At 61.0% G+C, this 57,671-nt stretch carries 50 protein-coding genes and 2 pseudogenes (2 of these 52 only partly in view); 31 read left to right on the top strand and 21 right to left on the bottom strand.

The features are described from left to right. The 7 genes in view from HX790_RS14785 to HX790_RS14755 are tightly spaced (at most 26 nt apart) and all read left to right on the top strand, a layout consistent with a single transcriptional unit that may run on beyond the window. On the top strand, positions 1-602 hold the 3' portion of the coding sequence (locus HX790_RS14785; protein ID WP_138452431.1) for a class I SAM-dependent methyltransferase. Its footprint begins 133 nt before the window's first position; only the last 602 of its 735 coding nucleotides appear in the window; the start codon falls outside the window, past its left edge; it ends in the stop codon at positions 600-602. After that, on the top strand, positions 599-1,081 hold the full coding sequence (locus HX790_RS14780) for a hypothetical protein (protein ID WP_138452433.1): 483 nt from the start codon (positions 599-601) through the stop codon (positions 1,079-1,081). Before HX790_RS14785 ends, HX790_RS14780 begins: the two co-directional genes overlap by 4 nt. Further along, positions 1,078-2,244 (top strand): beta-ketoacyl-[acyl-carrier-protein] synthase family protein, encoded by a 1,167-nt coding sequence (locus HX790_RS14775; RefSeq protein ID WP_176991731.1) that lies wholly within the window; start codon positions 1,078-1,080, stop codon positions 2,242-2,244. The genes HX790_RS14780 and HX790_RS14775 overlap by 4 nt, the downstream gene beginning before the upstream one ends. Further along, positions 2,241-2,702 (top strand): hotdog family protein, encoded by a 462-nt coding sequence (locus HX790_RS14770; protein WP_138452436.1) that lies wholly within the window; start codon positions 2,241-2,243, stop codon positions 2,700-2,702. Before HX790_RS14775 ends, HX790_RS14770 begins: the two co-directional genes overlap by 4 nt. Beyond that, the gene (gene fabG, locus HX790_RS14765) at positions 2,699-3,427 is read left to right on the top strand and encodes a 3-oxoacyl-ACP reductase FabG (protein ID WP_099548055.1); all 729 of its coding nucleotides are present in this window, start codon (positions 2,699-2,701) and stop codon (positions 3,425-3,427) included. The genes HX790_RS14770 and fabG overlap by 4 nt, the downstream gene beginning before the upstream one ends. Further along, positions 3,427-4,653 (top strand): beta-ketoacyl-ACP synthase, encoded by a 1,227-nt coding sequence (locus HX790_RS14760; RefSeq protein ID WP_176991730.1) that lies wholly within the window; start codon positions 3,427-3,429, stop codon positions 4,651-4,653. Before fabG ends, HX790_RS14760 begins: the two co-directional genes overlap by 1 nt. 26 nt (positions 4,654-4,679) lie before the next feature. Beyond that, a complete protein-coding gene (locus HX790_RS14755; RefSeq protein WP_017138558.1) occupies positions 4,680-5,099 on the top strand; it encodes a hypothetical protein in 420 nt (139 codons plus the stop codon). 118 nt (positions 5,100-5,217) lie between these two features. On the opposite strand, the gene HX790_RS14750 is transcribed toward HX790_RS14755, so the two are convergent. Further along, positions 5,218-6,111 (bottom strand): LysR family transcriptional regulator, encoded by an 894-nt coding sequence (locus HX790_RS14750; protein WP_017138561.1) that lies wholly within the window; start codon positions 6,109-6,111, stop codon positions 5,218-5,220. Between the two features lie 172 nt (positions 6,112-6,283). On the opposite strand from HX790_RS14750, the gene HX790_RS14745 reads away from it, so the two are divergent. Next, on the top strand, positions 6,284-7,510 hold the full coding sequence (locus HX790_RS14745; RefSeq protein ID WP_186354733.1) for an MFS transporter: 1,227 nt from the start codon (positions 6,284-6,286) through the stop codon (positions 7,508-7,510). Between the two features lie 117 nt (positions 7,511-7,627). Here the strand turns inward: HX790_RS14745 and hemE are convergent, their stop codons facing one another. From hemE to pilM, 10 genes are all read right to left on the bottom strand, one after another. After that, positions 7,628-8,695, bottom strand: coding sequence for a uroporphyrinogen decarboxylase (hemE, locus tag HX790_RS14740; protein ID WP_099548052.1), 1,068 nt, complete (start codon positions 8,693-8,695; stop codon positions 7,628-7,630). A 238-nt stretch (positions 8,696-8,933) separates the two neighbouring features. Then, a complete protein-coding gene (locus tag HX790_RS14735; RefSeq protein WP_003187920.1) occupies positions 8,934-10,352 on the bottom strand; it encodes an FAD-dependent oxidoreductase in 1,419 nt (472 codons plus the stop codon). A gap of 32 nt (positions 10,353-10,384) precedes the next feature. Continuing rightward, on the bottom strand, positions 10,385-14,830 hold the full coding sequence (gene gltB / locus HX790_RS14730; protein ID WP_169986593.1) for a glutamate synthase large subunit: 4,446 nt from the start codon (positions 14,828-14,830) through the stop codon (positions 10,385-10,387). A gap of 354 nt (positions 14,831-15,184) precedes the next feature. Beyond that, entirely contained in the window at positions 15,185-16,753 is a 1,569-nt protein-coding gene (locus HX790_RS14725; protein WP_017138565.1) for an AAA family ATPase, read from the bottom strand. Between the two features lie 10 nt (positions 16,754-16,763). Then, the gene (gene aroB, locus HX790_RS14720) at positions 16,764-17,864 is read right to left on the bottom strand and encodes a 3-dehydroquinate synthase (protein ID WP_017138566.1); all 1,101 of its coding nucleotides are present in this window, start codon (positions 17,862-17,864) and stop codon (positions 16,764-16,766) included. A 123-nt stretch (positions 17,865-17,987) separates the two neighbouring features. Beyond that, positions 17,988-18,506: a shikimate kinase AroK gene (aroK, locus tag HX790_RS14715; protein WP_017138567.1), complete on the bottom strand. Its 519-nt coding sequence runs from the start codon at positions 18,504-18,506 to the stop codon at positions 17,988-17,990. Between the two features lie 4 nt (positions 18,507-18,510). Next, on the bottom strand, positions 18,511-19,839 hold the full coding sequence (locus tag HX790_RS14710; RefSeq protein ID WP_176991784.1) for a type IV pilus secretin PilQ: 1,329 nt from the start codon (positions 19,837-19,839) through the stop codon (positions 18,511-18,513). A gap of 69 nt (positions 19,840-19,908) precedes the next feature. Continuing rightward, positions 19,909-20,910 carry a pilus assembly protein PilP gene (locus tag HX790_RS14705; RefSeq protein ID WP_176991729.1) on the bottom strand — a complete coding sequence of 334 codons (1,002 nt, stop codon included), beginning with the start codon at positions 20,908-20,910 and terminating at the stop codon, positions 19,909-19,911. After that, a complete protein-coding gene (locus HX790_RS14700; RefSeq protein ID WP_017138570.1) occupies positions 20,907-21,458 on the bottom strand; it encodes a PilN domain-containing protein in 552 nt (183 codons plus the stop codon). Before HX790_RS14700 ends, HX790_RS14705 begins: the two co-directional genes overlap by 4 nt. Then, entirely contained in the window at positions 21,455-22,111 is a 657-nt protein-coding gene (gene pilM / locus HX790_RS14695; RefSeq protein ID WP_099548046.1) for a type IV pilus biogenesis protein PilM, read from the bottom strand. The genes HX790_RS14700 and pilM overlap by 4 nt, the downstream gene beginning before the upstream one ends. A 219-nt stretch (positions 22,112-22,330) precedes the next feature. On the opposite strand from pilM, the gene HX790_RS14690 reads away from it, so the two are divergent. Continuing rightward, entirely contained in the window at positions 22,331-24,793 is a 2,463-nt protein-coding gene (locus HX790_RS14690; RefSeq protein WP_370589436.1) for a penicillin-binding protein 1A, read from the top strand. 742 nt (positions 24,794-25,535) lie between these two features. Here HX790_RS14690 and HX790_RS14685 read toward each other — a convergent pair. Continuing rightward, positions 25,536-26,804: a malic enzyme-like NAD(P)-binding protein gene (locus HX790_RS14685; protein WP_099548044.1), complete on the bottom strand. Its 1,269-nt coding sequence runs from the start codon at positions 26,802-26,804 to the stop codon at positions 25,536-25,538. A 288-nt stretch (positions 26,805-27,092) separates the two neighbouring features. Further along, positions 27,093-27,320, bottom strand: coding sequence for a 50S ribosomal protein L31 (rpmE, locus tag HX790_RS14680; protein WP_017138574.1), 228 nt, complete (start codon positions 27,318-27,320; stop codon positions 27,093-27,095). Positions 27,321-27,662: 342 nt separating this feature from the next. Here rpmE and HX790_RS14675 point away from each other — a divergent pair, with 342 nt between their 5' ends. The 10 genes from HX790_RS14675 (at position 27,663) to HX790_RS14630 (ending at position 40,610) form a co-directional block, all read left to right on the top strand. Next, entirely contained in the window at positions 27,663-29,882 is a 2,220-nt protein-coding gene (locus HX790_RS14675; RefSeq protein ID WP_017138575.1) for a primosomal protein N', read from the top strand. Positions 29,883-30,086: 204 nt separating this feature from the next. Then, a complete protein-coding gene (gene argS, locus HX790_RS14670) occupies positions 30,087-31,823 on the top strand; it encodes an arginine--tRNA ligase (RefSeq protein ID WP_099549476.1) in 1,737 nt (578 codons plus the stop codon). A 1-nt stretch (position 31,824) separates the two neighbouring features. Continuing rightward, positions 31,825-32,526, top strand: a complete 702-nt coding sequence (locus tag HX790_RS14665; RefSeq protein ID WP_017138577.1) for an SPOR domain-containing protein — start codon at positions 31,825-31,827, stop codon at positions 32,524-32,526. 258 nt (positions 32,527-32,784) lie between these two features. After that, positions 32,785-33,315, top strand: coding sequence for an ATP-dependent protease subunit HslV (hslV, locus tag HX790_RS14660; RefSeq protein WP_010563201.1), 531 nt, complete (start codon positions 32,785-32,787; stop codon positions 33,313-33,315). A 36-nt stretch (positions 33,316-33,351) separates the two neighbouring features. Further along, a complete protein-coding gene (hslU, locus tag HX790_RS14655) occupies positions 33,352-34,689 on the top strand; it encodes an ATP-dependent protease ATPase subunit HslU (protein WP_176991727.1) in 1,338 nt (445 codons plus the stop codon). Between the two features lie 183 nt (positions 34,690-34,872). Beyond that, on the top strand, positions 34,873-35,250 hold the full coding sequence (locus tag HX790_RS14650; protein ID WP_017138579.1) for a gamma-butyrobetaine hydroxylase-like domain-containing protein: 378 nt from the start codon (positions 34,873-34,875) through the stop codon (positions 35,248-35,250). A 249-nt stretch (positions 35,251-35,499) separates the two neighbouring features. Next, positions 35,500-37,179, top strand: a complete 1,680-nt coding sequence (phaC, locus tag HX790_RS14645; protein WP_099549478.1) for a class II poly(R)-hydroxyalkanoic acid synthase — start codon at positions 35,500-35,502, stop codon at positions 37,177-37,179. Between the two features lie 166 nt (positions 37,180-37,345). Next, positions 37,346-38,191, top strand: a complete 846-nt coding sequence (gene phaZ, locus HX790_RS14640; protein WP_017138580.1) for a poly(3-hydroxyalkanoate) depolymerase — start codon at positions 37,346-37,348, stop codon at positions 38,189-38,191. Positions 38,192-38,279: 88 nt separating this feature from the next. Then, positions 38,280-39,962, top strand: coding sequence for a class II poly(R)-hydroxyalkanoic acid synthase (gene phaC, locus HX790_RS14635; protein WP_017138581.1), 1,683 nt, complete (start codon positions 38,280-38,282; stop codon positions 39,960-39,962). A 27-nt stretch (positions 39,963-39,989) separates the two neighbouring features. Further along, positions 39,990-40,610 (top strand): TetR/AcrR family transcriptional regulator, encoded by a 621-nt coding sequence (locus tag HX790_RS14630; protein WP_017138582.1) that lies wholly within the window; start codon positions 39,990-39,992, stop codon positions 40,608-40,610. Positions 40,611-40,783: 173 nt separating this feature from the next. On the opposite strand, the gene HX790_RS14625 is transcribed toward HX790_RS14630, so the two are convergent. The 3 genes from HX790_RS14625 to HX790_RS14615 form a co-directional block, all read right to left on the bottom strand. Further along, the gene (locus tag HX790_RS14625) at positions 40,784-41,773 is read right to left on the bottom strand and encodes a phasin family protein (RefSeq protein WP_017138583.1); all 990 of its coding nucleotides are present in this window, start codon (positions 41,771-41,773) and stop codon (positions 40,784-40,786) included. Between the two features lie 12 nt (positions 41,774-41,785). Further along, entirely contained in the window at positions 41,786-42,208 is a 423-nt protein-coding gene (locus HX790_RS14620) for a phasin family protein (RefSeq protein ID WP_017138584.1), read from the bottom strand. Between the two features lie 105 nt (positions 42,209-42,313). Beyond that, positions 42,314-42,589 carry a polyhydroxyalkanoic acid system family protein gene (locus tag HX790_RS14615; RefSeq protein WP_017138585.1) on the bottom strand — a complete coding sequence of 92 codons (276 nt, stop codon included), beginning with the start codon at positions 42,587-42,589 and terminating at the stop codon, positions 42,314-42,316. 145 nt (positions 42,590-42,734) lie between these two features. On the opposite strand from HX790_RS14615, the gene ubiE reads away from it, so the two are divergent. The 12 genes and pseudogenes from ubiE to HX790_RS14560 all read left to right on the top strand — a co-directional run bounded on the left by ubiE (position 42,735) and on the right by HX790_RS14560 (position 52,860). Further along, entirely contained in the window at positions 42,735-43,505 is a 771-nt protein-coding gene (gene ubiE, locus HX790_RS14610; protein WP_003171186.1) for a bifunctional demethylmenaquinone methyltransferase/2-methoxy-6-polyprenyl-1,4-benzoquinol methylase UbiE, read from the top strand. Beyond that, a complete protein-coding gene (locus HX790_RS14605; protein ID WP_017138587.1) occupies positions 43,505-44,128 on the top strand; it encodes an SCP2 domain-containing protein in 624 nt (207 codons plus the stop codon). Before ubiE ends, HX790_RS14605 begins: the two co-directional genes overlap by 1 nt. Then, positions 44,125-45,729, top strand: coding sequence for a ubiquinone biosynthesis regulatory protein kinase UbiB (gene ubiB, locus HX790_RS14600; protein ID WP_017138588.1), 1,605 nt, complete (start codon positions 44,125-44,127; stop codon positions 45,727-45,729). The genes HX790_RS14605 and ubiB overlap by 4 nt, the downstream gene beginning before the upstream one ends. Before the next feature lie 41 nt (positions 45,730-45,770). Further along, positions 45,771-46,163, top strand: coding sequence for a phosphoribosyl-AMP cyclohydrolase (hisI, locus tag HX790_RS14595; RefSeq protein ID WP_012721796.1), 393 nt, complete (start codon positions 45,771-45,773; stop codon positions 46,161-46,163). Between the two features lie 2 nt (positions 46,164-46,165). Continuing rightward, positions 46,166-46,498: a phosphoribosyl-ATP diphosphatase gene (locus tag HX790_RS14590; RefSeq protein ID WP_017138590.1), complete on the top strand. Its 333-nt coding sequence runs from the start codon at positions 46,166-46,168 to the stop codon at positions 46,496-46,498. A 25-nt stretch (positions 46,499-46,523) separates the two neighbouring features. Further along, positions 46,524-46,802, top strand: coding sequence for a twin-arginine translocase TatA/TatE family subunit (locus HX790_RS14585; RefSeq protein WP_056860633.1), 279 nt, complete (start codon positions 46,524-46,526; stop codon positions 46,800-46,802). Positions 46,803-46,812: 10 nt separating this feature from the next. Beyond that, entirely contained in the window at positions 46,813-47,214 is a 402-nt protein-coding gene (gene tatB, locus HX790_RS14580; protein WP_017138592.1) for a Sec-independent protein translocase protein TatB, read from the top strand. Further along, positions 47,211-48,002: a twin-arginine translocase subunit TatC gene (gene tatC / locus HX790_RS14575; protein ID WP_176991726.1), complete on the top strand. Its 792-nt coding sequence runs from the start codon at positions 47,211-47,213 to the stop codon at positions 48,000-48,002. Before tatB ends, tatC begins: the two co-directional genes overlap by 4 nt. Next, positions 47,999-48,706, top strand: coding sequence for a 16S rRNA (uracil(1498)-N(3))-methyltransferase (locus HX790_RS14570; RefSeq protein WP_017138594.1), 708 nt, complete (start codon positions 47,999-48,001; stop codon positions 48,704-48,706). Before tatC ends, HX790_RS14570 begins: the two co-directional genes overlap by 4 nt. Positions 48,707-48,898: 192 nt before the next feature. Then, a pseudogene (locus HX790_RS29865) lies at positions 48,899-49,957 on the top strand (methyl-accepting chemotaxis protein); the annotation flags it as partial. Further along, on the top strand, positions 49,943-50,815 hold the full coding sequence (locus HX790_RS29860; protein ID WP_370589464.1) for a methyl-accepting chemotaxis protein: 873 nt from the start codon (positions 49,943-49,945) through the stop codon (positions 50,813-50,815). The pseudogene HX790_RS29865 and the gene HX790_RS29860, both read left to right, overlap by 15 nt. 137 nt (positions 50,816-50,952) lie before the next feature. Beyond that, on the top strand, positions 50,953-52,860 hold the full coding sequence (locus HX790_RS14560) for a methyl-accepting chemotaxis protein (RefSeq protein WP_017138596.1): 1,908 nt from the start codon (positions 50,953-50,955) through the stop codon (positions 52,858-52,860). 56 nt (positions 52,861-52,916) lie between these two features. Here the strand turns inward: HX790_RS14560 and HX790_RS14555 are convergent, their stop codons facing one another. The 5 genes and pseudogenes from HX790_RS14555 to mdoH all read right to left on the bottom strand — a co-directional run. Next, entirely contained in the window at positions 52,917-53,651 is a 735-nt protein-coding gene (locus HX790_RS14555; RefSeq protein WP_176991724.1) for an amino acid ABC transporter ATP-binding protein, read from the bottom strand. Beyond that, on the bottom strand, positions 53,644-54,603 hold the full coding sequence (locus tag HX790_RS14550; RefSeq protein WP_017138598.1) for an amino acid ABC transporter permease: 960 nt from the start codon (positions 54,601-54,603) through the stop codon (positions 53,644-53,646). The genes HX790_RS14555 and HX790_RS14550 overlap by 8 nt, the downstream gene beginning before the upstream one ends. A gap of 123 nt (positions 54,604-54,726) precedes the next feature. Then, entirely contained in the window at positions 54,727-55,524 is a 798-nt protein-coding gene (locus tag HX790_RS14545; RefSeq protein ID WP_099549483.1) for a transporter substrate-binding domain-containing protein, read from the bottom strand. Positions 55,525-55,744: 220 nt separating this feature from the next. Beyond that, positions 55,745-56,545 (bottom strand): transporter substrate-binding domain-containing protein, encoded by an 801-nt coding sequence (locus HX790_RS14540; RefSeq protein WP_138452866.1) that lies wholly within the window; start codon positions 56,543-56,545, stop codon positions 55,745-55,747. 111 nt (positions 56,546-56,656) lie between these two features. Next, positions 56,657-57,671, bottom strand: a pseudogene (gene mdoH, locus HX790_RS14535) (glucans biosynthesis glucosyltransferase MdoH) (it continues 1,630 nt past the right edge of the window).

Below are 57,671 nucleotides of genomic sequence, written 5' to 3'. Positions count from 1 at the left end.
CGCTGCCGGTGGCGCCGGTGCTGCTGGACGCCGGTTGCGGCCAGGGCAAGTCGTTCCAGTATTTGCAGCAGGTGTTCGCGCCACAGCGCCTGATCGGCCTGGATGCCGACCCGCACAGCCTGGAGCTGAGCCAGGCAGAAGCCAAGCGCCAAGGCTTGGCCATCGAGCTGATCGGCAGCGACTGCGCCACACTGCAGGTGCCGGACGCAAGCGTGGATATCCTGTTCTGCCACCAGACCTTTCACCATCTGGTGGAACAGCATCGCGCCTTGAAAGAGTTCTATCGCGTACTCAAGCCGGGCGGCTATCTGCTGTTTGCCGAATCCACCGAAGCCTATATCGACACTTGGGTGATTCGCTGGCTGTTCCGCCACCCGATGCATGTGCAGAAAAGCGCTGAAGAATACCTGGAGATGCTGCGCGAGCAGGGTTTTGAGTTCGGCCCACAGAACGTTTCGTACCCGTATTTGTGGTGGAGCCGCTCCAGCGATTTCGGCCTGCTGGAACGCTGGGGCCTGCGCAGCCCACCACCGGTTGGCCAGCGCGAAGAAACGCTGGTCAACTGCGTGGCGCGTAAACCTGTAGCGAGCGCCGAAACATGATTCGTATGCTGTTGATGGGTTGCCTGTTGCTGCTGAGCGCCTGCGTCAGCCAGCCGCCGCTGCCCGAAAAAACCCCGGCCCTGGCCTTGCCCATGCAACTGCACGTGCAGCGCCGCGCCGACGGCCAAACCCAGGATTGGCTGCTGGTGATCCAGCGCGAAGGCACAGCCATTCGCTGGTCGATGATGGACCCGCTGGGCATTCCCCAGGCCCGGCAAAAGCTGATCAATGGCCAGTGGCAGGCCGACGGCTTGCTGCCGCCCAATCCGCAGGCGCGTGAGTTGTTTGCGGCGCTGTTGTTTGCGCTGACCTCGGCCGATGACATACCCACGCTGTACCCGCGTGCCCAGGCGATGGACCTGACGCGCACGCTGCCGGGGCATTGGCAGATCGTCTATCAGTCCTCCGAGGTGTTCAGCGTGAACATGGCGGGCCAGCCGTTGAGCTACCGCATCACCCCACTGGGGGCGGCGCGATGACGGCTTACCTGAATGCCCTGGGCGTGATCTGCGCCCTGGGCCGCGGCCAGGCTGAAGTCAGCCGCAGCCTGTTTGCCGGCGATTGTTCCGGCATGCGCGCCGAAAGCGGTTGGGTGCCAGAGCGCGTGCTGCCGGTGGGCGGCGTGCGCAGCGAGCTGGTGGCAATCCCGGCTGACCTACGCCCGCAGAGCAGCCGCAATAACCAGTTGCTGCTGGAAGCGGCCTTGCAGATTGAAACCGAGCTGCGCCAGGCAATCCACACCTACGGCGCCTCGCGGGTTGGCATTGTGCTGGGCACCAGCACCTCGGGCATCGATGAAGCCAGTCGCGGCATCGCGCATTACCTGCGTGGGCAGCAGTTCCCGGGCGACTATGACTACCAGCAACAGGAACTCAGCGCACCGGCGAATTTTCTCGCTGACTGGCTACAGGTAAGCGGCCCGGCCTATGTGATTTCTACTGCCTGCACTTCCAGCGCCCGTGCGCTGATGAGTGCCCAGCGCCTGCTCGACCTGGGTGTGTGTGATGCGGTGATCTGCGGCGGTGTCGACAGCCTGTGCAAGCTGACGCTGAACGGCTTTACCGCGCTGGAAGCGGTCGCCAGCGAACGCTGCAATCCGTTTTCGGTGAACCGCAACGGCATCAATATCGGCGAAGCGGCAGTGCTGTTTCTGATGACCAAAACACCTGCGCCGATTGCCTTGCTCGGCAGCGGCGCCAGTTGCGATGCGCACCATATCTCCGCGCCAGAGCCCAGCGGCAAAGGTGCGTTGCAGTCGATGCGCAAGGCCTTGGCCAGCGCCAAACTTGAACCGGAACACATCGGTTACCTGAACCTGCATGGCACTGCCACCCAACACAACGACGCCATGGAAAGCCTGGCCGTCGCCAGCCTGTTTCCTCAAGGCGTAGCGTGTTCGTCGACCAAGCCCATGAGCGGCCACACCCTCGGTGCCGCAGGCGCGCTGGAAGCGGCGTTCTGCTGGTTGAGCCTGATGCATGACCGTGTGCCGCCGCATGTGTGGGACGGTCAAGCCGATCCGACGCTGCCCGCGCTGCAGTGGGCACAGACCGGCGACACCTTGAAAAAACGCTGCCTGATGAGCAACTCGTTTGCCTTCGGCGGCAATAACGTCAGCCTGATAATCGCGGAGGCCCCATGATCGATTGGCCACTCGCCGAACTGCTGCCCCACGCGGGCGACATGATCCTGATCGACCAGGTGCTGTCGTTCGATGAAGAGCAGGTTCACACCCGCGCCACCGTCAAGCCCGGCGGCCTGTTCAACCGGCCGGACGGCGGCCTGCCAGCCTGGGTCGGCATCGAGCTGATGGCGCAAAGCGTCGCCGCCTATGCCGGCTGCCACGCGCGTCAGAACGGCGAGGCAGTGGAACTGGGTTTCCTGCTCGGCACGCGCAAATTCGAATGCAACGTGGAACACTTCCCGGCCGGCGCCGAGCTGCGCATCCACGGCCTGCGCTCGCTGGAAGACGACAACGGCATGGGTGTGTTCGAATGCCACCTGACCGGTGACGGTATCCAGGCCAGCGCACGTTTGAACGTATTTCGACCGCCCCAGGCGGCCAATTATTTAGATGAATCGAAGGACTCAACGCCATGACTGAATCCGTACTGGTCACCGGCTCCAGCCGTGGCATCGGCCGCGCCATTGCCCTGCGCCTGGCCCAGGCCGGGCATGACATCGTGCTGCATTGCCGCAGTGGCCGCGCTGAAGCGGACGCGGTAAAGCTCGAGATCGAGGCGCTGGGCCGCAAGGCGCGGGTGCTGCAATTTGATGTGGCGGATCGTTTCAGCTGCAAGGAAATCCTTGAGGCCGACGTGGAGCAATATGGCGCCTATTACGGCGTGGTGCTCAACGCCGGCCTGACACGCGACGGTGCGTTCCCGGCCCTCTCCGAAGACGATTGGGATGTGGTGATGCGCACCAACCTGGATGGTTTCTACAACGTGCTGCACCCGGTGATGATGCCGATGATTCGTCGTCGCGCCGCTGGCCGTATCGTTTGTATCACGTCGGTTTCCGGTTTGATCGGCAACCGTGGCCAGGTCAACTACAGCGCCTCCAAAGCCGGTTTGATCGGCGCGGCCAAGGCGCTGGCTATTGAACTGGGCAAGCGCAAGATCACCGTCAATTGCGTCGCCCCAGGCTTGATCGACACGGCGATGCTGGATGAAAACGTGCCGGTCGAAGAACTGATGAAGATGATCCCGGCGCAACGCATGGGCACCCCGGAAGAAGTCGCCGGGGCAGTGAATTTCTTGATGTCGGCCGAGGCCGGCTATATCACGCGCCAAGTGCTGGCCGTGAATGGAGGCCTGTGCTGATGAAGCGCGTCGTCGTCACCGGCATGGCCGGCATGACCTCCCTGGGCAGCGATTGGGACACCATCGCCGCCAACTTTCGCGCCAACCGCAGCGGCATCCGGCGCATGGATGAGTGGGACCGTTTTACCGAATTGAACACGCGTCTGGCCGGGCCGATCGACGACTTTGTCGTGCCCTCGCACTGGACGCGCAAGCAACTGCGCAGCATGGGCCGCGTGTCGCGCCTGGCGGTGTGGGCGGCGGAACAGGCGTTGCGGGATGCCGGGTTGCTCGGCGACGAATCGATCAAGGACGGGCGCATGGGCGTGGCCTGTGGCTCATCCACCGGCAGCACCGATGAGATCAAGGCGTTCGGCAATATGCTGCTGAACTCGGTGGCCGAGGGGCTGAATGCCAACTCCTATGTGCGCATGATGCCGCACACCACGGCGGCGAATATCAGCATCTTCTTTGGCCTCACCGGGCGGCTGATCCCGACCTCCAGCGCCTGCACCAGCGGCAGCCAGGGCATTGGTTACGCCTACGAGGCGATCAAGTTCGGCCGCTTGCCGTTGATGCTTGCCGGCGGCGCCGAGGAATTGTGCCCCACCGAAGCCATGGTGTTCGACGCGCTCTACGCCACCAGCCTGAAAAACGATGCGCCACAGACCAGCCCACGCCCTTACGACAGCGGCCGCGACGGCCTGGTGATCGGCGAAGGCGGCGGCATGCTGGTGCTCGAAGAACTGGAGCACGCCTTGGCACGCGGCGCGCACATCCACGCCGAACTGGTCGGCTTCGGCAGCAACGCCGACGGCCAGCACACCACACGCCCAGAGCAGAAAACCATGCGCCGCGCCATGGAGCTGGCCCTGGAAGATGCCGGGCTTGAGCCATCCGCCATCGGCTACGTCAATGGCCACGGCACCGCCACCGACCAGGGCGACATCGCCGAGACGCTGGCCACCAGCAGCCTGTTCGGCAGCCGCATGCCGATCAGTTCGCAGAAGAGCTTTCTGGGCCACTCCTTGGGCGCGTGCGGCGCACTGGAATCGTGGTTCAGCATCGAAATGATGAACCGCGACCAGTATGTGCACACCTTCAACCTGGATGCCGTCGACCCGCAATGCGGCGAGCTGGATTACCTGCAAGGTGGGTTTCGCGAGATGCACAACGACTACGTGATGAACAACAACTTTGCCTTTGGCGGCGTCAACACTTCGCTGATCTTTCGCCGCTGGTCCTGATTTTTTAATTGACTGGAGAAAACGGAATGTCTTCCTTGCTACGCGCCACCCTGATCACTCTGGCTTTGCTGACCACCGCCGGTTGCACCAACAAACCCGTGCTAAACACCCAGCACGATTTGCCGGTCACGGCCCAGCTCAGCGAAGAAAAAATCAAACAGGTGATCGTCGCGGCCCTGCAAAAACGCGAATGGACCGTGCAACGCCTGAGCCCGCAACTGGTGCAGGCCGAAATCACTGTGCGCAACCAATTCCACGCCGAAATCGATATCCGCTACACCCGCACCAGCTACGCCATCACCTACCGCGACAGCCGCGACCTGGGCTACAAGGACGGCAAGATCCATCGCAACTACAACCGCTGGGTGAGCATGCTGGATCGCGACATCATGGCGGGCTTGCAGAGTGCGGGTATCAATGGCGTGGAGGCTTTGAAACAGAACTGAGGCTTTCGCATCCAAATGTGGGAGCTGGCTTGCCTGCGATGGGTTCACCTCAGTTTTTCTGATAAACCGAGGCGCCTGCATCGCAGGCAAGCCAGCTCCCACTTTTGACCGTGTTCGACTATAAGATCGCCTGGCGCGTCAGCAGCTCCACAAAGGCCTTGGCCATTGGCGTTTGCGCACCCTTGCGTTGCACCAGCCACACCGCCGTCACGGCCTCCCGATCGAGCAAGGTGCGATAGACCACGCCATCAATGCGGATGCGCTGGTAAGACGCCGGCAGCACCGACACCCCCAACCCCGCCGCCACCAGGCCGATGATGGTCATCGCTTCTCCAGCTTCCTGGGCGAAGTGCGGGCTGAAGCCGGCATCGCGGGCCAGGTTGAGCAGCTGAGCGTAGAGGCCGCTGCCGTAGGTGCGCGGGAAAAATACAAACGGCTCTTCGGCCAGTTGCGCCAGGTGCAGGCCGCGCTCGCTGCCTTCCACCAACGGATGGCCAGCGTTCAATACCGCAACCAACGGCTCGCGCATCAACTCGATCACGCTTAGAGAATCCGGCAACGGCAGCGGGCGCATCAGGCCCACCTGAATCGACTCATCCACCAGCGACTCGGCCACTTCGGTGCTGCTCATTTCCTGCAAATTCAGGTGCACCGCCGGGAAGGCTTTACGAAACGCAAAGATCGCCTGTGGAATGCTGGCGTTGAATGGCGCCGACGAGGTGAAGCCGATCTTCAGTTCGCCTAACTCCCCCAATTGCGCGCGGCGGGCAACGTCGGCGGCTTTATCCACCTGCGCCAACACCAAACGCGCCTCGTGCAGGAACAATCGGCCGGCCTCGCTCAGCTCAACCCGACGATTGGTGCGCTCAAACAAGCGTGCGCCGACTTCCTGTTCCAGCGCCTGGATCTGCTGGCTCAACGGCGGTTGAGAGATGCCCAGCACCTGCGCGGCGCGGCCAAAATGCAGCTCTTCGGCGACGGCAATGAAGTACCGCAAGTGACGCAATTCCATGCAAACCTCATTAGGTCGTAAAAGCTCTTAAACAGGTCGAACAATATATTGGAAAGAATCATTAGGCAGCTATATTCTTTTTCGTATTGCCAGTCCTGGCAGGCTTTTCCTCCCCGAGGTCCCCGTGAAATCTGCTGTCGCGCCATTCGCTCAAGAAGTCCCGCCTACCGCCTTGGATGAGGTGGTCGCCCAGCTCAATGACGCGTACATCGAAAAAGGCACGCCGATGTTCATGCGCACGGTGCTGGCGCTGTTCTCCGGCGGGTTTGCCACCTTTGCCCTGCTGTACTGCGTGCAACCGATGATGCCGGCGTTATCCCACGAGTTTTCCATCAATGCGGCGCAAAGCAGCCTGATCCTTTCTGTTGCTACGGCGATGCTGGCGCTCGGCCTGCTGGTCACCGGGCCAATTTCCGACCGCTTGGGGCGCAAGCCGGTGATGGTTTCAGCCCTGTTCTGTGCCGCACTGGCGACCATCGCCAGCGGCTTGATGCCGAGCTGGGAAGGCATTCTGCTGATGCGTGCGCTGGTGGGCTTGTCGCTAAGCGGCCTGGCCGCCGTGGCGATGACTTACCTGAGCGAAGAGATCCACCCTCAGCACATTGGCTTGGCCATGGGCCTGTACATCGGCGGCAACGCGATTGGCGGCATGAGCGGGCGTCTGATCATCGGCGTGTTGATCGACTTTGTCAGCTGGCACACCGCGATGCTGATCATCGGCGCGCTGGCGCTGATCGCAGCCACGGTGTTCTGGAAAATCCTGCCTGAATCGCGCAACTTCCGCGCCAGCAGCCTGAAGCCGCGTAACCTGGTGAACGGTTTTGTCATGCACTTCAAGGACGCGGGCCTGCCGTGGCTGTTCCTCGAGGCCTTCCTGTTGATGGGCGCATTCGTGACGATGTTCAACTACATCGGCTATCGCCTGTTGGCCTCGCCCTACGAACTTAGCCAGGCGGTGGTTGGCCTGTTGTCGCTGGTGTACCTGTCAGGCATCTACAGCTCGGCGAAAATCGGCTCTCTGGCTGACCGTCTCGGCCGCCGTCGCGTACTGTGGGGCACCATCGTCTTGATGCTGTCAGGGATGCTGCTGACCCTGTTCACGCCGCTGTGGCTGGTGGTGCCGGGCATGCTGATCTTCACCTTCGGCTTCTTCGGCGCGCATTCGGTAGCCAGCAGCTGGATTGGGCGGCGGGCGGTAAGGGCCAAAGGGCAGGCGTCGTCGCTGTACCTGTTCTGCTACTACGTGGGGTCGAGTGTCGCGGGGACGGCGGGCGGGTTCTTCTGGCACTTTGCCGGGTGGAACGGGATTGGCGGGTTTATCGTGGCGCTGTTGATTGGCGCGCTGTTGGTGGCGCTGAAGCTGGCGAAGTTGCCGCCGCTGGGGAATGTAAAAACCTGACGCGGTCCTGCTTTTAATGTGGGAGCTGGCTTGCCTGCGATGGCGGTGATGAATTCACTACTGCTATCGCAGCGGTGCGACGATTCGACAAGCCAGCTCCCACATTAGGTTTGCGTTTTATTCGTGGTATTGCGCCGACAGCTCATGCACTGCACGCAGGAACGCGCCAGCGTGCTCCGGGTTCACTTCCGGGGTGATGCCATGGCCGAGGTTGAACACGTGGCCGCTGCCCTTGCCATAGCTGGCCAGGATGCGGCCGACTTCGGTGCGGATCGCTTCCGGCTTGGCGTAGAGCACGGTCGGGTCCATGTTGCCTTGCAGCGCCACGCGGCTGCCCACGCGCTGCCGGGCTTCGCCGAGGTCGCAGGTCCAGTCCAGGCCCAGCGCATCGGCACCGGCATCAGCAATGCTTTCCAGCCACAGGCCGCCGCCTTTGGTGAACATGATGACCGGCACTTTGCGACCTTCGTGTTCGCGGATCAGGCCGCTGACGATTTTGCGCATGTAAGCCAGGGAGAACTCCTGATACGCCGCCGACGACAGGTTGCCGCCCCAGGTGTCGAAGATCTGCACCGCTTGCGCGCCAGCCATGATCTGGCCGTTGAGGTAGCTGGTAACCGACTGCGCCAGCTTGTCCAGCAACAGGTGCATGGCTTGCGGGTTGTCGTAAAGCATGGCCTTGGTTTTGCGGAAGTCTTTCGACGAGCCGCCTTCGACCATATAGGTAGCCAGGGTCCACGGGCTGCCGGAGAAGCCGATCAACGGCACGCGGCCGTTAAGCTCGCGGCGGATGGTGCTCACAGCGTCCATCACGTAACCGAGGTCTTTGTGCGGGTCCGGGATCGGCAAGGCTTCGATGTCGGCCAGGGTGCTGACGACTTTCTTGAAACGCGGGCCTTCACCGGTTTCAAAATACAGGCCTTGGCCCATGGCATCAGGGATGGTGAGGATGTCGGAGAAGAGGATGGCCGCATCCAGTTGTGGGTAGCGGTCCAGCGGCTGCATCGTGACTTCGCAGGCGAACTCCGGGTTCATGCACAGGCTCATGAAGTCGCCGGCATTGGCGCGACTGGCGCGGTATTCCGGCAGGTAGCGACCGGCTTGACGCATCATCCACACGGGCGTGACGTCTACGGGTTGCTTGAGCAGGGCACGAAGGAAACGGTCGTTCTTGAGGGCAGTCATGTCGGCATCCGCAAAAAAAGTGCGGGCATTTTCTCAGAGCGCGACGCAAAAGGCACGGAGTGAGCCGTGCCTTTTGTCTATCGGGTCAATTTGTCGCGGTGTCTTGCGGTATGACAGACACCACCAAACCCTATCTGGAATGGGGTTTGTGTGGGAGCTGGCTTGCCTGCGATGGCGGTGGTGAATTCACTATCGCTATCGCAGGCAAGCCAGCTCCCACCGTTGACCGTGTTTCAACTCAAACTTGCAGGTAATCCAGGATGCCTTCGGCGGCGTTGCGGCCTTCGAAGATCGCGGTCACTACCAGGTCAGAGCCGCGCACCATATCGCCACCGGCGAAGATTTTCGGGTTGCTGGTCTGGTGCTTGTACTGGCCTTGTTCCGGGGCTACCACGCGGCCCTGGCTGTCGGTCTGGATTTCGAACTGCTCGAACCACGGCGCCGGGCTTGGACGGAAACCGAAGGCGATAACCACGGCATCAGCCGGGATGATTTCTTCGGAACCCGGGATCGGCTCGGGGCTGCGACGGCCACGGGCGTCCGGCTCGCCGAGACGCGTCTCGACCACCTTCACACCTTCAACACGGTCTTCACCGACGATGGCGATCGGCTGGCGGTTGTAGAGGAACTTCACGCCTTCTTCCTTGGCGTTCTTCACCTCTTTGCGCGAACCGGGCATGTTGGCTTCGTCACGACGATAAGCACAGGTCACCGACTTGGCGCCCTGGCGGATCGAGGTGCGGTTGCAGTCCATCGCGGTGTCACCACCGCCCAGTACCACGACCTTCTTGCCTTTCATGTCTACGAAATCTTCCGGCGACTTTTCAAAGCCCAGGTTGCGGTTGACGTTGGCGATCAGGAAGTCGAGCGCGTCATACACGCCCGGCAGGTCCTCACCGGCAAAGCCGCCCTTCATGTAGGTGTAGGTGCCCATGCCCATGAACACGGCGTCGTATTCGGCGAGCAGTTGCTCCATGGTGATGTCTTTGCCGATTTCGGTATTGAGACGGAACTCGATACCCATGCCGGTGAAGACTTCACGACGGTGGCTCAGCACGGTTTTTTCCAGCTTGAACTCGGGAATACCAAAGGTCAGCAGGCCGCCGATTTCCGGGTTCTTGTCGAACACCACCGGGGTCACGCCACCACGCACCAGTACGTCGGCGCAGCCCAGGCCCGCCGGGCCTGCACCGATGATCGCAACGCGCTTGCCGGTCGGCTTGACCTTGGACATGTCCGGGCGCCAACCCATGGCGAACGCGGTGTCGGTGATGTACTTCTCCACCGAACCGATGGTCACCGCGCCGAAGCCGTCGTTAAGGGTGCATGCGCCCTCGCACAGACGGTCCTGGGGACAAACCCTGCCGCAGACTTCCGGCAGGGTGTTGGTCTGGTGCGACAGCTCGGCGGCAGCGAGGATGTTGCCCTCGGCCACCAGCTTGAGCCAGTTGGGAATGAAGTTGTGCACCGGGCACTTCCATTCGCAATACGGGTTACCGCAACCCAGGCAGCGGTGGGCCTGGTCGGCCGAGTGCTGGGGTTTGAAGGGTTCGTAGATTTCCACGAACTCTTTCTTGCGTTGACGCAACAGTTTCTTCTTCGGATCTTTGCGCCCGACATCGATGAACTGGAAGTCGTTATTCAGACGTTCAGCCATGTTAAAACCTCATCAAACTCTTCAGGCGCATATCACTGCGGGTTGGCACGGATGCTGGAAAGCAACGATTTCAGGTTGGCAGCCTTGGGCTTGACCAGCCAGAAACGACGCAGGTAATCATCGAGGTTTTCGGCGAGGTTACGGCCCCATTCGCTGCCGGTCTCCTCGACGTACTCGTCCAGCACGTGCTGCAAGTGGTTCCGGTAGGACTCCATGGCTTCGCCGCTGATCCGCTGGATCTCGACCAACTCGTGGTTGACCTTGTCGACGAAGGTGTTGTCCTGGTCAAGCACGTAGGCGAAACCGCCGGTCATGCCCGAGCCGAAGTTGTAACCGGTCTTGCCCAGTACCGCGACAAAGCCACCGGTCATGTACTCGCAGCAGTGATCGCCAGTGCCTTCCACCACGGTGTGGGCACCGGAGTTACGCACGGCGAAACGCTCACCGGCAGTACCGGCAGCGAACAGCTTGCCACCGGTGGCACCGTACAAGCAGGTGTTGCCGATGATGGCACTGTCCTGAGTCTTGTAGATGCTGCCTTTAGGCGGAACGATCACCAGCTTGCCGCCGGTCATGCCCTTGCCCACGTAGTCGTTGGCGTCACCTTCGAGGTACATGTGCAGGCCGCCGGCGTTCCACACGCCAAAGCTCTGGCCGGCAGTGCCGTTGAAGCGGAAGGTGATCGGCGCTTTCGCCATGCCTTGGTTGCCGTGCTTGCGCGCGATTTCGCCGGAGATGCGTGCGCCGATCGAGCGGTCGCAGTTGCAGATATCCAGGGCAAAGTCGCCACCGCTGGCGTCATTGATCGAGGAACTGGCCATTTCGACCATCTTCTCGGCCAGCAGGCCTTTGTCGAACGGCGGGTTGCGGTCCACCTGGCAGAATTGCGGCTTGTCTGCCGGGATGTGATCGCTGCCCAACAGCGGCGTCAGGTCCAGATGGTTCTGCTTGGCGGTCTGGCCTTCGAGGATGTCGAGCAGGTCGGTACGGCCGATCAGCTCTTCCAGCGAACGCACGCCCAGCTTGGCCAGCCACTCACGGGTTTCTTCGGCGACGTAGGTGAAGAAGTTCACCACCATGTCGACGGTGCCGATGTAGTGATCCTTGCGCAGCTTCTCGTTCTGAGTGGCGACGCCGGTGGCGCAGTTGTTCAGGTGGCAGATGCGCAGGTATTTGCAGCCCAGGGCGATCATTGGCGCAGTACCGAAGCCGAAGCTTTCGGCGCCGAGGATCGCGGCCTTGATCACGTCGAGGCCGGTCTTCAGGCCGCCATCGGTCTGCACCCGCACCTTGCCGCGCAGGTCGTTGCCGCGCAGGGTCTGGTGGGTTTCAGCCAGGCCGAGCTCCCACGGTGCGCCAGCGTACTTGATGGAAGTCAGCGGCGAAGCGCCGGTGCCGCCGTCATAGCCGGAGATGGTGATCAGGTCGGCATAGGCCTTGGCCACACCGGCGGCGATAGTGCCCACGCCAGCTTCTGCCACGAGCTTCACCGAGACCAGCGCCTGCGGGTTGACTTGTTTCAAGTCGAAAATCAGCTGCGACAAGTCTTCAATCGAATAGATGTCGTGGTGCGGCGGCGGCGAAATCAGGGTGACGCCGGGCACTGCGTAACGCAGCTTGGCGATCAAACCGTTGACCTTGCCACCAGGCAGTTGGCCGCCTTCGCCGGGCTTGGCGCCCTGGGCGACTTTGATCTGCAGCACTTCGGCGTTAACCAGGTATTCCGGCGTTACACCGAAACGACCCGTCGCCACTTGCTTGATTTTCGAGCTCTTGATGGTGCCGTAGCGCGCCGGGTCTTCGCCGCCTTCGCCGGAGTTGGAACGCGCACCCAGGCGGTTCATGGCTTCGGCCAGGGCTTCGTGAGCCTCGGGCGACAAGGCGCCCAAAGAGATACCGGCGGAGTCGAAGCGCTTGAGGATCGATTCCAATGGCTCGATTTCACTGATGGCCAGCGGCGTGTCCAGGGTTTTCACCTTGAACAGGTCACGGATCATCGACACCGGGCGGTTATCCACCAGCGCGGTGTATTCCTTGAACTTGGCGTAGTCGCCCTGCTGCACGGCGGCTTGCAGGGTGTTGACCACATCCGGGTTGTACGCGTGGTATTCGCCACCGTGCACGAACTTGAGCAGGCCGCCTTGCTGGATCGGCTTGCGCGCGCTCCAGGCTTCGGCTGCCAGGGCTTTCTGTTCGGCTTCGATGTCGACGAAACGTGCGCCCTTGATACGGCTTGGCACACCCCGGAAGCTCAGCTCGCAAACCTCTTCGGACAGGCCGATGGCTTCGAACAGCTGTGCGCCACGGTACGAGGTGACGGTGGAGATGCCCATCTTCGACAGGATCTTCAACAAGCCCTTGGTGATGCCCTTACGGTAGTTCTTGAACACCTCATAGAGGTCGCCCAGCACTTCACCGGTACGGATCAAATCACCCAGCACTTCGTAGGCCAGGAACGGGTAAACCGCCGAGGCGCCGAAACCGATCAGCACTGCGAAGTGATGCGGGTCGCGGGCAGTAGCCGTTTCCACGAGGATGTTGGAGTCGCAACGCAGGCCTTTTTCGGTCAGGCGGTGGTGCACCGCGCCGGTGGCCAAGGAGGCGTGGATCGGCAGCTTGCCTGGCGCGATGTGACGGTCGGTCAGCACGATCTGGGTACGACCGGCACGCACAGCCTCTTCGGCCTGATCGGCGACGTTGCGCACAGCGGCTTCAAGGCCGAGGCTCTCGTCGTAGTTCAGGTCGATGATCTGGCGGTCGAAACCTGGACGCTCCAGGGTCATCAACGAGCGCCATTTGGCCGGGGAAATGACCGGCGAGCTGAGGATCACACGGGAGGCGTGCTCAGGCGATTCCTGGAAGATGTTGCGCTCGGCACCGAGGCACACTTCCAGCGACATCACGATGGCTTCACGCAGCGGGTCGATCGGCGGGTTGGTCACCTGGGCGAACTGCTGGCGGAAATAGTCGTACGGCGTACGCACGCGCTGGGACAGCACGGCCATTGGCGTGTCATCGCCCATGGAGCCGACCGCCTCATAGCCTTGCTCACCGAGCGGGCGCAGCACTTGGTCGCGCTCTTCGAACGTGACCTGGTACATCTTCATGTACTGCTTGAGCTGGTCGACGTCATAGAAAGCCGAACCGTGGTCGTTGTCTTCCATGGTCGCCTGGATGCGCAGGGCGTTCTTGCGCAGCCATTGCTTGTACGGGTGACGCGACTTCAAGCGGTTGTCGATGGCGTCGGTGTCGAGGATCTGCCCGGTCTCGGTGTCCACGGCCAGGATCTGGCCCGGGCCTACACGGCCTTTGGCGATCACGTCTTCAGGCTTGTAGTCCCACACGCCGATTTCCGACGCCAGGGTGATAAAACCGTTGGTGGTAGTCACCCAACGCGCCGGGCGCAGGCCGTTACGGTCGAGCAGGCACACCGCGTAGCGGCCGTCGGTCATCACCACGCCGGCCGGGCCGTCCCACGGCTCCATGTGCATCGAGTTGTACTCGTAGAACGCACGCAGGTCCGGGTCCATGGTCTCGACGTTCTGCCACGCAGGCGGAATGATCATGCGCACGCCACGGAACAGGTCAATGCCGCCGGTGACCATCAGTTCGAGCATGTTGTCCATGCTGGAGGAGTCGGAACCCACGCGGTTAACCAGCGGGCCGAGCTCTTCGAGGTCCATCAAATCGTTGGCGAACTTGGTGCGACGGGCCACGGCCCAGTTGCGGTTGCCAGTGATGGTGTTGATCTCGCCGTTGTGGGCGAGAAAGCGGAATGGCTGAGCCAGCGGCCATTTTGGCAGGGTGTTGGTGGAGAAGCGCTGGTGGAACACGCAGATTGCGGTTTGCAGGCGCTCGTCGCTCAGGTCTGGATAGAAGGCGGTCAAATCCGCCGGCATCATCAGGCCTTTATAAATGATGGTCTTGTGCGAAAAGCTGCAGATGTAGTGGTCGGTGTCGGCGGCGTTGGACACCGATGAACGACGACGCGAGGTAAACAGCTTGATCGCCATGTCCTGATCGCTGAGGCCATCGCCTGCGATGAACACTTGTTCGATCTGCGGCAGGCGCTCCAGGGCCAGGCGGCCGAGCACGCTGGTGTCGATCGGCACTTTGCGCCAGCCCACCAGTTGCAGGCCAGCAGCCAGGATCTCGCGGTTCATGTTCTCGCGAGCGGCTTCGGCTTTTACCGGGTCCTGGTTGAAAAACACCATGCCCACGGCGTACTGCTTGGGCAGGTCGACAGCAAATTGCTCTTTTGCGACAGCGCGCAGGAACTGGTCGGGCTTTTGAATCAGCAAACCGCAACCGTCACCGGTCTTGCCGTCGGCGTTGATCCCACCGCGGTGGGTCATGCAGGTCAGGGCCTCGATGGCCGTTTGCAAAAGGGTATGACTGGGCTCGCCCTGCATGTGGGCTATCAGGCCGAAACCGCAGTTATCCTTGAATTCATCGGGTTGGTACAGACCTGCTTTCATAGACACTTTCTCACCAGGCTGCCTCTTATATCGAGGCAAATTTCTTTTCAATTCAACCGGTTACCTTCCACGCCGAACGTACGCCGGCTTAGCGGGGGCAAAAGGGAGGTCATTGTACACACCGACACGAACGCTCACAAATTTAGCGACGAAATGTCGCAAATCTATGTCGCATTTATGAAAGGTTTAAAGCGATATGCTGTGCTAGTCAAAACTTTTTTAATTCTGACCGCTACGACTCAAAAGCTACTGTGACGCAGACACCGCAGGGCGCGCGGCCTTGAGGGCAGCACGCACTTGCGGTTTTAATTTTGAGGTGCCGGGAGAGGCGGCCTGGGTAAGGCCGCCGAATCTTCAGCGACTTGTTGCGAGTTCTTGTTGAACGCTGGCAACAGTGCGAGGCCAAGGTTTACCAGCCTGAACCTTCGCTGGCAAGGCTTTGATAGCGGAATCAGCTGCTGCACGGCTTGGGAAGCTGCCGTAGGTGATCACGTAGAGAGGCTTGCCGTTGAGCACTTTCTTGAAATAACGGTACTGGCCGCCCTGCTCTTTCACAAACGCCTGGGCGTTGGCTTCGGAGCTGGTGCCCAGGATCTGCACGACGAAATTACCGGTTGGCTGGCTGGTGTACCAGCTGCTGCCGGCGGCGGCAGGGGCAGCGGCCTTGGCAACAGCGGCAGGTTTTTCAGCAGGCTTGGCGGCCGGTGCCGGCTTGGCCACTGGCGCAGGCGCGACAGGCTTGGCAACCGGGGCAGGCTTGGCAGTGGCAACGGTCGGCGCTGGCGTCGGCTTGGCAACTGGAGCGGCTGCCGGGCCAGCCGGAACGCCGGCAGGCGGTGCGGTGGTGGTTACGGTTGGCGGCGTGGCGCTGGAGCCTTCCACCGGCACACCGTCGTCACCTTCGGAGATACCACCGGCGGCTTCAGCGAGCGGGCCGCGCATGACTGGCTGGCCGACCATCGGCAGGTTGGTCGGTTGGCCGGAGTTGGCGAATTCGACATTTGGCGTGGGCTTGCCCAGCGGCAACTGCGCCTGTTCGGTTGGCGCGCCGGCGGTGGCGGGTGCCTTGCTGCGACCCGGGATCAACCAGGCAGCAGCGACAGCGACCACGACCACGGCAGAAATCGCCAATACGTGCTTCTTAGGCATAGTAAACCCCATCTTTGGACGCTTAACCGCAGAGCGGCTGGCAATCATGGCTTCGATCAAGGCATCGCGGGCAACCTGGTTGATGGTGCCAGGCCAGCCGCCTGCGCTTTCGTGAATATCAGAGATCTGATTTGCCGTGAAAAGTTCGATACCGGCACCGGCGCCTTCGAGGCGTTGAGCCAGGTATTCGCGGGTTTCTTCCTCTTCGTACGGCTGCAATTCGATGACGTGAAACAGCTCCTGCTCACCGCTGATCTGCTCCAGATCGGCGATCAAGGACGACTCACCAAACAGGAACACATGCGGGCGCCCTTCCGGCGTACCCGCCGCCAGCGCCAGCAGCGCTTCCAGGGCGGATTCGTCGAGCTGCTCGGCATCGTCCACCAGCAAGTAGACTTCCTGGCCGGTGAGGCCCAACTGCACAACCTGCTTGAGGATCGCGTTCGGCTCGGCATTGGCAACGTTCAGCGCCTGGGCAACCTGGCGCAGTACGCCGGCTGCATCACCGGCACCACGGGCCGATACCACCACGCTCTGTACCGATTGCTTGTTGGTGCTGGCAACCAGCGCCTGGCGCAGCAGGGTCTTGCCACTGCCCAACGGGCCGGTCACAACCAGCAACAGTTGGCTGTAGCGCGCCAGGTGGTGCAACTGACCGAGCACCGGCTTGCGCTGGGCAGGGAAAAATTTGAAGCCAGGCACCCGTGGAGCAAAAGGGTCGTGGCTTAACTGGTAGTGGCCGAGGAACGCCTCGTCGGCATGCAAACTAGTCATCGGGATCTTATTAACCTTTAAGCTGGGCCAGGGCGCGGTAATCCGCTCCCAGCGTGGCCTGTAAAATCTCTTTCGGATAATCGTCGGTCACTACCGCTTCGCCCATGTGGCGCAGCAGCACCAGTCGCAGGCGACCGTCGATCACTTTCTTGTCGATTGCCATATGTTCGAGGAAATCCGCCTCGGTCATCTCTTCCGGCGGAATAACCGGCAAGCCGGCGCGCTGGAACAGATGGATGCCGCGATCACGCTCCTGGGCGCTGATCCAGCCCAGGCGTTGCGACATTTCCAGTGCCATTACTGTGCCAGCCGCCACGGCTTCCCCGTGCAACCACACACCATAGCCCATGTGCGTTTCGATCGCATGGCCGAAGGTGTGGCCCAGGTTCAGGGTGGCGCGCACACCGGACTCCCGTTCGTCGGCATTCACCACCAGCGCCTTGGCGGCGCATGAACGGGAAATCGCTTCGGTCAGTGCCACCTGGTCCAGGGCACGCAGGGCGTCCATGTGTTCTTCGAGCCAGGTCAGGAACGGCTCGTCACAAATCAGCCCGTACTTGATGACCTCTGCCAGACCGGCCGACAGCTCGCGCGGCGGCAAGGTGTTGAGGGTCGCGGTGTCAATCAGCACGGCTTGTGGTTGGTAGAACGCACCCACCATGTTCTTGCCCAGCGGGTGGTTGATGCCGGTCTTGCCGCCCACCGACGAATCGACCTGGGACAACAAGGTGGTCGGCACCTGGATAAAGTCCACGCCGCGCTGGTAGCAAGCTGCGGCAAAGCCGGCCATGTCGCCGATCACGCCGCCGCCCAGGGCGACCACCGTGGTACGTCGGTCATGCCGTGCAGTCAGCAGGCCGTCAAAGATCAGTTGCAGGGTTTCCCAGTTCTTGTGGGCCTCGCCATCGGGCAGGATCACCGAAATCACCGAGTAGGCCGCAAGGCTGCGGCTCAGACGCTCAAGATACAGCGGCGCGACCGTTTCATTGGAGATGATCGCCACTTGCCGACCGGCAATATGCGGTGCGAGCAACTCGGGCAGGTCCAACAAACCTTCGCCAATATGGATTGGGTAGCTGCGCTCGCCTAGATCGACCTTAAGTGTCTGCATGTGTCCCCGCGTGAAGAAATATGTACGATCGGCAACGCTCGGATTTTCGTCGCCTGATGGCTCTGCGCCATACTCCGGAGGAGGATGGCGCGCCGCCGAGAATAGCGCATTTCGGGCCTGGCTTTAACGGGGTGGCAACTGCTGCAAACGCTCAAGAATGTCGAGGACCACCATTCGAGGCGGCCGCTCATCGGTTTCGACCACCAGATCGGCGATTTCCCGATACAGCGGATCACGCAGCGTGAGCAGGTCCCGCAAGGTTTTTGCCGGGTCTGCGGTACGCAGCAATGGGCGGTTGCGATCGCGCGCGGTACGCCCCACCTGCTGCTCGACCGATGCATGCAAATAAACCACGCGACCACCGGCATGCAGCGCCCGGCGGTTTTCATCGCGCATCACTGCACCGCCGCCGGTGGCCAATACCACGCCATCGCAGCCGCACAGCTCGGCAATCATCGCCTGCTCGCGGTCGCGAAAGCCCAGTTCGCCTTCCTTATCGAAGATCCATGGGATATTGGCACCCGTGCGCAATTCAATTTCCTTGTCGGAATCTTTGAACGGCAGGCGCAGCTCTTTGGCCAGCAAACGGCCGATGGTGCTTTTTCCAGCCCCCATCGGTCCTACAAGAATCAAATTTCGCACAGAATCAACGACTCACAGCAATCGCCTGGTTATTCATAATACGCGGAGTCAGGAATACCAGCAGCTCGGATTTTTTCTCCGCCAGCACATCGCGCCGGAAAAGGCGGCCAAGATACGGCACATCGCCCAAAAATGGCACTTTATCTACCACTTTGCTTTGCGTATTGGAGAAAACCCCGCCAATGACGATGGTCTCGCCATCCTTGACCCGCACCTTGGCGTTGACCTCGTTTTTCTTGATCGGCGGTACGTCGTTGAGCTTGTTCAGGTAGTCCGGCTCGTCCTTGGTGACCTTGACCTCCATAATCACCCAGCCATCCGGGGTGATTTGCGGGGTCACCTCCAACGACAGCGAGGCCTCCTTGAACGACACTGAGGTGGCGCCACGCGAGCTGGACTCCTGGTAAGGAATCTCGGTGCCCTTGAGGATGCGCGCGGTCTCCTTGTCGGACGTGACCACCTTGGGCTGTGAGACGATTTCGCCGTTGCCGGTTTTTTCCATGGCCGTCAGTTCCAAGTCGAGCAACAGGTTGTCGGTAATAAAAGCGATGCCCAAGCCAGACGTACCGGCCAGCGAGCCCATATCGACAAACGGCGAGCTGGGCGGATTCTCCGGTGGCTCCGCACCCTCGGCCAACGGCTTGCTGATACCGCCCGCGCCCCAGTTGCCGCGATTGAGCCGCCCGCCCCAGCGCACGCCCAGGCTTTTGTCGTAATCGACATTAGCCTCGACAATCCGCGCCTCGATCATCACTTGGCGTACCGGTACATCCAGCTGCGCCACGATGCGCCGCAGCTCGTCAATTTGCTCGCGGGTCTGGTAGGCGATGATGTTATTGGTGCGATCATCCACCGCCACCGAGCCGCGCTCATCGGTAAAGCCGTCAACGCCTGTCACCGACTGGAACAACTTGGCCAGGTCCGCCGCCTTGGCGTAATTGACCTGCAACAGCTCGCGCCGCAAGGGCGCCAGCTCTTCCATCTGCTTGCGCGACTCCAGCGCCAGCAGCTCGCGGGCCGCCAATTCTTCGGCGGGTGCCACCAGCAAAACGCCGGCCTTCACGCGCTTATCCAAGCCTTTGATTTGCAGCACCAGATCCAGCGCCTGGTCCCAGGGCACATCCTTGAGCCGCAAAGTGATCGAGCCTTGCACTTCATCACTGGCCACCAGATTAAGCCCGGCCACATCCGCAATTTGCTGCAACACGGCACGCAATTCGATGTTCTGGAAGTTGAGGGTCAGCGTGTCGCCGTTGTAGGCGCCACTGGGAACCACGCTGCCAGGAGGCGGCAGCTGGATCAGATCGACGCGATTGGGCACAGCAAATGCCATCGGTGCCGTGAACGCTATCCATAGCGCCACACCGAAGGACGAGAAAGTCCTTTTCATTGTTTGATTCCGTTATGAGTTGACGTTTAAAACCAGGGTTCGCGAACGCGCAAGCCATGCGCCCTGTTCGTCCGGGAACAGTTCGACCAGTTCGATGTGGCCGGAATGAATGGCCGTGACCCGGCCATGGTTAGGCCCCAGGTAGTCGCCGACCGCCAGCCGGTGCACGCCAGAAGATGTGCGCAGCAGGGCGAATGTCTGCAGGCCATGGGGCAGCGCTTCGACCGACACTGCATCGATTGAAAGCGTGCCGACCATTTCGAACTGGTCGACAGCCAGGCCTTCCAGTGGGCCGCGCTTGCGCGCCAAGTCCGGCGCAAGAGCGGGTTGGCCCGGCATATGGTCGACCTGCGCCGCAGGCGGCTGGAACGGGTCACGCTGGGACGCTGCGTCGAAGACCAAGTGCGCCCTCTGCTCGACAGCCATTCCAGGCTTGCCGCGCGCGGACAGGCCACGGTAAGTCTTGGCCAGCAAATCAAGGCGCAATACCGCCCCTTCAGACCGAAGCACCACATCCTGCACAGTGACGATCCGCGGCAAATCACCCAGGGCAGTCACGAAGCTCGCCAGGTCGTGGTAGGCACCCAACACACCGACTTGTGCCGGCTCCTCGATGTAGTACGGCTGCGTCTGTTCATCCAGTACCGTGACACCTTCGACCACCAAACCGTTGGCCGCCGCCAGCCGCGCCATGTCTTCGAGCAAGCCCGGCATGTCCGATTCGCCGGGCAACTGCCGCAACAGCTCGGCAACCTGCGCCTGGGCTCCCTGGGCCTGATGGGCACGCACCTCAAGATCGGCGGCCAGGCTGGTCTTTTGCGTAAGTTGCTGTTGCAACATCAGCGTCTGCGCTTGCAACCCTTGCAACTGTTCACGTGCCGGAGCCAGCAGCCATCCATCGCCCACCACCCACACCAATCCCCCCAGCGCGCAGCCGAGCAGAAGCTTGGCCGGTAGGGGCCATTTGGCAGCGTTGTGAGAAAGCGTGGAAAAGTCGAGCCTGGGCAGGCTCAAGGCTGGGCCTCGGTGGATTCCCCTTGGCGCACCATCAACTGGAATTCGTTGCCGCCGCCTTGGCCTTGCGCACGCACGTGCTGCAGCCGGGTTGCGTGGGCACCTTCAGAGGCCTCGAGGCGGCGCATCAGTTGAGCGATATCCTGGCTGGACTCGGCACTGCCACTGACACTCACCGTATTGCCCTTGGCAACCACCTCATGCAGGTGCACCCCATCGGGCACGGCACGGGCGAGTTGGTCCAATAGCTGGGCGCCGGCCGAGCGAGATTCGTGCAGGTCCTGTACGACCTTCATTCGCGCGGCCAATTGCTGGCTCTGCTCCTGCAAGTCATCGATGGTCTTGAGGCGCGAGTCCTGGATGGCGACGTCTTTGTTGAGGTGGCTGTTGCGTGTCACTTGCCGGTCGATCGCCTGATCGATGACCTGGTTCGCCAGCCACACCGCCGCGAGTGCCACACCGGCGAACCCCAGCAGAAATATCAGGAAGTATTTGCGCCGCCGTTCTGCCTGCGCCTGGCGCCAGGGCAAAAGATTGATTCGTGTCATCCAGCGAAACTCCTCAGGGCCAGCCCGCAAGCAATTCCCATCCCGTGGGCATCCACGGCCCATTGTGCGCCATCGACTCGATGGCCCGGCATGAAGCTGGCGAAATCCTGACGGCAAGCGCGCTCCAATGCAAACCCTTCGACGTCCACCACCCGCGCAACCAGCCCGGCCAGGGCCAAAACCGCTGCGCGGGCCTCGACCTGCTCCTTCAGGCACGCAGCCAGCACCACCTCGACCCGCGCCGAGTCCTGAGCTAAGGGGCCGCGCACCTGAAAATCGATGGCGACGTCATCCAGTGGGTAAGGGATGTACTGGTCGGCTTCCATCTGGATCATCCAGGCCATCTCTTCGTCACTGAGCCCCGCCTCCATGTCGATCACCCGCGTGATGACCGATGGCCCCGATACCGCCACCGCCGCCTGCCGGACGGACGAGTGCAACCGGGACAATGCCTGCTGCAGTGCCTGCCCCACCCCTTCAAGGTCCAACAACGTGCCATCGACGACCGCATTGGCGGGCAGCCCCTGCGCGACGTATGCCTTGACGCTGTAGGCGCCGGCGGTGTGGTCCAGTTCAATCAGCTTGATTCCGGTGTCATTGATGTCGACGCCCAGCAGGGTGTCGGCTTTGCGCCTGAAAAATCCCTTTCTCATAAAACTCCCTAAAACTTTGCCTGTCATACCGCCTGATTGCCGCTGGGAATCGTGCATTCGGTCGACTTGTTTGGCCGCCACGAATGACGCCCCAGGCCGAAAATGCTTTAATGCCCAGCGTTTTTTCCCGCTTTTTCCTGCTGCTCGGGTCGATCCATCGTTTGCCATGCATGCCCCGACGCGTAACTCATTCTTTTCTCTGGAAATCCAAAAGCCTTGATTCGTCTGCTGAAGTTTTTCGGGTACTCCATTGTCGCGATCGTCTGCGGGCTGCTGCTCGTACTCAGCGGGGCCTACCTCTACCTTAGTCCGGGTTTGCCCTCAGTAGAGGCACTCAGAAGTATCCAGTTGCAGATTCCTTTGCGGGTCTACAGCAGCGATGAAAAACTGATCGCGGAGTTCGGCGAAATGCGCCGCACACCGATCCGTTTCGCCGACATTCCACCCAATTTCATCAACGCCCTGCTCTCGGCTGAAGACGATAATTTCGCCAACCACTACGGCGTCGACCCAGGCAGCCTGGTGCGCGCAGCCACCCAGCTGGTAAAAAGCGGACACATTCAATCCGGCGGCAGCACAATCACCATGCAGGTGGCGAAGAACTTCTTCCTCACCAGCGAGCGCAGTTTTTCGCGCAAGGCCACCGAAATCCTGTTGGCGCTGCAGATCGAACGTCAGCTGACCAAGGACGAAATCCTTGAGCTGTACGTCAACAAGATCTACCTGGGCAATCGCGCCTACGGGATCGAAGCCGCTTCGCAGGTGTACTACGGCAAGTCGATTCGTGATGCCAGCCTGGCGCAGATGGCAATGATCGCCGGCCTGCCGAAGGCGCCGTCGCGCTTCAACCCGCTGGCCAACCCGGCGCGCAGCAAGGAGCGTCGCGACTGGATCCTGGGGCGCATGTATAAGCTGGGCAAAATCGACCAGGCCGCCTACGAGAGCGCCGTGGCCGAGCCGCTGAACGCCAGCTACCACGTGCCGACTCCGGAAGTGAATGCGCCGTATATCGCTGAAATGGCACGTGCCGAGATGGTCGGCCGTTATGGCAGCGAGGCCTACACCGAAGGCTTCCGCGTGACCACGACCATTCCAAGCAACCTGCAGGAAATCGCCAATAACTCAGTACGCGACGGTTTGGTGACCTACGACCAGCGCCATGGCTACCGTGGCCCCGAATCGCGCCTGCCGGGCAAGACCCTGAGCGCCTGGACCACCGAGCTGGGCAAGCAGCGCCCGATCAGCGGCCTGGAGCCAGCCATCGTCACCCAGGTGAAGAAGGATGGCGTGCAAGTGCTCACCCGCAGCGGCGAAGGCCATGTGTCGTGGGACAGCATGAAATGGGCACGCCCGTTCCTGAACACCAACAGCATGGGTCCGATGCCCAAGCAGCCGTCGGACGTGGCGCAGGTCGGTGACTTGATCCGCGTGCAACGCCAGAAAGACGACAGCCTTAAATTCAGCCAAGTGCCTGTGGCCCAAGGCGCACTGGTGTCCCTGGACCCGCAGAACGGTGCAATCCGTGCGCTGGTCGGCGGCTTTGCCTTCGAGCAGAGCAACTACAACCGCGCCACCCAGGCCAAGCGCCAGCCGGGCTCGAGCTTCAAGCCGTTCGTCTACAGCGCCGCGCTGGATAACGGCTACACCGCCGCCAGCCTGGTCAACGACGCACCGATCGTGTTTGTCGACGAGTACCTGGACAAGGTCTGGCGCCCGAAGAACGACACCAATACCTTCCTCGGCCCGATCCGTATTCGCGAGGCGCTGTACAAGTCACGCAACCTGGTCTCGATCCGCCTGCTGCAGGCGATGGGCGTGGGCAAGACCATCGACTACATGACGCGTTTCGGTTTCGCCAAGTCGGACCTGCCACCGAACCTGTCCCTGGCGCTGGGCACCGCGACCCTCACGCCGATGGAAATTGCTACCGGCTGGAGCACCTTTGCCAACGGCGGCTACAAGATCACGCCGTACCTGATCGACAAGATCGAAAGCCGCAATGGCGACACGCTGTTCACCGCCAACCCGCCACGCGTGCCGGGCGACGTGGTAAACGGTGTGGCTGCACCCGATGGCATTGCAGCACCGAACAACGGCGGCATCACCATTGAGCCGACGCCAGGCGCAGCACCGACCGCCAATGCCGCCGTGCCCGCCGAGCCACAGGCACCAGCAGTGGCCGAGCGTGTGGTGGATGGTCGTACCACCTACATCCTCAACAGCATTCTGGAAGACGTGATCAAGAAAGGCACCGGCCGCCGCGCCCTGGCCTTGGGTCGCGCGGATATCGCCGGCAAGACCGGTACAACCAACGAGTCCAAGGATGCCTGGTTCTCCGGCTACAACGCCGACTACGTGACCACTGTGTGGACCGGCTACGACCAACCGGAAAGCCTGGGCCGCCGTGAGTTTGGTGGCACCGTCGCACTGCCGATCTGGATGAGCTACATGGGCGCGGCCTTGAAGGACAAGCCGCTGCATACCCAGGCTGAGCCGGAAGGTATTCTCAGCCTGCGGATCGACCCGGTCAGCGGCCGTGCGGCATCACCCAGCACGCCGAATGCGTACTTCGAGCTGTTCAAGAGCGAAGATACGCCGCCGTCGGTCAACGAGCTGGGCAACGGCGTTGCACCGGGCAGCCCACTGCCGGCGGATGAGGCGGCGCCGATCGATCTCTTCTAATGTGACACAGCTCCACTGTGGGAGCTGGCTTGCCTGCGATGGCGGTGTATCAGCCACTGATTCACCCCCTGATACACCGCCATCGCGGGCAAGCCCGGCTCCCACAGGGTTTACCTGGCGCCTGAAGACCGTATTCATCAGCCACAAAAAAAGCCCCGACTCGCAAGAGCCGGGGCTTTTTGTTGGTGCGCTACAACGGCTTAGCCGTTGAACACATCATCCACGCTTTACACCGGGCAGCCCGCTGCCGGCGGATTAGGCGGCGCCGATCGATTTGTTCTGATGAGATCAATGGCCGACCCAGCTCCACTGTGGGAGCTGGCTTGCCTGCGATGGCCATAGGCATCTACACAACTTTTGAAGGCCGCCACTTTCTCCTGTGGCGAGCAGGCTTGTCCTGCGTTGGGCCGCGAAGCGGCCCCAAACCCTGACACTGAGTACTTTCAGGAAAATTGCAGTGCCTTTACTGGGGCCGCTTCGCAGCCCAACGCCGGCGGTGCGACGATTCGACAAGCCTGCTCGCCACAACAGCCCACCTGCCACAGACTGCGTGCTAACCGGCTGTGTAACCTATGCTGCGATGGCGGTGTATCAGCCACTGATTCATCCCCTGATACACCGCCATCGCGGGCAAGCCCGGCTCCCACAGGGTTTACCTGGCGCCTGAAGACCGTATTCATCAGCCACAAAAAAAGCCCCGACTCGCAAGAGCCGGGGCTTTTTGTTGGTGCGCTACAACGGCTTAGCCGTTGAACACATCATCCACGCTTTTCAGCGGGTAGTGCTTCGGATACGGCAGGGTAGCCACACCAGTCTCGATCGCGGCTTTGGCCACGGCATCCGAGATCAGGGTGATCAGGCGCTTATCCATTGGTTTCGGGATGATGTACTCACGACCGAATGCCAGTGGGGCACCACCGTAGGCATCGCACACGTCCTGAGGGACCGGCAGCTTGGCCAGTTCACGCAGGGCGTTGGCGGCAGCCACTTTCATCTCTTCGTTGATGCGCTTGGCGCGAACGTCCAGGGCACCACGGAAGATGAACGGGAAGCCCAACACGTTGTTGACCTGGTTCGGGTAGTCCGAACGGCCGGTGGCCATGATCACGTCGTTGCGAGTGGCGTGGGCCAGCTCAGGCGAGATCTCCGGATCCGGGTTGGAGCAGGCGAACACGATCGGGTTGGCCGCCATGGACTTCAGGCCTTCGGCGCTCAGCAGGTTCGGGCCGGACAGGCCAACGAACACGTCGGCACCGTCGAGGGCGTCAGCCAGGGTGCGCTTGTCGGTAGCGTGGGCAAACATCGCCTTGTACTGGTTCAGGTCGGTACGCTCGGACTGAACAACGCCCTTGCTGTCGACCATGAAGATGTTTTCCAGCTTGGCGCCCATGCTCACCAGCAACTTCATGCAGGAGATGGCCGCAGCACCAGCGCCCAGGCAGACGATCTGGGCGTCAGCCAGGGTTTTGCCAGCGATTTCCAGGGCGTTGATCATGCCGGCCGCAGTAACGATCGCGGTGCCGTGCTGGTCATCGTGGAATACCGGAATGTCGCACTGTTCGATCAGGGCCTTTTCGATCTCGAAGCACTCAGGTGCCTTGATGTCTTCCAGGTTGATGCCACCGAAGGTGATGGAAATGCGCTTTACGGTGTCGATGAAAGCTTGTGGGCTTTCGGAGTCGACTTCGATGTCGAAAACGTCAATGCCGGCAAAGCGCTTGAACAGCACGCCCTTACCTTCCATGACTGGCTTGGAAGCCAATGGGCCGAGGTTGCCCAGGCCGAGAATCGCGGTGCCATCGGAAATCACTGCAACCAGGTTGCCTTTGCCGGTGTACTTGTACGCCAGTTCAGGGTCGCGGGCGATTTCACGTACGGGCTCGGCAACGCCAGGGCTGTAGGCCAGCGACAAGTCGCGGGCAGTGGCAGTGGCTTTGGTGAGCTCTACACTCAGCTTTCCTGGACGAGGATGGGCGTGATATTCGAGAGCGGCAGTTTTCAAATCAGACATATCGGCATTCCGCTTTTACTGTTGGTCGACGGACCGCCGAGGATACGCGTGTGAGAAAGTCCCCACAAGACTGGTCAGTCACTGCCGTCAAGGGCCGCGCACTACGACTTTCGGCCAAGAGCCACGGGATACAAGGGCTTAACTGTTCACAATTACGATAAAAAATGTCTACAATTATTTTATTAAAATCGCTTTGAGTGCAGCACGGTCAAATCGCAGGCACAAAAAAGGCGCCCACAAGGGGCGCCTTTTTCAACAGCTTGCAAAAACCCTGGGGGCTTTTGAGCCTTACTCTGCAGCAGCAGGCTTCTTGCCGAAAGCACCAAAGCGATCTGCGAAGCGCTGTACACGGCCGCCGGTGTCCAGAGTTTTCTGCTTACCGGTGTAGAACGGGTGGCACTCGTTGCATACGTCAGTACCCAGTGGCTTGCACAGGTTCGAACGCGTTTCGAACTTGTTGCCGCAGCTGCAGGTTACTTCGATAGTTTCGTACGCTGGATGGATATCGGCTTTCATGGTGACTTCCTCGGGCTAGCGTGCCGCCACTCGACACTATTGTCGAATACCGCACGTAATTAGGCCGCGGATTCTACCAGACCTTTTTAAACGCGCAAGCGGCGCCTCCCGTGCTTTGCCTACATAAAAGCCCCTTTCATCAGAAAAACCCAACACACCACCGCCCATCTGCAAGGCCGTACTTTTTTGTGGCGAGCAGGCTTGCCCTGCGCTGGGCAAGCCTGCTGCTCGCCACAACAAGCCCGGCGCCCACAGAAGTGCCGCAAGACAGGACACCCCCACCGCAGGTCTGCTAGGCTCCCGCCCCTGCGCCACTGCCTGCCTTTATATGAGACTCCCCGCGTGCCCGACGCCATTTTGCGCCTAGCCCTGCCATCGCCCCTGCGCCGCCTGTTCGACTACCGAGCCCCGGCCGGCGTGTTGCGGGCGCAGTTGCAGCCGGGCATGCGCGTGCGCGTGCCGTTTGGCCGTCGCGAGATGATCGGCATCCTGATCGAAGTGGCCGACCACAGCGAAGTCCCCGCCGAAAAGCTCAAGCCAGCCCTGGCCATCCTCGACGCTACACCGCCGCTGCCGCCCGCGCTGTTCAAGTTATGCCTGTGGACCGCACAGTATTACCAGCATAGCCTCGGCGATACCCTGAGCTGGGCACTGCCGGTGCTGCTGCGCCAGGGCGAACTGGCTGAAGCACGCCAGGAGCGTTTCTGGTCGATGGTGCCCGGCGCGCGCCTGGATGACCCACGCATCGCCCGCGCGCCACGCCAACGCGAAGCCCTCGCGACCCTGGCCCAACACCCCCATGGCGTAGCCCACCAGTTGTTAAGCAAGCTGATGCTGAGCAAAGACAGCCTCGACTTGCTGCTGGCAAAGGGCTTGGTGCAGGTGGAAATCCGCAAGCACGCGCCGGACCCGCGCCATGACCACTGGCTGGCTCAACCGGAGTTGCCGCTGAACCCCGAGCAACGCGCCGCCTATGAAGCCATTCGCGCCGGTTTCGACAGCTTCCATGCCTTCCTGCTCGCCGGCGTCACCGGCAGCGGCAAGACCGAAGTGTATTTGCAACTGATCCGCGAAACCCTGCAAGCCGGCAAGCAGGCACTGGTGTTGATCCCGGAGATCAACCTCGGCCCGCAAACCCTGGCGCGTTTCGAGCAACGTTTTAACGCGCGCATCGCGCTGGTGCATTCGGCGGTCAACGACCGCGAGCGCCTGGAAGCCTGGCTGGCGGCGCGGGACGGCGAGGCCGACATTATTATCGGCACCCGCTCGGCACTGTTCACGCCGATGAAAAACCCCGGGCTGATCATCATCGACGAGGAGCACGACGGCTCCTATAAACAGCAGGAAGGCCTGCGCTACCACGCCCGCGACCTGGCGCTGGTACGCGCGCGCCAGGAAGACATCCCGATTGTGCTCGGCTCGGCTACACCGTCCCTGGAAAGCCTGCACAACGCCTACACCGGCCGTTATGGCCTGCTGCGCCTCAACGAGCGCGCAGGCGGCGCCAAGCAACCACGCTTCCTGCGCCTGGATGTAAAAAGCCGCCCCCTGGACAGCGGCATTTCCGGGCCGATGCAGCAAGCCATCGGCCAAACCCTCGCCGCCGGCCAGCAAGTCCTGGTGTTTCTTAACCGTAGGGGCTTTGCGCCGACGCTGCTGTGCCACGACTGCGGCTGGATGTCCGAGTGCGAACGCTGCGATGCGCGCATGACCGTACACCAGCGCCACGGCGAGCTGCGCTGCCACCACTGCGGCCATGTGGAGCGCGTGCCGCGCCACTGCCCACAATGCGGCAAAGTGGATTTGCGCCCCGTGGGTGCGGGCACCGAGCGTGCCGAGGAGCGCCTGGGCATTCTGTTTCCGGATTACCCGGTGCTGCGCGTCGACCGCGACAGCACCTCGCGCAAAGACGCGATGAACCAGCTGTTCGCGACCATTCAGAAAGGCCAGCCGTGCATCCTGATCGGCACGCAGATGCTCGCCAAAGGGCACCACTTCCCACGGGTAACGCTGGTGTCGATCCTGGACGCCGACGGTGGTTTGTTCTCCGGCGACTTCCGCGCCAGCGAACGCATGGCGCAACTGATCGTGCAGGTGGCAGGCCGTGCCGGGCGCGCCGAAGAGCCGGGCAAGGTGATTATCCAGACGCATCTGGCTGACCACCCCTTGCTGATTCAACTGACAGAACAGGGCTACTTCGCTTTCGCCGAACAGGCCCTGAGCGAACGCCGCTCCGCCGGCCTGCCGCCGTTTGCACACCTGGCACTGTTGCGCGCCGAAGCGCACAAACCAGGGCAGGCCGAAAGCTTTCTCGACGAGGCATGCAGCGCCGCCGAGCGTTTGCTCGGTGAGTTGAGTCTGGCCGGCATCGAATTGCTCGGCCCAGTCCCCGCGCCGATGGAGCGGCGCGCCGGGCGGTATCGCGCTCAGCTACTCTTGCAGGCAACGTCCCGTGCACCGCTGCATCGACTATTAAATAGCTGGATGCTTGCCCTGGAGCAAATGCCCAGCGGCCGCCAAGTGCGATGGTCGTTGGATGTGGATCCGGTAGACCTGTATTGATTGCGAAATCGCTATCGCAGGCAAGCCAGCTCCCACATTTTGAAATATGAACCCCCTTAAATGTGGGAGCGGGCTTGCCCGCGATGAGGTCCGCAGGTCCATCAACCTGTCTGAACGGTTGGCAAGCCCGCCCTCGCCACGGATAATGCCGAGTTTTTCCACCTGCGCATCGCGCACCGCCGCTTGCGGTCGAAAGAGAACACCATGAAAGACACCATTCGCCAGCTGATCCAACAAGCCCTCACCCAACTCGTCAACGAAGGTGTGTTGCCTGAAGGCCTGTCGCCGGCGATCCAGGTGGAAAACACTCGCGACAAGACCCATGGCGACTTTGCCAGCAACATTGCGATGATGCTGTCCAAGCCTGCCGGCATGAAACCGCGTGACCTGGCGGAGAAAATCATCGCCGCGCTGCCAACCGACGAGAGTGTGACCAAGGCCGAAATCGCCGGCCCAGGCTTTATCAACTTCTTCCAGAACACCCAGGCCCTGGCTTCGCGCCTGGACGCGGCCCTGGCCGACGCCAACATTGGCGTGCGCAAGGCCGGCCCCGTGGAGCGTGTGGTGATTGACCTGTCGGCACCCAACCTGGCCAAAGAGATGCACGTGGGCCACCTGCGCTCGACCATCATTGGTGACGGCGTGGCGCGGGTGCTGGAGTTCCTGGGTGACGACGTGATCCGTCAGAACCACGTGGGCGACTGGGGCACCCAGTTCGGCATGCTGATGGCCTACCTGCAGGAAAACCCGATCACCAGCAACGAGCTGGCCGACCTGGAAAACTTCTACCGCGCCGCCAAAAAGCGCTTCGACGATTCCGAAGAGTTCGCCGACCGCGCCCGTGGCCTGGTGGTCAAGCTGCAAGCCGGCGATGAAGATTGCCTGGCGCTGTGGGGCCGTTTCCGTGAGATTTCGCTGTCGCACTGCCAGGAAATCTACGAGCTGCTCAACGTGAAGCTGACCATGGCCGACGTGATGGGCGAAAGCGCCTACAACGACGACCTGATCAACGTGGTCAACGACCTCAAGGCTGCCAGCCTGTTGGTTGAGAGCAACGGCGCGCAGTGCGTGTTCCTCGAAGAATTCAAGACCGCCGACGGCGAGCCGCTGCCGGTGATCATCGTCAAGGCCGACGGCGGCTACCTGTACGCCACCACTGACCTGGCAGCCGTGCGCTACCGCAGCGGCGTGCTCAAGGCCGACCGCGCGCTGTATTTTGTCGACCAGCGCCAGGCCCTGCACTTCCAGCAAGTGTTCGAAGTGGCGCGCCGCGCAGGCTTCGTCACCCACCCGATGCACATGGAACACATGGGTTTTGGCACCATGAACGGCGCCGATGGCCGCCCGTTCAAGACCCGCGACGGCGGCACCGTGAAGCTGATCGACCTGCTCAACGAAGCCCAGGACCGTGCCTACAACCTGGTGAAGGAAAAGAACCCGGAGTTGGCCGAAGCCGACCTGCGCAATATCGCCCGCGTGGTAGGTATTGGTGCGGTGAAGTACGCCGACCTGTCCAAGCACCGCACCAGCGACTACAGCTTCAACTTCGAACTGATGCTCAACTTCGAAGGCAACACCGCGCCGTACCTGCTGTACGCTTACACCCGTGTGGCCGGCGTGTTCCGCAAGCTGGGCAAGGATTTCAGCGAGGTTGAAGGCCAAATCGTGCTGGATGCCCCGCATGAACAGGACCTGGCGGCCAAGCTGGCGCAGTTCGGCGAAGTGCTCAACAGCGTCGGTGAAAAAGGCACGCCGCATATCCTCTGCACGTATTTGTACGAAGTCGCCGGTCTGTTCTCCAGCTTCTATGAGAACTGCCCGATCCTTACGGCAGACGACGAAGCGCAAAAGCAAAGTCGCCTGCGCCTCGCCGCACTGGCTGGACGGACCCTCAAGCAAGGCCTGGAACTGTTAGGCCTGGAAACCCTGGAGCGTATGTAAGTTGGCTGCCAAGAAAAAACCTGCACCCAAGCGCGGCGCCAGCCGCTATCAGGCACCGGCGAAGAAGCCAATCCCGGGCTGGCTGTGGATGGCTATCGGCCTGGCGGTCGGCGCGTTTGTGGTGATCCTGATGAAGCTGGAGCCCGGCAAGGGTGATGACGTCAAACGGGTCAAGCAAGAACAGCAGAAGGCCACAAAAATCGCCGAGGCCAACAAGACTGCGCCGAGCCCGACCGCGCCGGTAAAGCCCAAGTACGACTTCTACACGCTGCTGCCGGAGTCGGAAGTGATCGTGCCGCCTGACGCCGTGCCGGAGAAAACCCTGCCGACGCCACAAGTGCCGACCACGCCGGTGACACCAGCGGAAGCCGCGAAAATCGACACCGCACGCGCTCAAGCCGCGTTGGCCGGGATCACTCCGCCGCCACCGCCACCGGTGGCGACCACCAAGGCGGCGCCGGTGACCAAGTTCTTCCTGCAAGCGGGCTCGTTCCCGAAACAGGCGGATGCGGATCGTGTGCGTGCGCAGATCATCCTGTTGGGCCAGTCGGTAACAGTTGAGTCCGGCACCGTGAAGGATGCGACCTGGTATCGCGTATTGGTCGGGCCGTTCAGCAACCGTGAACAGCTGACCGTGGCGCAGAAGCAACTGGCGGGTGCAGGCTTTAGCAATCTGTTGTTACAACAACGCCAGAGCCGTTGATTCCGGCTCAACGCCGATCAAAATGTGGGAGCTGGCTTGCCTGCGATAGCGATGTAGCAGTCCATATTTTCAGTGACTGACACACCGCTATCGCAGGCAAGCCAGCTCCCACAGTTGGTTTTGCGGTGCTCTCTGGAAGGTGTCAGACCAGCAAACACCACTCGTCCGCACACACGTCCTACGGTTGAAATCCCCCCCGCCACCCCCATATGAGATTCCATCAGGGCATTTTCGCCCCGCTGCGTGGAGACTCTCCCCTTGACCACCATCGTTTCAGTACGTCGCCACGGCAAAGTCGTCATGGGCGGCGACGGCCAGGTTTCCCTGGGCAACACCGTGATGAAAGGCAACGCCAAGAAAGTGCGTCGCCTGTACCACGGCCAGGTTCTCGCCGGTTTCGCTGGCGCCACTGCCGACGCTTTCACCCTCTTCGAACGCTTCGAAGGCCAGCTGGAAAAACACCAGGGCCACCTGGTTCGCGCCGCTGTCGAACTCGCCAAAGAATGGCGCACCGACCGTTCCCTCAGCCGCCTGGAAGCCATGTTGGCGGTCGCCAACAAAGACGCATCCTTGATCATCACCGGTAACGGCGATGTGGTTGAACCCGAGCACGGCCTGATCGCCATGGGTTCCGGCGGCGGCTACGCCCAGGCGGCAGCCAGCGCCCTGTTGAAGAAAACCGACCTGTCGGCCCGCGAAATCGTCGAGACCGCCCTGGGTATCGCCGGCGATATCTGCGTGTTCACCAACCACAACTTCACCATTGAGGAGCAGGACCTCGCCGAGTAAGCCGTAGGCTTATTCCGCTTGAGGCCGCCAAACACTATGTCCATGACTCCCCGCGAAATCGTCCATGAACTTAATCGCCATATCATCGGCCAGGACGATGCCAAGCGCGCCGTTGCCATTGCGCTGCGTAACCGCTGGCGCCGGATGCAACTGCCTGAAGAACTGCGCGTTGAAGTAACGCCCAAGAACATCCTGATGATCGGGCCGACAGGCGTGGGTAAAACCGAAATCGCCCGGCGCCTGGCCAAACTGGCCAATGCTCCGTTCATCAAGGTCGAGGCCACCAAGTTCACCGAAGTGGGCTATGTAGGTCGTGACGTCGAGTCGATCATTCGTGACCTGGCCGACGCCGCCCTGAAAATGCTCCGCGAACAGGAAGTGACCAAGGTCAGCCACCGCGCCGAAGACGCCGCCGAAGAACGCATTCTCGATGCCCTGCTGCCACCGGCACGCATGGGCTTCAACGAAGACGCCGCGCCAAGCTCGGATTCCAACACCCGCCAGCTGTTCCGCAAGCGCCTGCGTGAAGGCCAGCTGGACGACAAGGAAATCGAGATCGAAGTGGCCGAAGTGTCCGGCGTCGACATCTCCGCACCGCCTGGCATGGAAGAAATGACCAGCCAGTTGCAGAACCTGTTCGCCAACATGGGCAAGGGCAAGAAGAAAAGCCGCAAGCTCAAGGTGAAGGACGCGCTGAAGCTGGTGCGCGACGAAGAAGCCGGGCGCCTGGTGAATGAGGAAGAGCTCAAGGCCAAAGCCCTGGAAGCGGTGGAGCAGCACGGTATCGTGTTTATCGACGAGATCGACAAGGTGGCCAAGCGCGGCAACTCCGGCGGCGTCGATGTGTCCCGCGAAGGCGTACAGCGCGACCTGTTGCCGCTGATCGAAGGCTGCACGGTGAACACCAAGCTGGGCATGGTCAAGACCGACCACATCCTGTTTATCGCCTCGGGCGCGTTCCACCTGAGCAAGCCCAGCGACCTGGTGCCGGAGCTGCAAGGCCGTCTGCCGATTCGCGTGGAACTCAAGGCGCTGACCCCCGGCGACTTCGAACGCATCCTCAGCGAGCCGCATGCTTCGCTCACCGAGCAATACCGCGAACTGCTGAAAACCGAAGGTTTGGCCATCGAATTCCAGCCGGACGGCATCAAGCGCCTGGCGGAGATTGCCTGGCAGGTCAACGAGAAGACCGAAAACATCGGTGCCCGTCGCCTGCACACCCTGCTTGAGCGTCTGCTGGAGGAAGTGTCCTTCAGTGCTGGCGACATGGCCGGTTCGCAGAATGGCGAAGCGATCAAGATTGACGCTGAGTACGTCAATAGCCACCTGGGCGAATTGGCGCAGAACGAAGATCTGTCTCGTTATATCCTGTAAGCCTCACAGAAAACGGCTTGTGTCGGAGCCGGACTTGTGTGGGAGCTGGCTTGCCTGCGATAGCATCACCTCAGTGTTTCTGAAACACCGAGGTGTCTGCATCGCGGGCAAGCCCGGCTCCCACACAAGCCAGCTCCTACAGTTTTAAGCCGGTTCTCAGGACTATCTCTGGGCGGTTCTCCAATGACCAAATTCCCCACCGCTGTAAACCTGCACAAAACCTCCAACACCCTCGGCCTTACCTATGGGCCGAGCGAGGTCTACCAGCTCCCCGCTGAGCTGCTACGCACCCACTCGCCTTCCGCCGAGGTCCAGGGCCACGGCAAACCCATCCTGCAGTTCGGCAAGCTCAACGTGCGGCTGATCAAGATAGAACCAGCCGGCCAATACGCACTGAAATTGACCTTCGACGACGGCCATGACAGCGGACTGTTCACCTGGGACTACCTCTACCAGTTGGCCGTACGCCAGGATGCGTTGTGGGCCGATTATCTGGCTGAGCTTAAAGCCGCCGGCAAAACCCGCGACCCGAGCGAATCGGTCGTGCGGCTGATGCTCTAACTCAGGCGTCTCGCTCTTTAGAGGGCATTTTCTAATTTCATCTGCTTGAATGCCCTGTCGCGTGGTCAACGATTGGCCCGCTTGCGAAAAAAATTAAACTCGGGTAACCAATGGAACTGGCAAGTTCCCTGCATTTGACGATGCGGTATCAACGGTCACCCGAGTCGCAGTACCAGGCTGGTGTCGTGTATCGAAATTGGGTGCGCAGCAATCGCCGGTACTCGTCTTTCGGACAATGGAGCGTCGTAGATGAGTAACAAGAATAACGATGACTTGAAACGCCAGGCCTCGGAAAACACCCTGGGGCTGAACCCGATCATCGCGTTACGCAAAAAGGATTTATTGGCCTCAGCGAAGATGGTACTGACCCAAGCCATCAAGCAACCGTTGCACAGCGTCAAACACGTCGCGCATTTTGGCGTGGAATTGAAGAACGTGATGTTCGGCAAATCCGCACTGGCCCCCGAAGGCGATGACCGTCGCTTCAACGACCCGGCGTGGAGCCAGAACCCGCTCTATAAGCGTTACCTGCAAACTTACCTGGCGTGGCGCAAGGAACTGCACGACTGGATCGGCGACAGTAACCTGTCGGAACAGGACATCAGCCGCGGCCACTTCGTGATCAACCTGATGACCGAAGCCATGGCCCCCACCAACAGCGCGGCCAACCCGGCGGCGGTCAAGCGCTTCTTTGAAACCGGCGGCAAAAGCCTGCTTGATGGCCTGTCCCACTTGGCCAAAGACATGGTGCACAACGGCGGCATGCCCAGCCAGGTCAACATGGGCGCCTTCGAAGTCGGCAAGACCCTGGGCACCACTGAAGGCGCCGTGGTGTTTCGCAATGACGTGCTGGAGCTGATCCAGTACAAGCCCATCACCGAGCAGGTGCACGAGCGCCCACTGCTGGTGGTGCCGCCGCAGATCAACAAATTCTATGTATTCGACCTGAGCCCGGAGAAGAGCCTGGCGCGTTTCTGCCTGCGCAATGGCCAGCAGACGTTTATCGTCAGCTGGCGCAACCCGACCAAGGCGCAGCGCGAGTGGGGCCTGTCGACCTATATCGAGGCGCTCAAGGAAGCGGTCGATGTGGTCACGGCGATTACCGGCAGCAAAGACGTGAACATGCTCGGCGCCTGCTCGGGCGGCATCACCTGCACCGCCCTGCTGGGCCACTACGCGGCGCTGGGCGAGAAGAAGGTCAACGCCCTGACCTTGCTGGTGAGTGTGCTGGACACCACCCTGGACACCCAGGTGGCGCTGTTTGTCGACGAACAGACCCTGGAAGCCGCCAAGCGCCATTCTTACCAGGCCGGTGTGCTGGAGGGCCGCGACATGGCCAAGGTCTTCGCCTGGATGCGCCCCAACGACCTGATCTGGAACTACTGGGTCAATAACTACCTGCTCGGCAACGAGCCGCCGGTGTTCGACATCCTGTTCTGGAACAACGACACCACACGTTTGCCGGCCGCCTTCCATGGCGATTTGATTGAGCTGTTCAAGAACAACCCGCTGGTGCGCGCCAATGCCCTGGAAGTGTGCGGCACGCCGATCGACCTCAAGCAGGTGACCGCCGATATCTATTCCCTGGCCGGCACCAACGACCACATCACGCCGTGGCAGTCGTGCTACAAATCGGCGCAGCTGTTTGGTGGCAAAGTGGAGTTTGTGTTGTCCAGCAGCGGGCATATCCAGAGCATCCTCAACCCGCCAGGCAACCCCAAGGCGCGTTACCAGACCAGCGATGGTTTGGCGGGCAAGCCGCTGGAGTGGCAGGAGAATGCCACCAAGCACACTGACTCATGGTGGCTGCATTGGCAGGCGTGGCAGGCCGAGCGGGCGGGCAAACTGAAGAAAGCACCTACAAGCCTGGGTAACAAAGCCTATGCCGCAGCTGAGGCGGCACCGGGTACTTATGTGCACGAACGATAAGCAGATTTTGCGGTAGAAATGCGATCAATGTGGGAGCTGGCTTGCCTGCGATAGCGGTGGGCCAGCTAGATGATGAGCTAACTGAAAGATTGCTATCGCAGGCAAGCCAGCTCCCACAGGAACCGAGTTTTTCCAGACAAATAGCGCCACTTCACAGGGCTTGAGCATGCCGCAACCGTTCATCTTCCGTACCATCGACCTGGATGGCCAGACCATCCGTACGGCGGTACGCCCGGGCAAGCCTCACTTGACGCCGTTGCTGATCTTCAACGGCATCGGCGCCAACCTTGAGCTGGTGTTTCCGTTCGTCCAGGCGCTGGACCCGGACCTGGAAGTGATCGCCTTCGATGTGCCAGGTGTGGGGGGGTCTTCCACACCCAGCGTGCCCTATCGCTTTCCCGGTCTGGCCAAGCTCACCGCACGCATGCTCGATTACCTGGACTATGGCCAGGTGAATGCGGTGGGTGTGTCCTGGGGCGGCGCGTTGGCGCAGCAGTTTGCCTATGACTACCCCGAGCGCTGCAAAAAACTGATCCTGGCGGCGACGGCAGCCGGGGCCTTTATGGTGCCGGGCAAACCCAAGGTGCTATGGCTGATGGCAAGCCCCAGGCGCTATATCCAACCGTCCCACGTGGTGCGAATTGCACCGATGATTTATGGCGGCTCGTTCCGCCGCGACTCCAAACTGGCCGCCGAACACGCCAGCAAGGTGCGCTCGGCGGGCAAGCTCGGTTACTACTGGCAGCTGTTTGCGGGCCTTGGCTGGACCAGCATTCACTGGCTGCACAAGATCCGCCAGCCGACGCTGGTGCTGGCCGGCGACGACGACCCGCTGATCCCGCTGATCAATATGCGCATGCTCGCCTGGCGCATTCCCAACGCACAGTTGCACATCATCGATGATGGCCACTTGTTCCTGATCACCCGCGCCGAAGCCGTGGCGCCGATCATCATGAAGTTTCTTGAAGAGGAGCGCCTGCGTGCGGTGATTCACCCTCGACCAGCGGTGTAAGGACTACGCCGCCGCGCAACTTGCCAGGAACCGACTATGGTTCTGAATTGGCGTGCCTGTTGATGGCTTGACGAAGGAGTGTTGGCTCATGCGAGAAAGACCCGTGACGAACCCGGCGCCCACCCCAGCCGCGTTCATCAACGCGCAAAATGCGATCAGTGGCCTGCGGGGCCGCGATTTGCTGGCGACCCTGCGCAGTGTCGCCAACCATGGCTTGCGCAACCCGCTGTACACCGCTCGGCACGCCCTGGCCTTGGGCGGCCAACTCGGTCGCGTGCTGCTGGGTGAAACCGTACAGGCCCCCAACCCCGCTGACAGCCGCTTCGCCGACCCCACCTGGACGCTTAATCCGCTGTACCGGCGCAGCCTGCAAGCCTATTTGAGCTGGCAGAAACAAACGCGTCACTGGATCGACGACAGCTCGATGAGCGCCGATGACCGCGCCCGCGCGCACTTTGCCTTCTCGCTGATCAACGATGCCGTCTCGCCCTCCAACACCTTGCTCAACCCGCTGGCCATCAAGGAGCTGCTCAACTCCGGCGGCAACAGTGTGGTGCGCGGCGTGAGTAATTTGTTTAACGATTTGTTGCACAACAACGGCCTGCCCAGCCAGGTCAGCAAACACGCTTTTGAAGTGGGCAAAACGGTGGCAACGACCGCGGGCTCCGTGGTGTTTCGCAACGAGCTGCTGGAACTGATCCAGTACAAGCCCATGAGCGAAAAGCAGTACGCCAAGCCGTTGCTGATCGTGCCGCCGCAAATCAACAAGTACTACATCTTCGATCTCAGCCCCGCCAACAGCTTTGTGCAGTACGCCCTGAAAAACGGCCTGCAGACGTTTATGGTCAGCTGGCGCAACCCGGATGTGCGTCACCGCGAGTGGGGCCTGTCCACCTATGTGGCGGCGCTGGAGGAAGCGCTGAACGTGTGCCGGGCAATCACCGGTGCCCGTGAGGTCAACCTGATGGGCGCCTGCGCCGGTGGCTTGACCATCGCCGCGCTGCAAGGCCACCTGCAAGCCAAGCGCCAGCTGCGGCGCATCTCCAGCGCCAGTTACCTGGTGAGCCTGCTGGACAGCCAGATCGACAGCCCCGCCACCTTGTTTGCCGATGAACAGACCCTGGAGGCCGCCAAGCGCCGCTCCTACCAGCAAGGCGTGCTGGAGGGTCGCGACATGGCCAAGGTCTTCGCCTGGATGCGCCCCAACGATCTGATCTGGAATTACTGGATCAATAATTACCTGCTGGGCAAAGAACCGCCGGCGTTCGACATCCTCTACTGGAACAACGACAACACGCGCCTGCCCGCCGCGTTGCATGGCGACCTGCTGGACTTCTTCAAGCACAACCCGCTCAGCCATCCGGGTGGCCTTGAGGTGTGCGGCACGCCCATCGACCTGCAGAAGGTCACAGTGGACAGCTTCAGCGTGGCCGGGATCAACGACCACATCACGCCGTGGGACGCGGTGTATCGCTCCACGCAACTGCTGGGCGGCGAGCGGCGCTTTGTGCTGTCCAACAGCGGGCATATCCAGAGCATCCTCAACCCGCCGGGCAACCCCAAGGCCAACTACGTCGAGAACCCCAAGCTGAGCAGCGACCCGCGTGCCTGGTACTACGACGCCAGTCACGTCGAAGGCAGCTGGTGGCCGCAGTGGCTTGCGTGGATCCAGCAACGTTCGGGCGTGCAACGCGAAACACTCACCGCCCTGGGCAACCAGAATTACCCACCGATGGAAGCGGCGCCAGGCACTTACGTGCGGGTGCGCTGAGCTCAACGATCACATTAAGAAGACTGGATGAAGACCCGCGACCGTATCCTTGAATGTGCCCTGCAGTTGTTCAACCACAAGGGCGAACCGAACGTGTCGACCATGGAGGTGGCCAATGAAATGGGGATCAGCCCCGGCAACCTTTATTACCATTTCCATGGCAAGGAGCCCTTGGTGCTCGGGTTGTTCGAGCGTTTCCAGAATGAACTGGCGCCGCTGCTCGACCCGCCGGCAGATGCGCAACTCAAACCCGAAGATTACTGGCTGTTCCTGCACCTGATCATCGAGCGCATGGCCCACTACCGGTTCCTGTTCCAGGACCTGTCGAACCTGGCCGGGCGCCTGCCAAAGCTGGCCAAGGGCATTCGCAACTTGCTCACGGCGCTCAAGCGCACCCTGGCTTCACTGCTTGCGCGCCTGAAGGCAGCGGGACAGTTGGTCAGTGACACCCAGGCACTGGGGCAATTGGTGGAACAGATCACCATGACCCTGCTGTTTTCCCTGGACTACCAACGGATTCTCGACCGTGAAGGCGAGGTGCGGGTGGTGGTGTACCAGGTGATGATGCTGGTGGCGCCGCATCTGCTATTGCCGGCGCGGCAGGCAACTGAGCGGTTTGCGCTCAAATACCTGGATGATATCGATTAAAAATGTGGGAGCGGGCTTGCCCGCGATAGCAATTTATCAGCCAATACCTGGGTGGCTGACACTCCGCCATCGCGGGCAAGCCCGCTCCCACATTGGAAATGCGGTGTATATGAGACGTCCATAAAAAAACGCCCGACCTTCACAGGCCGGGCGTTTTTTGTGCCCTGAAAAAATCAGGACTGACTGGATGGCGTCGGGGTTACCGGCGTTGCAGTCGGGGCGGCAGGAGCATGTGTCGGTGCGGACACCGAATTGGCTGTAGAAGCGGTTGGCGCTGGAGTTGCAGGCTTGGCCGCAACAGCAGGTTTGGACGCTGCTGGCTTCTTGGCTACTGCTGGCTTCTTCGCGGCGGCAGGTTTTGCCGCAGGCTTGGCAGCCACAGGTTTTGCTGCAGCAGGCTTGGCAGCGGCTTTAGCGGCGGCTGGCTTGGCTGCAGGTTTCGCAGTGGCCGGCTTGGCAGCAGGTTTGGCAGCGGCGGTTTTAGCCGCTGGTTTTGCTGCTGCTTTGGCAGCCGGCTTTGCCGCAGGCTTGGCAGCGGCTTTAGCGGCCACGGGTTTTGCTGCAGGCTTGGCAGCCGGTTTGGCAGCTGCGGTTTTTGCAGCGGGTTTTGCCGCAGCTTTAGCCGGGGCCTTGGCCGCAGGTTTGGCAGCTGGCTTGGCGGCCGCTTTAACCAGAGGCTTGGCGGCGGTTTTGGCAGCCGGTTTAGCAGCCGCAGTTTTAGCCGCAGGCTTGGCAGCCGGTTTAGCGGCGGCGGTTTTGGCTGGAGCCACTTTAGCGCCGGTGAGTTTTTCGATTTGCTTGGTCAGGGTATCGACCTTGCTGTGCAGCGTCTTCAGTTCCGCTTTGCTGGGCACGCCCAGTCGCGAAATGGCACTGTTGAGACGCTTGTCGAAGGTTTCTTCCAACTTGCCCCAAGTGTCAGAAATGCTCGACTTGGCAGAGCCGGCAGTGGCCTTGGCCGCTTCAACTTTTTTACCAACCGTGGTCTTGGTCAACTTCTCGGCCTTTTCGCCGTCCTTGACCAATGTCTCGAAGTATTTGCCGCCGTCACTGCTAACCTTCGAGTACACGCCTAAACCAGCAAGCCAGATCTTACGGGAATATTTTTCAACCTCCCCGATCCACGAGCTGCCTTCTTTCTGAGTAGTCTTTTTAACAGCCATCCCGATGTCTCCTTAGTGTTTACGCGCGACACGTTCTAGCAATGTCGTCAGCTCTTCGAGCTTAGCAGAGAGTGTCTCCACGTCATGTTTAGACGCAATGCCGATTCGATTCAAGGCACTTGCAACACGCGTGTCAAAAGCTTTTTCAACTTTATCCAGTTGAACTTCAACCAAACCTTTGACGCTGGAGACATTACTCTTTACTTGGTCAATCTGACTGTTGGCAGCATCAAGTTGTTCAACCACAACTTTTTTGCCTTTACTTTCAACATGTTGACCGGTCTTAACCAGCTCTTTGAAGTACTCGCCGCCTTCGCTGCCGACCTTGGCATAGGCGCCAAGTCCTGCCAGCCAGATCTTGCGGGCGTAGCTTTTAACGTCACTCAGGGCAGTGGACTGAAGGTCGATTTTTTTCTTCAAAATAACTTTGGCCATGGTGCACCTCACGCAGATTAGGGTCGAGGAACGGCCCGCAGGAGTTGAGGGCTTGGGCACAAAGTAGGCTGGAAAATTAGAATCGGCACCCTAAGAACACATTGATCAGGCCAGCGCCTTATCCAGGGCTTTCTCGATTTCAGACTTGATGGTGCCGCTCATGGCCGACATCAACAGGCCCAATTCAACATCAATGCGCAGCGATTCATCGGCGACTAACACCGTGCCTTTAACCCCCGAACGCTTGAGGTTCAGGCTATCGCCCGACCACGATGACTCCAGGCCATATTGCTCCTTGAGTTTGTGCGCCAACTTCTCGGCCTTCGCGCGCGCGCCTTCTTTACCCAGGGAATGTGCACGCTCAACGGTAATACGGGCCATTGCAATGACTCCTCTTTATATCGACTCAGAACACCTGCCATGCGGCAAAAGGTCTCGATGAACACCTATCTTACCTTCAGCCTTGCCAAGACAAAGCAGGCGGTGGGGATTATCATGTCCCGCATTCTCTTTTGGTGACAGCGATATGACTGATCAGCGCAAAGGCAGCGATGCCGAACCCACCACTCACTTCGGCTTCAAGAACGTTCCGGAAAGCCAGAAAGCGGAAAAAGTCGCTGAGGTGTTCCACTCCGTTGCGGCCAAGTACGACCTGATGAACGACGTACTCTCGGGCGGCATGCACCGCCTGTGGAAGCGCTTCACCATCGAGTTGTCGGGTGTACGCACCGGCAACCGCGTGCTCGACATCGCCGGCGGCACGGGCGATCTGGCGGCCAAGTTCTCCAAGCTGGTTGGCCCGACCGGCCAGGTCGTGCTGGCGGACATCAACGGTTCGATGCTCAAGGTCGGCCGTGATCGCCTGCTGGATAAAGGTGTGGCCGGCAATATCGAGTTCGTCCAGGCCGATGCGGAAAAGCTGCCGTTCCCGGACAACCATTTCGACTGCGTGACCATCGCCTTCGGCCTGCGCAACGTGACCCATAAAGAGGACGCCATCCGCTCGATGCTGCGCGTACTCAAGCCGGGCGGCCGCCTGTTGGTGCTGGAGTTCTCCAAGCCGACCAACGCGCTGATGTCCAAGGTCTACGACACCTACTCGTTCGCCTTCATGCCGCTGATGGGCAAGCTGATCACCAATGACGCCGAAAGCTACCGCTACCTGGCCGAATCGATCCGCATGCACCCCGACCAGGAAACCCTGAAGTCGATGATGGTAGAAGCCGGTTTCGACCGCGTGACCTACCACAACATGACCTCAGGCATCGTCGCCCTGCACCGCGGCATCAAGCCCTGATGCTGTTCGCAGGCCTCCTCGCCAGCGTCGAACACGGCATCAACCGTGTCCTGCGCCTGGACAGCACCGCCCTGGCGCGGCTTGCGCACTTGAACGGCAAGGTTATTGCCGTCGATTGCACCAGCCCCGCCCTGCAGCTGTTTATCCTGCCCAGCGATGAAGGCCTGCTGCTCGCCGGCGATTGGGCCGCCGAGGCCGACTGCACCCTGCGCGCACCCGCCTCGAGCCTGTTGCACCTGGCGCTAAGCCGCAACAAGACCGCGATCCTGCACAGCCCCGACGTGGAGCTGGAAGGCGACAGCGCCGTGCTGATGGACCTGGCCGCCGTGCTGCAAGACCTGGAACTGGATTGGGAATACGAGCTGTCACGCTGGATTGGTCCGGTGGCCACCCAACTGATCAGCGGGCACCTGCGCAGCCGCTCGCGCTGGTACCAGCAAGGGTTCGCCAGCCTCAACCAGAACCTCGCCGAATACCTGAGCGAAGAATCGCGCACCCTGGTCGGAGAACGGGAAGCGCAAGCGCGCTTTCGCGAACTCGACAAGGCCAAAATCGACCTGGAACGCCTTGAGGCACGCTTCGAGCGCCTGAGCCGTTCCCTTGATCCAAGCGATAACGCATGAAGCTGCTCGCCGTCCGCCGTTTGTTTCGTATCCAGCGCGTCGTAATCCGCTACCGCCTCGATGACCTGCTGTTCGCCCTGCCGTTGCCGTGGTTTTTGCTGGCCGTGCGCTATGTGTTGCCGTGGCGCTGGTTCCCGCGCAAACCGCTGGAACTGAGCCGTGGCGCGCGCCTGCGCCTGGCGTTGCAGGACCTGGGGCCGATCTTTATCAAGTTTGGGCAGATCCTCTCGACACGCCGCGATTTGCTGCCCGAAGACATTGCCGACGAGCTGATGCTGTTGCAGGATCGCGTGCCGCCGTTTGATTCCCAGCAGTCGATGAAGCTGATCGAAGAACAACTGGGCAAGAAGATCAGCGAGGTGTTCAGCCGTTTCGACGTCGAGCCACTGGCCTCGGCCTCGGTGGCGCAGGTGCATGCCGCACAATTGAAGACCGGCGAAGAAGTGGTGGTAAAGGTCATCCGCCCCGGCCTCAAGCCGATCATCGGCCAGGACCTGGCGTGGCTGTTTATCCTCGCCCGCGCCGCCGAACGTTTCTCCGCCGATGCGCGCCTGCTGCATCCGGTGGACGTGGTTGCCGACTACGAAAAGACCATCTACGACGAACTCGACCTACTGCGCGAAGCGGCCAACGCCAGCCAGCTCAAACGCAACTTCGAAGGTTCAGCGCTGCTGTACGTGCCGCAGGTGTATTGGGACTGGTGCCGTCCCAAAGTGCTGGTGATGGAGCGCATCTACGGCGTGCAGGTCACCGACCTCGCCACTCTTGCCGACCAGCGCACCGACATGAAGATGCTTGCCGAGCGCGGCGTGGAAATCTTCTTCACCCAGGTGTTTCGCGACAGCTTCTTCCACGCCGACATGCACCCGGGCAACATTTTCGTCAGCACCGTCAACCCGTGGAGCCCGCAATACATTGCGATCGACTGCGGCATCGTCGGCAGCCTGACCCCGGAAGACCAGGATTACCTGGCACGCAACCTGTTCGCCTTTTTCAAGCGCGATTACCGCCGCGTGGCGCAGCTGCACATCGATTCGGGCTGGGTGCCAGCCGAAACCAAGCTCAACGAATTCGAAGCCGCGATCCGCACGGTGTGCGAGCCGATCTTTGAAAAACCGTTAAAAGATATTTCCTTCGGCCAGGTGCTGATGCGTCTGTTCCAGACCGCGCGGCGCTTCAATATGGAAGTGCAGCCGCAGCTGGTACTGCTGCAAAAAACCTTGCTCAACATTGAAGGCCTGGGCCGCCAGCTGTACCCGGACCTGGACTTGTGGAACACCGCGCAGCCGTTCCTGGAACGCTGGATGCGCGAGCGCGTCAGCCCGAAAACCCTGCTGGGCAACCTGCACAGCCAGTTCGAACAACTGCCGCACCTGGCCAACATGACCCGCGACCTGCTGGAGCGCATGTCCCAGCCCCACGCCAAAGACCCTGCACCGCCGTGGCACAGGCGCAAGGACGACTGGTTCCTGCGCCTGTTGGGCGCCGCCCATTTGGTCGGCGGCGTGATGCTGGCGATTGGCGGGCCGCTGAACCAACTGGGCCATTGGCCGGCTGGCATCATGGTCGCCGTGGGTGTTTATCTGATCGTGCGCCGATAGCCGATCCGGTTATACACTGTCGCAAATTGCCGGAGCCGAACATGAAAGACTGGCTGGACGAGATCAAGTGGGACAGTGACGGCCTGGTGCCGGCCATTGCCCAGGACTACAAGACCGGGCGCGTATTAATGATGGCCTGGATGAACCGCGAGGCCTTGAGCCTCACCGCCACTGAGCAGCGCGCCATTTACTGGTCACGTTCGCGTGGCAAACTGTGGCGCAAGGGCGAAGAGTCCGGGCACGTGCAGACCCTGCACGAGATGCGCATCGACTGTGACGCCGACGTGGTGATCCTGAAGGTCGAGCAGATCGGCGATATCGCCTGCCATACCGGCCGTCACAGCTGCTTCTATCGCGTGTTCGAGAACGGCGAGTGGAAGGTTGTGGAACCGGTGCTCAAAGACCCGCACGCCATTTATTCCGCAGGACACTGAACATGAGCGATACCCTGAACCGTGTGGCCCAGGTGCTGGAAGACCGCAAAGGCGCGGACGCCGACAGCTCCTATGTCGCAAGCCTTTACCACAAGGGCTTGAACAAGATTCTGGAAAAACTTGGCGAAGAGTCGATCGAGACGATTATTGCCGCCAAAGATGCGCAAATCAGCGGTGATTACAGCGATGTAATCTACGAGACCGCAGACTTGTGGTTCCATAGCCTGGTCATGCTCGCCCAACTGGGGCAGCACCCACAGGCCGTGTTGGATGAACTGGACCGTCGCTTCGGCTTGTCCGGGCATGCAGAAAAGGCCTCGCGCCCGTCCGCCTGAATAACTTTTACAGAGGAATTGCAGCATGGGCATTTTTGACTGGAAACACTGGATCGTCATTCTGGTGGTCGTGGTACTGGTGTTCGGCACCAAGAAACTCAAGAACCTGGGCACTGACGTGGGCGAGTCGATCAAGGGCTTTCGTAAAGCCATGAACGACGATGAAAAACCGGCCGATCCGATGGCCAATCCGGTACCACCGGCGCAGCCTGTACACCCACAGGCCACCCAGCCGATCACCGAGCGTCGTACCTTCGACGTGCAGGCTGAAAAAGTCCAAGAGCCGACCCGCAAAGACTCGTGAGCACTGACTAATGTTTGGTATCAGCTTCTCTGAACTGCTGCTCGTCGGCCTCGTGGCCTTGCTGGTACTGGGGCCGGAACGCCTGCCCGGTGCCGCACGCACGGCCGGCCTGTGGATCGGGCGCCTGAAACGCAGTTTCAACGCCATCAAACAGGAAGTTGAACGGGAAATCGGCGCCGACGAGATCCGCCGCCAGCTGCACAACGAACATATCCTGTCGTTGGAGCAGGAGGCGCGCAAGATTCTGTCGCCGGTTCAGGAGCCCGCCAAACCGGTGGAACCTGTGCCCGAAAACAGCATTGCTCCGGCCGCCGAAGCATCGCCAACCGCGCCCGCCCCGACTGAGCCAGCGCCGACGCCCGTAGCGTCGCCCGCTCCCCATGACCCTACATTGCCGCCGCGAGCCCCATGAGCGCTGATAAACCGGAAAACGACCAGCATATGCCGCTGGTCTCGCACCTCACCGAGCTGCGGACCCGCCTGCTGCGTTGCGTAGCGGCCATTTTCATCATCTTTGCCGGGCTGTTCGCCTTTACCCAGCAGATCTACACCTTCGTCTCCACGCCCTTGCGCCAGTACCTGCCGGCCGGCGCGACGATGATCGCCACCGACGTGTCGTCACCGTTCCTGACGCCGTTGAAGCTGACCATGATGGTCTCGCTGTTCCTGGCGATCCCGGTGATCCTGCACCAGATCTGGGGCTTTATTGCGCCGGGCCTGTACAAGCATGAAAAGCGCATTGCGGTGCCGTTGCTGGTGTCGAGCATCCTGCTGTTCTACACCGGCATGGCCTTCGCGTATTTCCTGGTGTTTCCGCTGATCTTCAAATTCTTCGCCGCCGCCACTCCGGCCGGCGTCGAAATGATGACCGACATCACCAGCTACCTCGATTTCGTGATGACGCTGTTCTTCGCCTTTGGCGTGGCCTTCGAAATCCCGGTGGCCGTGGTGCTGCTGGTGTGGATCGGCGTGGTCGACGTCAAATACCTGAAGAAAGTGCGCCCCTACGTGATCATCGGCTGCTTCGTGGTCGGCATGATCCTCACGCCGCCGGACATTTTCTCGCAGACCCTGCTGGCCGTGCCGATGTGGATACTGTTCGAGATCGGCATCCTGTTTGGCAGCCTGATCAGCAAGCGTGGCGACCACCCGGATGACCAACCCGTCGACGACGACCAGCCGCCAGCGACGCACCCGTGAACCTGCTGTTGCTTGAGGGGGCCGACTTTATCGCGGCCGACCGGGTGATCCTGCGTGATCGGCGCCTGGTGCATATGCAGGAAGTCCACCGCGCGGTGGTGGGCGACAACCTGCGGGTCGGGCGAATCGGCGGGTTGATGGGCAATGCGCAATTACTGCGCCTGGAAGCCGATGAAGCCGAGCTGCACGTGAGCTTCGACCAGCCGCCACCGACCAAACTGCCGCTGACCCTGCTGCTGGCCCTGCCGCGTCCAAAGATGCTGCGCCGGGTGCTGCAAACCGTGGCGGCGATGGGCGTGCCGAAGGTGGTGCTGGTCAACAGTTACCGGGTCGAAAAAAGCTTCTGGCAAACCCCGTTCCTGGAACCGGAGGCCGTTCGCGAGCAACTGATCCTCGGCCTGGAGCAGGCACGGGACACGGTGCTGCCCGAGATCAGCATCGAAAAGCGCTTCAAGCCGTTCGTCGAAGACCGCCTGCCGGCCATGACCGCAGGGACTCTGGGCCTGATCGGCCATCCCGGCGATTACCCGGCCTGCCCACGTGGGCTGGACGAACCGGTGACCCTGGCCATCGGCCCGGAAGGCGGCTGGATCCCCTACGAAGTGGAGCTGTTGGCCAAGGCCGGCTTGCAACCGGTGCAACTGGGTGCGCGCATCCTGCGCGTAGAAACCGCCGTGACCGCCCTGCTCGCCCGGTTGTTCTGAACACCGACCTGCCCCGAAAAAAGTGGGAGCTGGCTTGCCTGCGATTGCATCACCTGGGTATGCCTGATGTACCGAGGTGCCTGCATCGCAGGCAAGCCAGCTCCCACATTGGTTCTGAGAACCTACAGAAACTTCCTACGCTGCCGATAGCCTCTGAATAAGTCCAAGCCTTGTTCCAAAGGAGATCGCAGCATGTATCGTTGGTTAGCCGAAAAACTGGGGAATGTGAGCGTCAATCGCAAGCTGAGCATAGGCTTTGGCTTGGTGTTGATCCTGACGCTGTTGATCACCTTCACCGGCTGGACCGGCTTGGGCGACGTGATCAGTCGCGGCGACAAACTGGGCTTTATCTCCAGCCTCAACGGCCTGACCAAAGACCTGCGCCTGGCGCGCCTGGACTTTGAAATGCGCCGGGGCGAACAAGGCACCGATGCCGTCAACGGTCTGCTGAAGCAACTGGACGATGGCCTCAAAACCGCCCAAACGCTGATTGAACAACCCGACGACAAAGCCCTGGTAGAGCAACAGCTGGAAGCCTTGGGCCAATACAAAAAAGCCTTTGGCACAATGGTCCTGGCCGGCCTCAAGCGTGAGGGTGCACGCAGCAAACTCGGCGACACCGCCGACAACGCCGTGGCCAAGATCAATGAAATCGAAGCGAGCCTGCTGCAAGGCGACAGCGTCACGCAGTTCAACAGCGTGGTCGAGCTGAGCAAGTTGATCCAACAGTCGCGCTTCCAGGTGCGCGGTTATACCTACAGCGGCAAGACCGAGGCCGAGCAACCAGCCCTGGATGCCATCGACAATGCCCTGAAGAAAATCACTGACCTGCAAGGCAAGCTGCCTGAGCAATACCAGGCCAACCTGCAAGAGGCCGGCGTGTCACTGCAAGCCTACCGCGCCGCGGTCAGCCAGTACCGTGACTCCCAAGTGGCCAGCGCCGCCGCGCTGAAAATCATGACCGCCCAAGGCGATATCCTGCTGGGGCACAGCGAAAAACTCACCACCTCCCAGACCGCCGTGCGCGATGCCGATGCCGCGCAGGCTAAACAGCTGTTGCTGCTGGCCACCGTGCTGGCGCTGATCTTCGGCATTCTCGCCGCCTGGGCTATCACCCGCCAGATCGTGATCCCGCTTAACCAGACCCTCACAGTCGCCGAGCGTGTGGCCTCGGGCGATCTGAGCCATAACCTCAACTCCGCCCGCCAGGACGAGCTGGGCCAACTGCAACGCGCCATGCAGAGCATGACCCTGGGCCTGCGCGAGTTGATCGGCGGTATCAGCGACGGTGTTACCCAGATTGCCAGCGCTGCCGAACAACTGTCGGCCGTGACCGAACAGACCAGCGCCGGGGTTAACAGCCAAAAGGTTGAGACCGACCAAGTGGCCACCGCCATGAACGAAATGGCCGCCACCGTGCAGGAAGTGGCGCGCAACGCCGAAGAAGCCTCCGAAGCTGCCGTTGCAGCGGACCAACAGGCCCGTGAAGGCGACAAGGTAGTCGGTGAGGCCATCGCGCAGATTGAGCGCCTGGCTACCGAGGTCGGTAATTCCACGGTGGCCATGGGCGATCTCAAGCGCGAAAGCGACAAGATCGGCAGCGTGCTCGATGTGATCAAGTCTGTCGCCCAGCAAACCAACCTGCTGGCGCTGAACGCGGCGATTGAAGCGGCGCGTGCCGGTGAAGCCGGTCGCGGCTTCGCGGTGGTGGCCGACGAGGTGCGCAGCCTGGCCCAGCGCACACAGAAGTCCACCGAGGAGATCGAAGAGCTGATCGTCGGCCTGCAAAACGGCACTCAGCAGGTGGCGACCATCATGGACAACAGCCGGGGGCTCACCGACAGCAGCGTCGAGCTGACCCGACGTGCCGGCAACGCGCTGAGCAATATCACGCGCACGGTCTCAACCATTCAGGCGATGAACTCGCAGATCGCCACTGCCGCCGAGCAACAAAGCGCTGTGGCCGAAGAGATCAACCGCAGCGTGTTGAATGTGCGCGACGTGTCTGAGCAGACCTCCTCGGCCAGTGAGGAAACTGCCGCATCGAGTGCCGAACTGGCACGCTTGGGGATCTATTTGCAGTCTCTGGTCGGGCGCTTCCGCATCTGACCCGCCCCCACACGGCGGCCAGAGCAAGGCCGCCGTAACTTGTGAAATTTCCTACGCGGTTATCAGCCCGCCACAACCTCGAATCGATTTAGCGTTTCAGCTGTTGCGAAATGCTTCCTCAGATTTGGAGGTTCACCATGTTTCCTCGGCTGACCCGCTTGCTGGTCAACGCCAGCGTCCGTCTCAAACTCGCACTGGGTTTCGGCCAAGTGTTGATGTTAAGCATCCTGATTGCCGCGACCGGCTGGCAGGCCTTGAACGACGTGCTTTATCGCTCACACAGCCTGGCGATCCTGGGGCAATTGGCCCTGGACGCCGAGTCCATGCGCGCCGACAGGATCGTGTACCGGACCCTGACGGACGCCAGCAGCCTGGCCAAAATGAACACGCAGACCGAAAAGATCGACCAGCATCTGGCCGACCTTTCAAGCCGCCTCAAACACCCGGCCGACTTGCAGCGACTGCAGGAAGCAACACGCTTGGTGGCGAGCTTCAAGACAGCGCTGGCGGCCTTGCCCGCTTTGATCGAGCAACGCGAAAGCATCCGCCCGACCCTCAAGAAAACCGCGTTGCAAGCCAGCGATACTCTCGCCCAGTTCGCCAGCGACTTACCGAACCAGGAAGACGAAAAGGCTCTGGATGCTATCGAAAACCTGCGCCAGGCCATGGAGCAGGCCGAAGATCGCGCCCAAAGCCCCGCCTGGGCGGCCGAGTCGCTGCAAGCCTACACCGACGCACTCACCCAGGCGCTCGAAGCCCTGAACGTGGCACAAGCAGCGGTGACCGCGCTGCCCGTGGACGCGGCCCTGCTCAAAGCCGACCTGAGCAGCTACCGCGAACAGTTGACCAAGCTCAAGGACGCCCAGCTCAACACCGAAACCCTGCAAAACCGCTTTGAACAGCAACTCAATGATTTACGCGAGCAAAGCCATCAACTGAGTGACGGCCAGAACAGCAAGCGTGACAGCGAAGCCGAGCAGACCCACACACGACTGCTGAGCGTCACCGTGGCGGCCTTGCTACTCGGTGTACTGGCCGCCTGGTGGATCGCGCGGCAAATAGTCGTGCCTTTACGCGCGATCCTCACCGCCGCCCACCGCATTGCTGACGGCGACCTGAGTCGAGACATTCAAGAGGACCGCCGCGATGAACTGGGCCAGTTGCAGCAGAGCATCGGGCAAATGACCCGCAACCTGCGCAACCTGATCAGCGGTATCGGCGACAGCGCCCGGCAGATCGCCAGTGCCGCAACGCAGCTATCAGCCGTCACCGAGCAGACCCGCGCCGGGGTCAATGACCAGAAGGAGGAAACCGATCAAGTGGCCACGGCGATGAATGAAATGCTCGCCACCGCCCAGGAGGTCGCCCGGCATGCCGAGCAGGCTTCCGTCGCGGCCAATGAAGCCGACCAGGAAGCCAGCGCCGGCGAAAAAGTGGTGACCCAGGCCGTCGAGCAAATCGGGCACCTGGCCCATGAGATGGCGCGCTCGAGCCAGGCGATGATTGCGCTGCAACATGAAAGCCAGAAAATCGGCAGCGTGCTCGACGTGATCAAATCAGTGTCCCAGCAAACCAACCTGCTGGCCCTGAACGCTGCCATCGAAGCGGCGCGTGCGGGCAGTGCCGGCCAGGGTTTTGCGGTAGTGGCCGACGAAGTGCGCAGCCTGGCCCAGCGCACCCAGGAATCCGCCGAAGAAATTGAAGGTTTGATTCTCGGCCTGAATACCGGCACCCAGCAGGTCGCGGACATCATGGACAACAGCCGCAGCCTGACCGACAACAGCGTCGGCCTGACCCGCGATGCCGGCGATGCCTTGGCAGCGATCACGCGTACCGTGTCGATCATCCAGGAAATGAACCCGCAGATTGCCGCCGCCGCCGAGCAGCAAAGCGCGGTGGCGGAAGAGATCAATCGCAGTGTGCTGAAGGTGCGCGATGTCACCGAACAAACCGCTGCGGCCAGTGAGGAAACGGCCGCTGCGAGTGTTCAGTTGACCCGATTGAGCCTGGATTTGCAGACGCTGGTGGGCAAATTCAGGCTTTGATACTCACGGCCCTTGTGGCGAGCGAGCTTGCTCGCCACAGGAAGCTCGGCCTTCAATTACAGGACCTGGCGCAGGAACGCTTGGGCGCGCGGGTCTTTGGGCGCATCGAAGAACTCGGCCGGGGCCGCATCTTCGAGCAATTTGCCGTGGTCGAAGAACAGCACGCGGTCTGCCACTTCACGGGCAAAGCCCATCTCGTGGGTGACGCAGACCATGGTCATGCCTTCCAGGGCCAGGGTCTTCATCACGTCCAACACTTCGCCGACCATTTCCGGGTCCAGCGCCGAGGTGGGCTCATCAAACAGCATTACCTTGGGTTCCATGGCCAACGCACGGGCAATGGCTACCCGTTGTTGCTGGCCGCCGGACAAGCGTGATGGAAACTCGTTGGCCTTCTGCGCGATACCGACCTTTTCCAACAGTGCCAAAGCCTTGGCTTCACGCTCTTGCTTGCCGCGTTTGCGCACGACTTTTTGCGCCAGGCACAGGTTTTCCAGCACGGTCATGTGCGGGAACAAATTGAAGTGCTGGAACACCATGCCGACTTCACGACGGTAGGCATTCACGTCGGTTTTCGGGTCGGCCAGTTGCAGGCCATCGATGCTCACCGAGCCCGAGTCGAACTCTTCCAGGCCGTTAAGGCAGCGCAGGAACGTGGACTTGCCCGAACCTGAAGGACCGATCACCACCAGCACTTCGCCCTTGGCTACCCGGGTGGTGACGTGGTCCACGGCGCGCACCACTTGGCCACGGGTGTCGAAGACTTTTACCAGATCGCGAACTTCAATCACTTTGCGCGAGCCTCCGCTCAAGCCGGCTGGCCATTTTCGACAGCGGCAGGTTGATCAGCAGGTACAGGCCTGCCACACAGAACAGGATTTCAAAGGGCGAGAACGAGGTGGTGATCACTTCACGACCACTTTTAAGCAGCTCGGTAATCGCGATCACCGAAACCAGCGAAGTGTCTTTCACCAGGCTGATAAATTGCCCAGCCAATGGCGGCAGCACGCGTTTGAACGCTTGCGGCAACACCACATGACGCATCGACTGGCTGGCGCTCAACCCCAGGGAACGGGCGGCCTCGTTCTGACCACGGGTGATGGACTGCACGCCGGCGCGGACGATTTCCGCCACATAGGCGCCGGTGAACAGCGACAACGCGGCAATACCGGCGAATTCGCGGGACAGGTTGAGCACCGTGCCGATGAAGAAGTAGAAAATAAAGATTTGCACCAACAGCGGCGTACCGCGCACCAGTTCGACGTAGATCGTCGACAGATCGCGCAAGGTCGGGTTGCTCGACAAACGGCATAAGCCGGTTGCCAGGCCAATCGCCAGGCCGAGGATTCCGGAGACCACCGACAACCACAAGGTCGTCCACAAGCCCCACATCAGCGGGCCCAGCGCCCAATGCCGGGTTACGCCAATAACATCGCCTTCGGCCACGTCATCGCCACGTGACACTTGCAGGCTGTTGTCGGCCACGGTCAGCTTTTGCTCGGCGCCTGCGTCGTTGCGCAAGGTGACTTCGGCCACATCGCCTTTGCGCACCAGCTCAATGACAGTGGAGATGTCGGCGGCGCGCTGGGACGTTTCGGCCTGATAGGCGAAGTACTGCGGCACGCGGTTCCAGCGCCACTCGTAGGACATCAACGAGGTGGCGTAGTACAACGCGCCCGCCAGGCCAACCAGCACGACCACGGTCAGCAGGTGCCAGGGCCATTGGGCTTTTTTCTGTTTCATTTCACTTTCCGAAGATGTATCGCCTGGCATGTCGTCATCGCGGGCAAGCCCGCTCCCACAAGGGAACGCATTTCAACTGTGGGAGCTGGCTTGCCTGCGATGAAGTCGACTCGGTGTCAGCCCTTATTCCATGTCCTTGAGCCACTCGGAGCTCTTGAACCACTTGTCATGGATGCGATCGTAGGTGCCGTCGTTGCGGATCTGGTGCAGGAAGTTGTTGATGTAATTGATGCTGTCGAAATCGCCCTTTTTCAGGCCGAACGCCAGGGGCTCGAAGGTGAAGGGTTCTTCCAGGAACACCAGCTTGCCATTACCGACTTTCTTCTCGGCGACCACGTTGTAAGGTGCGTCATACACAAAGGCATCGGCCTTGCCGTTGACCACGTCCAGCACGCCTTCCTGCTCGTTGTCATAGCCGTGGTACTTGGCTTTGGAGATCAGTTTCCTGGCAACCATCTCGCCGGTAGTGCCGAGCTTGGAGGTCAGGCGGTATTTCTCGTCGTTCAAATCTTTGTAGGACTTGATCGTGCCTTCCAGGTCCTTGCGAATCAGCAGGGTCTGGCCGACCACGATGAAGGGTTCGCTGAAGTTCAGGCGCAGGTTGCGTTCCTGAGTCAGGGTCATACCGCTGCCGATCATGTCGAACTTGCCGGTCAGGAAGGCCGGGATAATGCCGTCATAGCCGGTGGACACCAACTCCAGCTTGACGCCCATGGACTTGGCCATGGCCTTGAGAATGTCGACTTCAAAGCCGATGATTTCACCGCGCTTGTCGGTCATTTCGAACGGCATGTAGGTCGGGTCCATGCCGACTTTCAGCGTGCCGCGCTTGACCGCATCGTCGATGGCGCCCGCATGCGCCGCAGTGGCCGCGACCAGCGCGGTGACGCCGAGCATCAGCATCGAAAGATACTTTTTCATCATCAAGTCCCCTGAAAGATTCTTATAAGGCCGGCGCGCAAAAGGGCTGCACCCATTCGGGGTGCGATCCTAACCCACTCGTTGCCCGTCACAAAGGTTTCACGGGTAAATGTTATCGGCGCATGTCGCAAAAGCCCCACAATGGTGCATCACTGCGCAGGGGCTAGACACATCAGTGCAACAGGCCGGCAATTCATTGATGTGTAAGCAGTTATGACGCTTAGTCGATCTCCGCCATCCAGTCCGTGTCCTTGAACCACTTGTCGTGCAGCCGATCGTAGGTGCCATCCTGGGCAATTTGATTGAGGAAGTGGTTGATCCAGTTGAGGCTGTCGTAGTCGCCTTTTTTCAGGCCAAACGCCAGAGGCTCAAAGGTAAACGGTTGCTCAAGGGCAAAGAGCCGGTGGTTTTCCGGCCTGGCCAGCGCAATCAGGTTGTAGGGTGCGTCATGGACGAAGGCGTCGGCCTTGCCCTCGACCACTTGGCGCACGCCTTCTTCCGGCGTGGTAAAAGTGCTCAGGCGCGCCGCGCCCAAAAACCGCTGCGCAGCCGCTTCGCCGGTCGTGCCTTCAGTCGCGGCGATGCGGTAACCCGCCTCGTCGAGATCTTCGATGCTGGCAATCTTGCCGGCCAGGCTGGGGTTCAGCAGCACGGTCTGGCCGACCACAATAAAGGAGTCGCTGAAGTTCAGCTTGAGGTTGCGCTCCTGCGTCACCGTCATGCCGCTGCCGATTAGGTCGAACTTCTTCGCCATCAGCCCCGGCAACAACTCGGTATACGGCACCGCGACCAGTTCAAGCTCGACGCCCAACGCGCGGCTCATCGCCTGCAGCAAATCGATTTCGAAACCGACGATGCGGCCCTGCTTGTCCTTCATTTCAAAGGGCACATAGGTGGGCGTGGTGCCGACTTTAAGCACACCGCGTCGAACCGCCTCATCGAGGGCACCAGCGCTCAACCAGCCTGCGTAAATCAATGCGATGACGCCGCTCAGCACCGCCAAACAATACCTTTTGATCATTAATCCCCCTGCGACCTAGTCAATTTGGGGGCGATGCGACCCCAGCGACAGGCACGGCAATACGCTTCGAACAAAGGTCTTTTGTTTCGAAATAACAAGGGGTTAGCGTTATCAAGAAGATGTTCTAAACGCTGTAGGACCAGCGCATCTAACGCCCCCGAGGTGAGCCCTCGGGGGCGTCGGAATCAGGCCGGTTGGGCCTGGGAAGACAGCGGTTGCAGCGGCAGCAATGGCGCGTGCGGATCAGCCTTGACCGAAGCACGCCAGGCACCGAGCCACTCGGCGTGACCTTCAGTCCACACCTGCTGATGCAGGCGAGCCAAGGCTACCGGGTCGCTGAGCAATGCCAGGCGCTCGCCGTTGTTGAGGCCGGCGGGGCCGACTTTCAGCGCGTGGCGCACACGTTCCTGACGCAAGTGCTCGATGGGCTCCGCCTCACGGTGACGCGAGGTCGCCAGGGCACAGGCCAGTGCGTTTTGCTGCGGGTCGACCACCGAGCGCACAAACCCGTCATTGAGGGCGTGCCAACGGTTTTCGTGGGTGTATTGCTCAGTCGACAGCAAGGCTTGCGGCGGGTTGTATTCCTCAGGGATCAGGAACAGGCTCTCGTCGCGAGACTTGAGGCCCAGCTTGACCCGGCTGGAGATCACCGACACCGGAATCGACAGCATCAGCGAGCCGACGATCGGAATCAGCCACCACAGGAAGCTTGGGTTCAACCACACCACCAACAGCGCCCACAGAAAGCCCAGCAGGGTCTGTGGACCGTGGCGCTTGACTGCCTCGCTCCATGGCGTGGAGTCGTCGTCACGCTGCGGCGAGTTCCAGGTCGCAGCCCAGCCCAGGAACGCGGCGAGCACGAAACGGGTGTGGAAGATCATGCGCACCGGCGCCAGCAGCATGGAGAACAGCATCTCCAGCAGCATCGACAAGGTCACCTTGAACTTGCCACCGAACTCTTTCGCGCCCTTGGCCCAGATCAGGATGATGCTGAGCAATTTAGGCAGGAACAACAGCACGATGGTGGTGGAGAACAGCGCCACCGCCTTGTCCGGGTGCCATTGTGGCCACAGCGGGTACAGCTGGCGTGGCGCCATGAAGTACTGCGGCTCCATCAAGGTGTTCA

The organism is Pseudomonas sp. IPO3747 (genome assembly GCF_013385245.1).
GTDB lineage: Bacteria > Pseudomonadota > Gammaproteobacteria > Pseudomonadales > Pseudomonadaceae > Aquipseudomonas > Aquipseudomonas edaphica.
This window is presented reverse-complemented; position numbering and strand designations above follow the sequence as displayed.

Bases quoted from the DNA above. Each gene is read 5' to 3' on its own strand.
- HX790_RS14780 (WP_138452433.1), top strand. From the start codon at position 599: ATGATTCGTATGCTGTTGATGGGTTGCCTGTTGCTGCTGAGCGCCTGC.
- HX790_RS14775 (WP_176991731.1), top strand. From the start codon at position 1,078: ATGACGGCTTACCTGAATGCCCTGGGCGTGATCTGCGCCCTGGGCCGC.
- HX790_RS14770 (WP_138452436.1), top strand. From the start codon at position 2,241: ATGATCGATTGGCCACTCGCCGAACTGCTGCCCCACGCGGGCGACATG.
- fabG (WP_099548055.1), top strand. From the start codon at position 2,699: ATGACTGAATCCGTACTGGTCACCGGCTCCAGCCGTGGCATCGGCCGC.
- HX790_RS14760 (WP_176991730.1), top strand. From the start codon at position 3,427: ATGAAGCGCGTCGTCGTCACCGGCATGGCCGGCATGACCTCCCTGGGC.
- HX790_RS14755 (WP_017138558.1), top strand. From the start codon at position 4,680: ATGTCTTCCTTGCTACGCGCCACCCTGATCACTCTGGCTTTGCTGACC.
- HX790_RS14750 (WP_017138561.1), bottom strand. From the start codon at position 6,111: ATGGAATTGCGTCACTTGCGGTACTTCATTGCCGTCGCCGAAGAGCTG.
- hemE (WP_099548052.1), bottom strand. From the start codon at position 8,695: ATGACTGCCCTCAAGAACGACCGTTTCCTTCGTGCCCTGCTCAAGCAA.
- HX790_RS14735 (WP_003187920.1), bottom strand. From the start codon at position 10,352: ATGGCTGAACGTCTGAATAACGACTTCCAGTTCATCGATGTCGGGCGC.
- gltB (WP_169986593.1), bottom strand. From the start codon at position 14,830: ATGAAAGCAGGTCTGTACCAACCCGATGAATTCAAGGATAACTGCGGT.
- HX790_RS14725 (WP_017138565.1), bottom strand. From the start codon at position 16,753: ATGACTAGTTTGCATGCCGACGAGGCGTTCCTCGGCCACTACCAGTTA.
- aroB (WP_017138566.1), bottom strand. From the start codon at position 17,864: ATGCAGACACTTAAGGTCGATCTAGGCGAGCGCAGCTACCCAATCCAT.
- HX790_RS14710 (WP_176991784.1), bottom strand. From the start codon at position 19,839: ATGGCATTTGCTGTGCCCAATCGCGTCGATCTGATCCAGCTGCCGCCT.
- HX790_RS14700 (WP_017138570.1), bottom strand. From the start codon at position 21,458: ATGACACGAATCAATCTTTTGCCCTGGCGCCAGGCGCAGGCAGAACGG.
- pilM (WP_099548046.1), bottom strand. From the start codon at position 22,111: ATGAGAAAGGGATTTTTCAGGCGCAAAGCCGACACCCTGCTGGGCGTC.
- HX790_RS14685 (WP_099548044.1), bottom strand. From the start codon at position 26,804: ATGTCTGATTTGAAAACTGCCGCTCTCGAATATCACGCCCATCCTCGT.
- rpmE (WP_017138574.1), bottom strand. From the start codon at position 27,320: ATGAAAGCCGATATCCATCCAGCGTACGAAACTATCGAAGTAACCTGC.
- argS (WP_099549476.1), top strand. From the start codon at position 30,087: ATGAAAGACACCATTCGCCAGCTGATCCAACAAGCCCTCACCCAACTC.
- hslU (WP_176991727.1), top strand. From the start codon at position 33,352: ATGTCCATGACTCCCCGCGAAATCGTCCATGAACTTAATCGCCATATC.
- HX790_RS14650 (WP_017138579.1), top strand. From the start codon at position 34,873: ATGACCAAATTCCCCACCGCTGTAAACCTGCACAAAACCTCCAACACC.
- phaC (WP_099549478.1), top strand. From the start codon at position 35,500: ATGAGTAACAAGAATAACGATGACTTGAAACGCCAGGCCTCGGAAAAC.
- phaZ (WP_017138580.1), top strand. From the start codon at position 37,346: ATGCCGCAACCGTTCATCTTCCGTACCATCGACCTGGATGGCCAGACC.
- phaC (WP_017138581.1), top strand. From the start codon at position 38,280: ATGCGAGAAAGACCCGTGACGAACCCGGCGCCCACCCCAGCCGCGTTC.
- HX790_RS14630 (WP_017138582.1), top strand. From the start codon at position 39,990: ATGAAGACCCGCGACCGTATCCTTGAATGTGCCCTGCAGTTGTTCAAC.
- HX790_RS14625 (WP_017138583.1), bottom strand. From the start codon at position 41,773: ATGGCTGTTAAAAAGACTACTCAGAAAGAAGGCAGCTCGTGGATCGGG.
- HX790_RS14620 (WP_017138584.1), bottom strand. From the start codon at position 42,208: ATGGCCAAAGTTATTTTGAAGAAAAAAATCGACCTTCAGTCCACTGCC.
- HX790_RS14615 (WP_017138585.1), bottom strand. From the start codon at position 42,589: ATGGCCCGTATTACCGTTGAGCGTGCACATTCCCTGGGTAAAGAAGGC.
- ubiE (WP_003171186.1), top strand. From the start codon at position 42,735: ATGACTGATCAGCGCAAAGGCAGCGATGCCGAACCCACCACTCACTTC.
- HX790_RS14605 (WP_017138587.1), top strand. From the start codon at position 43,505: ATGCTGTTCGCAGGCCTCCTCGCCAGCGTCGAACACGGCATCAACCGT.
- ubiB (WP_017138588.1), top strand. From the start codon at position 44,125: ATGAAGCTGCTCGCCGTCCGCCGTTTGTTTCGTATCCAGCGCGTCGTA.
- hisI (WP_012721796.1), top strand. From the start codon at position 45,771: ATGAAAGACTGGCTGGACGAGATCAAGTGGGACAGTGACGGCCTGGTG.
- HX790_RS14590 (WP_017138590.1), top strand. From the start codon at position 46,166: ATGAGCGATACCCTGAACCGTGTGGCCCAGGTGCTGGAAGACCGCAAA.
- HX790_RS14585 (WP_056860633.1), top strand. From the start codon at position 46,524: ATGGGCATTTTTGACTGGAAACACTGGATCGTCATTCTGGTGGTCGTG.
- tatB (WP_017138592.1), top strand. From the start codon at position 46,813: ATGTTTGGTATCAGCTTCTCTGAACTGCTGCTCGTCGGCCTCGTGGCC.
- tatC (WP_176991726.1), top strand. From the start codon at position 47,211: ATGAGCGCTGATAAACCGGAAAACGACCAGCATATGCCGCTGGTCTCG.
- HX790_RS29860 (WP_370589464.1), top strand. From the start codon at position 49,943: ATGCAGAGCATGACCCTGGGCCTGCGCGAGTTGATCGGCGGTATCAGC.
- HX790_RS14560 (WP_017138596.1), top strand. From the start codon at position 50,953: ATGTTTCCTCGGCTGACCCGCTTGCTGGTCAACGCCAGCGTCCGTCTC.
- HX790_RS14550 (WP_017138598.1), bottom strand. From the start codon at position 54,603: ATGAAACAGAAAAAAGCCCAATGGCCCTGGCACCTGCTGACCGTGGTC.
- HX790_RS14545 (WP_099549483.1), bottom strand. From the start codon at position 55,524: ATGAAAAAGTATCTTTCGATGCTGATGCTCGGCGTCACCGCGCTGGTC.
- HX790_RS14540 (WP_138452866.1), bottom strand. From the start codon at position 56,545: ATGATCAAAAGGTATTGTTTGGCGGTGCTGAGCGGCGTCATCGCATTG.